This is a genomic window from Lentzea indica (genome assembly GCF_012184385.1).
Classification (GTDB): Bacteria; Actinomycetota; Actinomycetes; order Mycobacteriales; family Pseudonocardiaceae; genus Lentzea; species Lentzea indica.
In genome coordinates this window covers 1-57,671 of record NZ_VSRL01000031.1, presented here as the reverse complement: position 1 = coordinate 57,671, position 57,671 = coordinate 1, and the positions used below count along the sequence as shown (strand labels likewise).

Here is a 57,671-nt window from a genome sequence, read left to right as displayed (position 1 = left end):
TGGACCTGGGCGCTGGCGCTGACCGTCCTGCTCACGCTGACCAACCTGTACTCGGTCCGTTCCTTCGGTGAGTTCGAGTTCTGGTTCGCCGGCATCAAGGTCGCCGCGATCACGATCTTCCTCGTCGTCGGCGGGCTCGCGATCTTCGGGATGCTGCCGAACGTGGCCGCGCCCGGACTGTCCAACCTCACCGGGCACGGCGGGTTCCTGCCGAACGGCTCGGGACCGATCTTCGCCGCCATGCTCGTCGTCGTCTTCTCCTTCTTCGGCGCGGAGATCGCCACCATCGCGGCGGGAGAATCGGACAACCCCGGCCAGGCCGTCCGCACCGCCGTCCGGTCCGTGGTGTGGCGCATCCTGCTGTTCTACATCGGCTCGATCGCCGTCGTCGTCACGCTGATCCCGTGGAACGACGCGAGTGTCGCCAAGAGCCCCTACGTCGCGGTGCTGGACGCCATCGGCCTGCCCTCCGCCGCTGTGGTCATGGACGTCGTCGTGCTGACCTCCGTGCTGTCCTGTCTGAACTCCGGCCTGTTCACCGCGTCCCGGATGGTGTTCTCGCTGTCGCGGCGCGGCGAGGGACCCGCGGTGCTGGGTCGCGTCTCCCGACGCGGGGTGCCGGTCGCCGCCGTGCTGGCGTCCACCGTGGTCGGTTTCGTGACGGTCGTGCTGAACTACGTCTCGCCGGACACCGTGTTCCTCTTCCTGGTGAACTCCTCGGGCGCGGTGGCGGTCTTCGTCTGGCTGGCCATCGCGGTGTCCCAATTGCGGATGCGCCGCCGCCTGGAGCAGGAGGCACCGGGCAACCTCGCGCTGCGCATGTGGGGCTACCCGTACCTGACGTGGGCGACGATCGTCGGCATGATCGGCCTGCTGGTGGGCATGCTCTTCGACTCCAGCGCCCGGTCGCAGCTGCTGCTGAGCCTCCTCGTGGCAGCGGTGGTGATCGCGGTGAGCGCGCTGCGTAGCCGCCGCCGCGCCGCCGCGCCGCCAGCGGTGGAGGCAGTGGAGACGGTCTGAGGACGAAGCCCCGCTGACTTCCAGGCGCTTTTCTAGCGGGGCCAACGTTCGTGGCGGTCGTCGATGCGGAACTCGTGCGCGTGGCGCCACGCGCCGCCGGCGAGCACGGCGTCGTGCAGGTGGTCGTGGCTCGCATCGAGGTCGTGGTGCTCGTGCTCCACCACCTCCGGGTCGTGCCGCGGCCACAACCGCAGCGCGATGAGCGCGGCGACCACCGTGACGCCGCCGAGGACCAGGAATGCCGTGGTCATGTTCGCGGCGCTGGCCACCCACCCGGCCAGCGGGTAGCACAGCAGCCAGCAGGCGTGTGAAAGCGCGAAGTCGGCGGCGAACAACGCGGGCCGGTCGCACGACTCGGCGGATCGGCGCAGCAGCCGCGCACCCGGCGTCAGCGCCAAGGAGCATCCGGCGCCGATCATGGCCCACAGCACCAGCAGCGCGGGCCAGTGCCATCCGCCGAGCAGCGAGGCGAACGTGGCGCCGGTGAGCAGCAAACCGACCAGTGCGGCGGAGGCGCGCAGCACCAGCGCCCGGTCGGTGACGCGGTCGAGCAGCTTGGGCAGCACCAGTGCGGCCGCCAGGGAGCCGATGCCGTTGAACGCGAGTGCGACAGCGACATCGGAAGGACTGCGGCCGAGCACGTCGCGCACGTAAGCGACCGTGTTGACCAACACCATCGAACCGGCGGCCGCGGCGGCGAGGTGCACGGCCAGCAAGCCACGCAGGCGCGGCGTGGCGAGATAGATCCGGATGCCGCGAGTCGTCGCGGCGTACAGGCTTTCGTTGCGGCTGACCGGTTTCGGTCGCGGCACCACGGCGGAGACCACGAGCAGCGCGGACGCGACGAAGCCGATCGCCGTGCCGAGGAACAGGTTGTTGAAGCTCATCAGCACCAGCAACGCCGCGGCAAGCGACGGGCTCAGCAGACCCTCGAGGTCGTAGGCCATCCGCGAGAGAGTGACGGCCCGCGTGTACTCGCGTTCGTCAGGCAGTACGTCCGGAATCGTGGCCTGGAAGATCGGCGTGAACGCGGCTGAGGCCGCCTGCAGCAGGAAGATCAGGACGTAGATCTGCCACACCTGGTCCACGAACGGCAACGTGACCGCGACACCGGCGCGCACCAGGTCCAGCGTCACGAGCACCGCCCGCCGGGGCAACGCCCCGAGCACCGCCGCCGCGATCGGCGCGACGCTGACGTAGGCGATCATCTTGATCGCCAGCGCGGTTCCGAGGACCGCTCCGGCGTCCGCGCCGGCCAGGTCGTAGGCCAGCAGTCCCAGCGCGACGGTCGCCAAACCGGTGCCGGTGAGGGCCACGACGTGTGCCCCGAACAGGTGGCGATACGTGCGGTTGCGCAGAACAGCGAGCATGCGTGGCACTATATGTGCTCATGTACGCACGCGACGACGTTGCAACAACGCAGGACTGGCAACAGCTACCTACTGGCGGACACGTCGAAGCGGCTGTCGACGGGTTCCGGATGCTCGCCGACTCGACGCGTTTCCGCATGTTGTGGCTGTTGTGCGGGGCCGAGTACGACGTGACGACGCTGGCCTCGGAGGTGGGTATCGCGCGCCCTGCGGTGTCGCAACATCTCGCGAAATTGAGGCTGACCGGACTGGTGACCGTGCGCCGTGAAGGCAGGCGGATGCTCTATAGGGCGCGAGGCGGCCACGTACGGCGGCTGTTGTTCGAGGCGGTCAACGCCGCCGATCACCACATCACCGGCAAACCGGACCACGACTGAGCGGCAGGAGACGGCTGTGGATCAACGACGGCGCACAATGACCCGGATCGTGGCGGCGGTCGCCATCACTGCGATCGTGCTGACGCTGCTGTACGCGGCGGTGGCGAACTTCTGACGCGGCCAGTAAGACGCGATCAGTAACGAGTGCGGTCGGTAGCGCAGGCGACGAGCAGCATCGCGGTGGCGAAAGCGAGCAGGTGGTCACCGCTGAGCGCGCACATGCACGCCAGCGCGAACCACAGCAGCAGCTTCATGGACCAAGGTTAGGGACCATATGACCTTGATCGCAGCTGAAATTGGGGAACCCTTAACAATCACGCACTATTGCAAATAGTGGGCAGGAAAATCCTTAGGTCAAGAACGCGAGGATGCTTTCGGCAAGCCGCGCTTCGATCGCGTGCGGGTCGGCGGCGGTGGTCTGACGGAACCTCTGCGAGGCCACCAAGGAGAGCAACCACCAGGCGGCGGCTTCGGTGTCGAGGTCGGCACGGAGCTCGCCGTCTGCCCGGCCGCGGTCGAGCAGACCGGTGATCGTGGCGGCGAACCGCCGCACGGCACGGCGGGTGGCCGCCTCGATCTCCGGTTCGTCGTGGATCGTGGACGCGTCAGCGAAGATCGCTCCCACTGAGCCCGCGCTGTGCACGTGCTGCAGGTGCTCGGGATCGAGCATCAACTTGAGCAGGCCGGAGACCGGGACGTCCGCGCTCGTGACGCGGTCGACCATGCGGCAGATGTGGTCGGCGGCGCGGTCGACGACGGCGGCGAACAGGGTCGCCTTGGTGCCGAAGTTCTGGAACACCACCGGTTCACTCACGCCGATCTTGCGGGCGACGGCCGACGTCTTGCACCGCAGGTAGCCGACCTCGGCGAACAGCTCAGCGGCCGCCACGAGAATCGACTCGCGGCGCTCCTCGGCGGTCATCCGGGTCCGGCGCTCCCGTTGTTCGGTCACGGAAGCATCCTAGACACCTCTACTTAGTCGTGACTAAGCTCGCGCCATCACGACTTAGTCGTCACTAAGTTAGAGGAGCAGACGATGCACAAGGCACACGAGAGGTCGCCAGGAGGCGCTCCCGGCGCGATCCGCCACGCTCGCGCTTACGAACTGGCCTCCGCCCTGGCATTCGCCGGCAGCCGACGCCGCATCTTCGGGCGCCTCGTCGCGCTCGCCGGCGTACGCGTGGGCGACGAGGTGCTCGACGTGGGCTGCGGACCCGGCTACCTCACCTCGCTCGCCGCGCAGGCTTCGCCAGGCGGACGCGCGGTCGGCGTCGACGTGTCCGAGCAGATGGTCGAGGAAGCGCGACGCAAGCGGGCAGGCGGCAACTGCTCGTTCGTGCTCGGCAAAGCAGAGGCGCTGGACCTGCCGGACGCGTCGTTCGACGTCGTGCTGTCCAGCCTGGCGATCCATCACATCCCCGAGGAGGCCAGAGGCCAGGCGTTCGCGGAGATGTTCCGGGTCCTGCGCCATGGAGGCCGGGTGCTCATCGCCGACTTCCAGCCTCCCAAGGGACGTCTGGCCAGGCACCTGGTCGGCGCGGCGGCCGGCGAGACGATGCGCGACAACCCGGTCGAGCGGATCGCGCCCATGCTCCGTGACGCCGGATTCGATCTCGGGGCGACCACGCGGGTCAGCTGGTTCCTGCACTGCGTCCGGGCGGACAAGCCGCTGTGAAGGGACGGCTCGCCGGCAAGCTCACCGTGGTGGCCGTGCTCGCCGGACTGATCATCCACATCGGACTCGGCTATCGCCTCGGCCTCGTGATCGCCGGGATCGCCATCGCGGCGCACCTGCTCGCAGGCGTCGTGGTCCGCAGGTTGTGGCGGCGCCGCACCCCGACCTGACACCATCGACGCCGTGCTGAGCAAGCTGGGTGAGCTGGAACGTGCGGCGATGGAGGTCCTGTGGGACAGCCGCACGCCGATGCTGGTGCGCGACGTCGCGGAGTCGCTCTCCAAGCGCGACCTCGCCTACACCACCGTGATGACCGTCCTGACCCGCCTCGCGTCGAAGGGCTTCGTCCAGCGCGAGGCCGATGGCCGGGCGTGGCGGTACTCCCCCGTCGCCAGCCGTGAGGAGTACGTCGCCCAGCTCATGCTCGACGCGCTGTCGCTCACCGGCGACCGTGAGGCCGCCCTGACCCACTTCGCCCGGTCGGTGAGCAGTCCTGAGGCCGAGATGCTGTCGCAGGCGCTCGCCGACAAGCAGGACGAGACGTGAGCGCCGCACTGCACCTCGTCGTCACGCTGGCCATCTGCCCGGTGGCGGCACACCTCCTGGTCAGGGCGCGATGGGTGTGGCGCGCACCGGGCACCGGCATCGCGTTGTGGCAGATGCTGGCGGCCACGTGGGTGCTGTCGCTGGCGGGCGTGCTGATCACGCTCGGCCTCGACCCGTACGACGCACCCATCCCCGAAGCGCTGTCCGCGTGGGCGGGCGATCCACTGTCCACTGTGACCCAGGACGTGCTGGTGGCAGGCGGGCTCGCCGTCCCGGTCGCGTTCGTCGCGGTGCTCGTCACCTCGTGGTTCACGGTCGCGCGGATCAGGCGGCGCCATCGGGACGTGCTGGCGCTGGTCAGCCGCACGGACGAGGCCGCGCCGGGCGCGCTGGTGGTCGACCATCCTGTCGCGGTGGCGTACTGCCTCCCGGGCACGCCGTCGTCGGTGGTGCTGAGCACGGGAGCGTTGCGCAACCTGTCGACCGCCGAGCTACACGCGGTGCTGGCGCACGAACGGTCCCATGCCCGCGAACGGCACGACCTGGTGCTGCTGCCGTTCGTCGCGCTGCGCCGGTGCGCGCCACGCGTGGCGGACGCGGTCGCGTTGCTCGTCGAGATGCGAGCGGACGACCGCGCCTGCCGCGAACACGGCCCGGAAGCACTCGCTTCTGCGCTCCACCGGTTCACGGCCAGCCCACCCGCAGGCGCGCTGGGCATCACAGCCGCCTCGGCACGCCTGGAGCGCATCGCGAACCGGACCAGCGCCTCGGCGTTGCAGCGGTGGACGGCGCTGGTCAGTGGCCTGACACTGGTGTCGACACCGCTCAGCTTCCTGGTCTTCTGAGCTCCGCCGGAGATCTACTACAAGCCGTAGTGCTACATTCCGTAGTAGATCTCCTTCGTCCACGGAAGAGCCTCATGATCGATGTGTTGCCCACGGTGCTGACCGTGCTCGCGCTCGCCGGCGCCGCGTGGTCGCTGCTGCTGATCGCGCTCAACAAACCGTTGCTACCGCTGACGAAGCTGTCGTGGACCCTGGTGGCAGGGCTCGCGGTGCTCGAGGTGGGACTGCTCGTCCAGGCCGTCATCGGCGTCGTGGCGCTGCTCGGTGCCGATCGCGACATCGAGCGCTGGTCGTTCGTCGGCTACCTGCTCGGCCCGGTGGTGATCCTGCCGGTCGCGGTCGTGTGGTCGGCCGCCGAACGCACCCGGTGGAGCGCGGGCGTACTGGTGGTGGCCTGCCTCAGCGTCCCGGTGATGATCGTGCGCCTCGGCCAGATCTGGGCGGGCCATGCCTGAGACGCGCCAAGGTCCCGGCCGGATGCTGATCACCGTCTACGGCGTCTTCGCGATCGCCGCCACGTCGCGGTCGGCCGTGCAGATCGCCACCCGCTTCTCCGATGCGCCGGTCGCCTACGTGCTGTCGGCGTTCGCGGCCGTCGTCTACGTGCTGGCCACCGTCGCCCTCGCGCTGGGCGGCCGCACGTCACGCCGGATCGCGCTCGTCGCGTGCTCGGTCGAGCTCGCAGGCGTCGTGCTAGTGGGCCTGACGAGTCTCCTTGTGCCGCAGGCGTTTCCGGACGCGACCGTGTGGTCGTTCTTCGGCATCGGGTACGGGTTCGTGCCGCTCGTGCTGCCGGTGCTCGGCCTGTGGTGGCTGCGGAGGACCGCGTGAGCCTGCTCAGCGACTGGCTGTTCACCAGCGCGTTCGGGATCTACATGGCCGCGGCGCTGCTGGGCGCCGCGGAGTGGTCGCTGACCCGCTACTCCGGCGGCGCACCCCGTGCCGCCATCCGATGCGGCAGGATGGGCGTCGCGCTGACCGTGCTGGGCGCTGGTCTGCACCTGGGTTCCTTGGTGCTGCGAGGTGTTGCGGCGCAACGGGTTCCGTGGGGCAACCTCTACGAGTACATGTCGTCCGTCGGCCTCATCGCGGTGGCGGCGTGGCTGTACCTGGTGTGGCGGCACAACGTTCGCCGCTTGTCGGTGTTCGTGTTGCTGCCGCTGGCGTTGCTGCTGTTCATCGGCGGCAACCAGCTGTACGCCGAGGTAGCACCACTGCAACCCGCCCTGCGGTCGTACTGGATCGCCATCCACGTCGCCGCCGCGATCATGGCCAGTGGCGTGTTCCTGTTGTCCGGCATCGTGAGCGCCCTGCACCTGTGGGCCGAACACCGTCCGGTGAAACGACTTCCGCCCGCCGAGCACCTCGACCGCGTCGCCTACCGCACCGGCACGTTCGGCTTCGTGACCCTCACGTTCGCGATCATCACCGGCGCGGTGTGGGCCGAAGCCGCCTGGGGACGCTACCGGAAGGTGGGCCTGTGCTCGGCTCTTTAGGGCGGAGGTGAAGGCCCGTGCTGAGAGGGCTGTCAAGACCTGGGCGGTGTCCTAGGCCGGGCGGTTTTGCTGCTCGATGTACTGACGCAGGCCACTGAGCGGGGCGCCGCCGACGGACCCGGCGAAGTACGAACCCGACCAGAGCTTGGTGGCCCGGTAGTAGTGCCGTCGCAGGTCTGGGAATTCCTGCCGCATCCGGCGGCTGGAGACTCCCTTGAGGGAGTTGACCAGCTTCGCCAGGGCGACTTTGGGCGGAAAGTCCACGAGCAGGTGGACGTGGTTGTTCTCGCCGTTGAACTCGACCAGCTCGGTCTCGAAGTCGGCGCACACCAAACGCAGTGCCTGCCAGTGCGGATGCCTTCGAGATCAGCCATTACCCAATGGGTACGGTGGCGTTGTGCAGCTCCGTTACAACTTCCGGATGTACCCGGACGCCAGGCAGCGCGAGGCGCTGGCCCGGTCGTTCGGGTGCGCCAGGGTGGTGTTCAACGACGGACTCAGGCTGCGCCGGCAGGCACGGGAGAACGGCGAGAAGCACGTCTCGGACGGGGACCTGTCCAAGCAGGTCATCACCCTGGCCAAGGACACACCGCAACGGGCGTGGCTGGGCGAGGTGTCGTCGGTGGTGTTGCAGCAGGCCCTCGCGGACTTGAACGTGGCGTACCGCAATTTCTTCGCCTCCATCTCAGGCAAGCGCAAGGGTCGCACGGTCGCGCCGCCCCGATTCCGGTCGCGCAAGGACAATCGGCAGGCCATCCGGTTCACCAGGAACAGTCGGTTCAGGGTGCTGGACAACGGTCGGCTCCGGTTGCCGAAGATCGGGGACGTGGAGGTCCGTTGGTCTCGCAGCCTGCCGTCCGAGGCCAGCTCGGTCACGGTGATCCGGGACGCGGCCGGCCGGTACTTCGCGTCGTTCGTAGTACGGACCACGGACGAACCGTTGCCGGAGACAGACTCGGCAGTCGGCATCGACCTGGGGCTCACCCACTTCGCGTCCTCTCGGACGGTACGAAGGTGGCCGCGCCGAAGTTCCTGCGCAGGGCTGCGCGCAAGCTCAAGCGGCTGCAGCAGGATCTGTCTCGCAAGACCAAGGGATCGAACAGGCGTGAGAAAGCCGTCGTGAAGGTAGCCCGCGCCCATGCGCGGGTGGCCGACACCCGGCGGGACTGGCAGCACAAGCTGTCCACGGCGATCATCCGCGACAACCAAGCGGTGTACGTCGAGGACCTGTGCGTCGTCGGTCTCGGCCGGACCCGGCTTGCGAAGTCCGTGCACGACGCGGGCTGGGCCGGCTTCACCAGCATGCTGGAGTACAAGGCCGCCCGGCACGGACGCACCTTCGCCAGGGTGGACCGGTTCTTCCCGTCCACCCGCATGTGCTCGGACTGCGGCCGGATCAACGAGAAAATGGCCCTGGATGTCCGGTCGTGGGTGTGCCCGTGCGGCAGCACCCACGACCGGGACGTCAACGCCGCGCAGAACATCAAGGCCGCCGGGCAGGCGGACTTCAACGACCGTGGAGCGCAGGTAAGACCAGCAGTGATGCCGGCACCGCGCGACGAAGCGGTAACCCACCCGGACGCCGCGTGTTCCACGCGCAGCGTGGAGGGAATCTCCGTCCTTTAGGCCGGAGAGGATGCCAATGGGGCTGGGATCCCAAGGAGACGGTCGCGTTCGTCTCGTGGGTTTGCTATGTCGCTTACCTGCACGCCCGCTCGACCGCCGGATGGCGCGGCAAGCCCGCCGCGTGGATCAACGTCATCGGGATGATCGCCGTGCTGTTCAACCTCTTCTTCATCAACCTGGCGATCTCCGGCTTGCACTCGTACGCCGGCACTTCCTGAGTCGGGCGCCGCCGCGGATGCCTTCCGCGGCGCGCCGTCACCTGACCGCGGTCAGGACCTCCACTGCTGGTTGGACTGACCCGAGCAGGACCACAGGATCAGCTGGGTGCCGTTGGCGGTACCCCGGCCGTTGGCGTCCAGGCAGAGGTTGTTGAGCGCGTTGGTGATCGTGCCGTCGGCGTTGACGTTCCACTGCTGGTTCGAGCCGCGCTGGCAGTCCAGATCGCCACCGGGGTGCCGTTGGCAGAACCCCAGCCGGAGGCTTCCAGGCACTTGTTGCCGTAAACCACCAGTTGCCTGCTGGAGGTGTAGGTCCAGTTCTGGTTTGTTCCGCCGTGGCAGTCCCACAGCTGGACCTGCGTGCCGTTGGCGGTGGTCGCCCCCGGAACGTCCGTGCAACGGCCGGAGGGCACCCCGATGATCTGCCTGCCCGCCACGGGATCGCCGATGGTGCCCGGCACGGAGCGCAGCGCGCTGTACCAGGTCGCGGCCATCTTGTCGTAGCCGGTGGCGGTCGGGTGGACGCCGTCGATCAGGTCGGAAGTGGTGAGTGCGGAGTGCATGTCGACCAGACGCACGCGCTTGCCCGCGTTGACCTTGCTCTGCACCATTCCGGGGATCGTGGCGTTGTACGCACGCGCGGCGGACTCCCGCTCGTCGCCGCCCATCGGGATGATCGTCGCGACGAACACGTCGGCGTTGGGCGCGGTGGCGGTGATGCGATCGACCAGGGCGGACAGGCGTGCGGGCGCGTTGGCCAGGTCGAAGTTCTGGATCACGTCGTTGGTGCCGATGTGCAGCAGAACGGTACGTGGGTTGGTGTTCTGGAGCCAGGTCACGACGTTCGCGTTGATCTGGTCGATGCGCCAGCCGGGGTGACCCTCGTGGTCGTGGTCGCCCAACGACGCCGGGCCGTTGAACTCCGCACCGACGAAGTCGACGCGGTAGTTCCCGCTCCCGAACCGCTGCCACAACCCGATGCGGTAGCCGCCCGGCACCTGCGTGCCCTCGGTGATCGAGTCGCCCAAGGGCATGACCCGTGTTCCACCGTTGGACTCCGCGACCGCCGGTGCGGCGGGCAGCAGCGCGGCGGTGACCAAAGCGGCAGCGCAGGCGATGAGCCGCCGTAACCTTGCCTGCATCATGTTCTCCTTGCCCACGTAAGAACGTTGCGTTAACGCTAACACTGAATAGCGCGGCAACGCCGTGTCAAGAAGACAATCCACTTGAGACGCTCCGGGACATGACCGGCCAGTAACCTACTCGCAGGGAAAACATCTCGCGCGCACTAGTCGTCAGGGCGATGAAGTCCCTGTCCTGCAACGCAATATGTCTTGCGTCGACCTGCGGAGGCCACGGTCAAAGCCAGTCGTCAGCGCCGGTGCCGCACCCCCGGCGGCCACATTTGATACGTTTCAATCGTCTGTCTCGGTTTTAGTGGGCCTTGCCGCCGCATTTCCCTGGTGTTAACGTTCACATCCCGCAACGCGCACCCGGTGTCACGCGTCCAGCGATGCCTTCCTCCGCCACAGGCGCCGAGCGGACCTCGGGAAAGTCAAGGCGGACAACGACATGGTCAAAACGGCGACGATCAGCAGCATCACCGCGGGGCTCAACGCCGCGAACGGCGCCCGTTCGACGTACGGCAGCGACTCGGCCAGCATCAGACCCCACTCCGGTGCGGGCGGCTGGGCGCCGAGACCGAGGAATCCCAGCGAGGCCAGCCCCAGCGCGATGGCGGGCAGGCGCAGAACAGCGTTGCGGGCGACCGGCCCCGCGACGGCCGGGAGCACGTGGTGAAGCGTGATCCGCGACGGTGACGCCCCGAGTGCGCGATGCGCGGTGATGTGGGCCGAAGCACGCGTCTGTTCCACCAGTGCGGCGGCGTGCGCGGCCAGGCGGGCCACGAGACCAGGTGCGACGGCGAGCGAGGCGCGATCGTGCCGGGGCCCAGCACGGCGGCCACGAGGATGCCGGCGATCACGGGCGGCAGCCGCGTTCGTCGCCTCCGCCGTACCTCTCGCGATCCCCGGCAGGAAGCCGATGGCCATGGCGACGACGTAGGAACACACGCAGACCGCGACGGCCACGCCGATCGTGGCCGGTGCGCCGTGCGCGACCCGCGCCAGCACGTCGCGGCCGAGGCCGTCCGTGCCCAGCGGATGGGCCAGGCTCGGTGACGCGAGCCTGGCCGCGGTGTCGATCCTCAGGGGATCACGCACCAGGCCCCATCCGATCACCACCGCCATCAGCGCCGCGGTCCCCACGGGAACCGCGACGTGCCACTTGCCCGGCGTCGGCCGGGAATGGGCGGGCAACGACAACGCGGCGTCCCGCAGTGCCGGACCGAGCATGCGCAGGCGCACGACACCGACGGCCGCGCCGGCCACCAGGCCCAGCAGCACGAGTGCGAGCACGCAACCCTGCAGCATCGGCAGGTCCTGCGCCCGCGCCGCTCCCAGCGCCGACCGGCCGATGCCGGGAACCGCGAAGACGGTTTCCACCGCCACGGCTCCCCCGGTCAGGCCGACCACGATCAAGCCTGCCTGTGGCAGCAGCGGCGGCAGAGCACGCCACAGGACTCCTCGGACGAGGGTCGATCGAGTGCAGCCCCACGACCGCCACACCGCCACCCAGGGCTCGCGGAAGACCGCGGGAACGGCGTCACCGAGCAGCGTGCCCAGCACCGCGCCCGCGGGGATGCCGAGTGCGAGCGCGGGCAGCACGAGGTGGTGCGGGCCTGCCCAGCCGTACGGCGGGAACAACCCGAGCCACACCGACAGGGTCACCAGCAGCACCGCGGCGAGCAGGAACTCGGGCAGCGCGGCCAGCGCCGCACCGGTCGCACCACTCGCTCCTGCCGTGTCGCCGCGTGCACCGCGCATCAAGGCCGGCAGGCACAGCGCTGACGACACGACGAGCGCGACCACGGACGCCGCGGCCATCAGCGTCAGCGAGACCCCGAGACCGGACAGCACGGCCGGCAGCACCTCGGCGCCGTTGATCCACGATCGGCCGAGGTCACCACGCATCAGTCCGAACACCCAGCCGGCCAGCAGGTCGACGGGACCGGCGTCGAGGCCGAGCTGCCGGCGTACCGCGGCCAAGGCCTCCGGTGTCGGCTCCTGCTCGGCCGACAGCGCCCGCAGCACCGACAACGCTGGATCACGCCCTGACAACCAGGGCAGCAGCCCCACCACCGCAACGATCAGCACGAGCGCACCGAGCCGCGAGACCACGACTCCCGCGCGTCCGCGCACGTGCTCGGACATCACTTCACGTGCGTGGTCGGGGTGATCAGCGCCCGCTCGCGCGGGTCCTTCACCGAACCGGCGACCGAGGTGGCGTCACCCTGGATCACGCGCTCGTGCAGCATCGGGATGGCGGCGTCGGTGCGCAGCACGGCCGCCTCGGCCTCGAGGATCGCCGCGCGACGCTGATCGCCGGCCTCGGTGGCGTCGGCCTTCCGGACCGCCTGGTCGACGTTCTCGTCGCACAGCTGCGCGATGTTGAACGAACCGCCGCAGGTGAAGTCCGACTTCAGGTAGGCGACCGGGTCACCTGAGTCGATCACGGTCGCCCTCGACAGGATGAACATGTCGAACTTGCCCGCCAGCATGTCCTGCTCGATGTGGGCGTACTCGCGCACGACCTGGTTCACCTTGAACCCGGAGTCCTGCAGCTGCTGCTGGACGATCGCGGCGACCTCGGGCAGTTCCGCGCGGTCGGTGAAGGTCGCCAGCGTGATCGTGGCACCGTTCGCCCGGCCTGCCGCGACGCGGCCGGTGAGCTCCTTGCGGGCCTGCACAGTCCACGGCAGTGCCGGTCCGAGCAGTCCCTTGGCGACGTCGGCGCGGTTTTCGTAGACACTGCTGACGATCTGGCCGCGGTTGATCGTCTCGCGCACGGCGGCACGCAGCGCGTGATCGGCGAAAGGCCCGGACTTCGTGTTGAGGTACAACGTGTTGGTGCGCGGCATCGGCACCTCGCTGATGGTCTGCGGATCGAGCAGTGCGGCCTGCGAAACCGGGACCGCTTCGGCGATGTGCGCCTCACCGCTGCGGATCGACGCCGCACGAGCGGTGCCGTCCGGCACGAACGACGCGTCGATCCCCGCGGCCTTCGCCTTCTCACCCCAGTAACCGTCGTAGCGGTCGAGGGACGCGCTCGTGGTCCCGTTGATCCGCACCAACCGGAACGGCCCGCTGCCGGTGCCCACCGGGTTGACCTTGCCGTCCGCCGCGTACGCGCTTTCAGCCAAAATGGACAGCTGCGGTGACGACAAACGCTGCGGCAGCAACGGGTCCAGCGTTCCCGTCGTGACGATCAGCTTCTCCCCCGCCACCGACGCGGTCAGCGTGACGCCGTCGAGAATGCGCGGCTTCGGCACCGCCTTCATCGCCCTGGTGAGGGTGTTCACGGCCACCGCGGCCGTCAGGGTGCTCCCGTCGTGAAAGGTCACTCCCTTCCGGACGGTGAACTCCCAGACCGTGTCCGAGGTGCGCCGCCACTCGGTGGCCAGCCCAGGACGCGCGTCCCCGTTCTCGTCCAGCGTCACCAGCGTTTCCGCCGTCGACCAGCGGGACAGCTTGAACGCGTCATCGCTGAACGGAGTCAGGCCTGACCGCGGCGGCAGCATCATGGCCAGCTTGATCCTCCCGCCGCCGGACGTACCGGTGGTCTGCGCCCCGGAGGCGAAGCACCCGGCGAGGAGAGCCGAAACGGCGGTGAGTCCAACGGCGACCAGCGGCGCGCGGCGATGCATGGAGGATCCCTGTCGTCATGAGAACGCTAACAACCTGCGACGGTAGCTCATGACAATCATTTGCATCTAGGTGGCGAGTCGCACATCACGTGGCCGGACTTCGTTCCGATGTGGACGGTTCGGTCAGTGGAGATCCACCGGTCCGTAGAGCGCGTGCTCGGCACCGGTGACGAACGCCCAGTACCGGTCGCCATAGGACCAGTGCCACCACTCGGTGGGGTAGTTGACCAGCCCTGCTCCGCCCAGTGCGTCGGCGAGAAGTTGCCGGTTGGCGCGGGCCGCCGGGCTGACGTTCTCCGCCGCCGTGTAGCAGGCGCCTTCGCTTTCTTCGGGACTGGCGTTCACGCGAGTCCCCATGTCGAGCTCCTGCCCGTCACGGGAGACGAGAGTGAGGTCGACGGCGGCGCCTGCGCTGTGCGGAGCGATCTCCGGCGGCGACACGTACCTGCTCGCGGCCGTCCGCACCTGCTCCGCGGACCAGTCCGGATGGCCGGCCCGCAGCTCGTCGGCGTAGCGCTCGAAGTAGAAGCGTTGCAGTGAGGGCGGCCGGTAACCCTCGACGAACAGGAGGCGGATGCCTTCCGGAAGCAGCTTCTGAGCGCTCAGCAGACGGTTCAGGAGGTCTTCCCTCAGGTACGCGAACGCACCTCGGTCATCGCGCTTGCGCGCGTCGACGGCGATCGCCTGGTCTCGCCGGACGTCGCGGAGAGGTTCCCCGCTGTCGAGGACCGGAATCGCCGCGATCCTCGCGTCCGACATGAGGACGACTTCACCCACGTTCACTCACTCCCGGTAGCTCCACCTGTGTTCACGCGACCGTATACCGGGTGATCTTGGACGTGGTGCCTGGCAGTAACAGGTCATGGCGTGGATCGCGGGCCCGCCGCGGCGAAACCATGGTCGTGTCCGCGAGGGAGGGACCACCATGGATCAGCCGATGCCGCCCGAGAACCAGACCAACCAGGTCGACGATCCACAGGTCGCTGTCCTGCCAGGAGCGACCGACTGGTCCCCGAACCCACCGGCCTTCGTACCCGAGCGGGTGTTCCGGCCCCGTGACGCGGTGGCCGCCGCCATCGGCAACGCCTCCCTGCTCAGCGTTGGGTACCTGCTGCTGGGGCGGCGCCTGCTGGCCGTCCTGGCCATGCTGGGGACCGTCGTGCTGGTGACCGTCGTCGTCGCCGTGCCGTCGGTGTGGTTCGAAGTGGCCGTGCTGGCGTGGTGGGCGGCCATGATCTGGCACGGCTGGTACCTCGGCGGAGGACGGGCCGGTTCCGTGGTGCGCAAGCACCGGCGGATCGCGCTCGCCGTCACGGTTCCTGTGCTGCTGGTCTTCGGGCTGGTGCGGTTCGACGCCGCGCGACTCGAGGGACACGTCACCGAGGCCCGGCAGCAGGGTGACTGCGCGCGGGCGGAGACCGAGCTGGCGAAGGTGTGGTTCGGCCACCGCGTGGTCGACGCGCCGATGACCATGCGCACCGACCGGACCGTCGACGCGTGCCGGCGGCTCCGGGAGGCGTCGGGCAGGCTCAACGACTCGTTGGCCAAGGGCGACACGGACGCACTGGGCGCCGGCTTCCGCGGCCTCAACGCGGTGCTGGCGGAGCTGCCCGGCCACGACAAGATGGTCGACGTCGCGCTGGACCGGTTCCTCGGCGGCCTGCCCACGAAGGACAGCTGCCGCACCAGCTCACTCACCGACTGGCTGAAGAGCAGGAAACCCACCGGCAACGGGCTGGACCGGGCGGCGACCGTGGTGCCGCGCGTCGCACCTGCGGCGCTCGTCGGGTGCGCCGACGAGCGGATGGCGGCCAACCACTTCGGCCACGCCCAGCAGCGGTACCAGCAGCTGCTCGACGAGTACCCCGGCCACGAGCTGACCGGCAAGGCGCAGGAGGGTGTCACGAAGGCGAGGCTCGCGGCCGAGCTGGCGCACGTCCGCAACCTGCACGGCGGCTACTGCGGCCAACCCGCCGCCTACAGCGGTGCGCCCGAGTTCCGCAAGGGCGCCGTCAACCGGGCGGTGATCTGGGGCAACCGCGAGTACGTGGACAAGCTGCCCGGTGACTGGCTCACCCACGACGTCGGCGAGGCCGTGCTGGTGGTGTGCACGGGCCAGACCGAGTTCGGTGCCCCGACGCAGACCTGCCCGTACCGGGCCGCCAGCACCGGCCGGGTCGCCGGTGTGACCTTCCGCAAGATCGCCATCCCGGTCAAGGCGTACGAGCTGCGCACCGGGAAGGTCGTGGTGGATACCAAGGTGGAGATCGGTGGCGAGAGCTGCCCGAGCACGTTCCTCGCCTCGGCCGACGGCCCGCCGCCGGACAGGTACGTGAGCCCGTCCGACGGCGACATCCGAGCGGGCTACGCCGCGGTGATCACCCCTTGACGGGTTGGGCGTTGATCGGGGGCCCTGGAGCACCCCCTCCTGGCCGCACGCCGGAGGGGGTGCTCGTCGGGACCGGCACGGTGGCGAGCCGCCGTCGGGGACGCGAGGACGACCTCCACGACGCCACATCGTGGCGGTCCGCGTCCCACTCCCGACACCGGGCCGGATACCTGGGAGCGTTCCCAGATGAGGCCGGACTGTAACCACGGGGAAGCGACTCGGGAAGGGGTCGTCGAATCTGTGGTCGATATCAGAGCGAACCTCATGTTGCACTTCGCGTAATCGAAGCGGGCAATCGTGGCTCGCAACTTCCGATCGGCCCCACCGAAACGGCCGCTCCCGCACACGCTCGGTAGATGAATTCGCCGAGACAATAGGCCATTTCAGCGAGAGGCCGTCGAACGACATTCGACTTCTTCGTGTGACAGCCACGTAAAAATTACGCCGAACGGCCTCAAGTAACGATGATCCTGTCGCGTCGACACAGCCTCCACCTGGCTCTTCTTGACTCCGAAAACATTCCCAGGGCCATTCGGCAGAGCGAGCGGACGACGTTCAGGTCATGACAAAAGCCCGATCGTCGGCATTTCTCGAAGCATTCGGCAGGCACCCCTGTCGGGAAGGTTTCGTGACCGTTACAGTCCCGAACCTGGGAGCGCTCCCAGTCGAATCCGAACCCTGTCATCGGAGGCTCACGTGCACAGTCGCATGTCGAGAGCTGTGGCAGCCGCCCTCGTCGCGTTGCTCGCAGGGCTGACCGGCCCTCTGATGCCGCGGTCGGAGGCCGCGCCCGCGTTCAACTACGCGGAGGCGCTGCAGAAGTCGGTCTGGTTCTACGACGCCCAGCGGTCGGGGAAGCTGCCGCCGGGCAACCGCGTGAGCTGGCGCGCGGACTCGGCGCTGCGCGACGGCTCCGACGTCGGGCTCGACCTGTCCGGTGGCTTCTACGACGCCGGTGACCACGTCAAGTTCGGGCTGCCCTTCGCGTTCAGCATGTCGATGCTCGCCTGGGGCGCCGTGGAGAACCGGGACGCGTACGCGGGCTCCGGCCAGCTGCAGCACCTGATGACGAACCTGAAGTGGGGCACGGACTGGATCATCAGGGCGCACCCGTCCCCGAACGTCGTCTACGGGCAGGTCGGCGCGGGCAACCCCGACCACGCCTGGTGGGGATCGGCAGAGGTCATGCCCATGGCCCGCCCGTCGTACAAAGTGGACACTTCCTGTCCAGGATCCGACCTGGCGGGCGAGTACGCGGCGGCGATGGCGTCGGCGTCTATGGTGTTCAAGGACACCGATCCCGCCTATGCGGCCACCCTGGTCACGCACGCCAAGCAGCTCTACTCCTTCGCGGACACCTACCGCGGCAAGTACAGCTCCTGCATCACCGACGCCGCGAACTTCTACAACTCGTGGAGCGGTTACCAGGACGAGCTGGTGTGGGGTGCGATCTGGCTGCACCGCGCGACCGGTGACGCGAGCTACCTGACGAAGGCCAAGGCGGAGTACCAGAAGCTCGGCACCGAGCCGCAGAGCACCGAACGCTCCTACCGGTGGACCATCGCGTGGGACGACAAGTCCTACGGGGCCTACGTGCTGATGGCCAAGCTGACCGGTGAGCAGACCTACGTCACCGATGCCAACCGCTGGCTGGACTTCTGGACCACCGGGCACAACGGCAACCGCGTGCGCTACTCCCCCGGCGGCCAGGCCGTGCTCGACAGCTGGGGCTCACTGCGTTACGCCGCCAACACCGCGTTCGCCGCGCTGGTGTACTCGGACTGGCTGTCCACACGCGACAGCACGCGCGCCAGGACGTATCACGACTTCGGTGTGCGGCAGATCAACTACGCCCTCGGCGACAACCCGCGCAGCTCCAGCTACGTGGTCGGGTTCGGCGCCAACCCGCCGCGCAACCCGCACCACCGCACCGCGCACGGCTCGTGGGCCGACAGCATCCAGGAACCGGCCACCAGCCGGCACGTGCTCTACGGCGCGTTGGTCGGCGGACCCAGCACCAACAACGACGCCTACACCGACAGCCGGAGCGACTACGTGATGAACGAGGTCGCGCTCGACTACAACGCGGGCTTCACCGGTGCGCTCGCCCGGCTGTACAAGGAGTTCGGCGGCACCCCGCTCGCGAGCTTCCCGGTGGCGGAGACCCCGGACGGTCCCGAGCTGACCGTCCAGGCGTCGGTGAACCAGAGCGCCGCCCAGTTCACCGAGATCAAGGCGTTCGTGCTCAACAAGAGCGCCTGGCCGGCCCGAACGTTCAACGGCACGTTGCGCTACTTCTTCACGCTCGACGGCGCCACCACTCCCAGCCAGATCAGCGTTTCCACGAACTACAACCAGTGCGGCACGGCGAGCGCACCGGCGCAGTACCGCGGCTCGGTGTACTACGTGGAGATCCCGTGCTCCGGCATCGCTCCGGCCGGCCAGTCCGCCTACCGCAAGGAAGTGCAGTTCCGCATCACCAGCACCGGCACGTGGGATCCGGCCAACGACTGGTCCCACGCCGGTCTCGGCAGCGGCAACGCGGTCGCCCAGACGGACCGGATCGTGTTGCGCCAGGACGGAAAGACGCTGTGGGGCCAGGAACCCGGCGGCGGCACCGACGACAGCGAGCCGCCGACCGTCCCGAGTGGACTGGCAGCCTCGAACATCGGCAGCACCAGCGTCACGCTGAGCTGGACCGTCTCGACCGACAACGTCGGCGTCACCGCGTACGAGGTTCTCAACGGCACCACCGTCGCCGGCTCGGCGGCCACCACCAGCCTCCTGGTCACCGGTCTCGAGCCGGACACGCCGTACTCGTTCTCGGTGCGCGCCAGAGACGCGGCCGGCAACGTCTCGGCCGCCGGCACCGCGGTCAGCACGCGGACCCTGCCCGGCTCCAGGAGCACGTTCGCGGTGCAGCACAAGGGAACCGGCGCGGCCGTCTCGAACCAGATCGGCGCCACGCTCCAGATGACCAACCGCGGCACCACACCGGTCAGCCTCGCCACCACGACCACGAGGTACTGGTTCACCGGCGACGCACCGGCCGCGACCTACCAGGTGTGGTGCGACTGGGCACAGATCGGTTGCGCCAACGTCCAGGCACGTGTGGTCAAGCTCGCCGCCGCCCGTCCGGGAGCGGATGCCTACGTCGAGTTGTCCTTCGCCTCCGGCAGCCTGGCGGCGGGCGCGGGCACCGGCGAGATCCAGCTGCGGGTGGCGAAGTCCGACTGGTCCGCCTTCGACCAGGCCGACGACCACAGCTACCGGGTCAGCGCCGCGCTCACCGACTTCGACCGGGTCACCGCCTACTCCGGTGGTGTCCTCACGTGGGGTGCCGAACCCTGACAAGCCTCGGCGCGGGACGTTCTGCGCGCCCAGGCGTGCCGCGCCGAATCCAGCACCGGCCGATGGCCGGCCCCTGCCCGCGTCCCCGGCACAACGCCGTGCCGGGGACGCGCTCTCACGGACGTGACGTGATCGACACGCGGCAGGTTCGCCCACGTTCGAACTGACGGTCGCTGACTCCTACGATGAGCGGCATGACGGAGATTGACCGGCAACGACGGCCCGGCCCGCGGATCGAGGAAGTCGCCCGACTGGCCGGGGTGTCCAAGTCGACGGTCTCCAGGGTGATCAACCGCGAGCCGTACGTGAGCACGAAAGCCCGCGACGCCGTGCACGAGGCGATCACCCGGCTCAAGTACAGCCCCAACCAGGCCGCCCGTTCGCTCGCGGGCAACAAGGCGAACGCCATCGCGCTGATCATCTCCGAACAGGGCAGCAGTGTGCTCGGCGACCCGTTCTTCGCCGGGCTGCTGCGCGGGGTGCACGCCGAGCTGGCCGGGCGGCACGTCCAGCTGCTGCTCATGCTCAGCCGCCCGGAGGACCACGACGACCTACTGGCCTACCTGGCCGGTGGACACGTCGACGGCGCGCTGCTCGTGAGCATGCACGGTGACGACCCGCTGCCGCGCCGGCTGCACGAGATCGGACTGCCGGTCGTCGCCGGCGGCCGCCCTCTCGGCGCGTCCTCCGTCCCGTTCGTGGACTCGGACAACTTCACCGGTGGTCTGGAGGCGGTGCGCCACCTGGTGTCACTGGGACGCGGCAGGATCGCGACGGTGGCGGGGCCGCGCGACATGGCAGCGGGGGTGGACCGGCTCAGCGGGTGGCGGCGTGGTCTCGGCGAGGCGAGGCTGTCCGCGGACCTCGTGGCGGAAGCCGACTTCACGCCGGAGAGCGGTGCCCGCGCGATGACCGAGCTGCTCGGCCGCGCACCCGATCTCGACGCCGTCTTCGTCGCGGCCGACATCATGGCCTTGGGCGTGCTGCAGGTGCTGCACGCCAGCGGCAGGCGGATCCCGGAGGACGTGGCGGTCGTCGGGTTCGACGACTCCCTGCTGGCCTCGACCGCGACGCCGCCGCTCACCACGGTCCGGCAGGACGTCGAGCAACTGGGCCGCACGATGACCTGGCGCCTGCTGGGCGAGCTCGCAGGCGAGGACGGGCTGCCACCGTCGCTTCTGCTGCCGACGTCCTTGGTGCGCCGCGCCAGCGCCTGAGCCCGAGAGCGATGAAGGGCGTGCTCATCGAGCGGCGAGGACGCGCGCCCACGGCTCATCGATGTCGGCCAGACCCAGCACGGCGACCACGTTGTCGAGCATTCCGGCGCCGAACCAGTGCCGCACGGCATCGTCGTCGCCGAGCAGCTGCCGAACCGTCTCGACCTGCTTGGCGTAGCACCGACGCACGGCCTCTCCTACGAGCGGCTCGGTGGCGGCGCAGTTCGCATGCATGAGAAAACGCAGGACGGTCCGGTCAGCGACGAGCGCGGCGTAGGCGGCACGCGCCGCTTCCACCGCCGCCTCTGGCCTGCCTGACGCCGGCGAGTGTGCGACCAGGGTCTCGGTCATCACGACGGACACGTGGTCGACCGCTGCCGCGAACAGTGCTTGCTTGTTCGGGTACAGGCGGTAGAGATACGGCTGCGAGATGCCGACCCGGTCGGCGATCTCGTGCGTCGTCGTGCCGTAGAAACCCTTGTGCGCGAAGCAATCGATCGCGGCGGCAACGACGGCCCGACGCCGCTCGTCGCTCTTGGTGCTGCTGCCGGCGGCGGGCATGGCATCAGTTAAACACGGCTCTTCTCAGCGTCCAAAAGTGACGCTGAGATCAGCGTCGGACGGTGTGAGTGCCTCGATCGCCACGAGCGGGTTCCAGTAGTCCAGGTAGTGGGTGATCAGCGCGTCGTCGTCGGTCCGGACGACGGAGATGCACGTCTGCTCGTACGGCTTGCCGGTCGGCAGTGCGGTACCCGTCGAGCGGAACTCTGCGATCACGAGACTCGGATCGACCGTCTCGTGGAACACCAGATCCACGAACTCGACGTTGAAGGTCTGGGGAAAGCTGCTCATGTGCGCGAAGAGCGCGTCCCGCCCCGTTACCCGCCTGGGCACGCCCGCCGGCGCGAACGGGAACTCGAGCACCCCGTCCGGGGCGAACAGCTTCACCCATTCGTCGGTGCGTCCCGCGGCGGTGAGCCGAAGGTGCTCGGACACGGCGTGCTGGGCAGCAGCGCGGCGGTGGGCGTCGACCTGCTCGACTGTCATGTTCAACCCCTATGTTAGTGATAGACCGATAACCTACCACGACAGACCTCACGGACGCCCGACCAGCATGCGGACCAGTGCACTCTGGGCCGGACCGACGCATCGCAGCACCTCGTTGCACACCGAAGAGCGCGTCGAGTGTTAACCGGCACGTCACAGTTCCGGGAACGCTCCCAGGTTTCCCAACTGTGACCTGTGCCAAAACGGCGAGGTCACCACGTTCTCGACACCTCAAACCGCCTGATGCCGACCTGAGTGTGTCTTGACACACTCTCGACACCAAGGCGACACTCCTCGGCATCTGGGAGCGCTCCCAGAATCCGCCCGCCGAGACCAGAGGAGTTCTCCCGTGCGACACCGTTGGGTCAGCGTGCTGATCTGTGCCGCCGTGTCCGCCGCCGCCACCACCGCATGCGGCTCGGGCGGGGCCAGTCAGTCATCGGACGGCAAGACCGAACTGACGATCGCGACGTTCAACGAGTTCGGCTACGAAGAGCTGTTCAAGGAGTACGAAGCCGCGCATCCGGACGTCAAGATCACACAACGCAAGACCGGCCAGGGCCAGCCTCACCACCAGAACCTGTTCACCAAGCTCGGCGCGGGCTCCGGCCTCGCGGACATCGAGGGCGTCGAAGAGGGCTACCTGAGCCAGGTGATGTCGAAGGCCGGGCAGTTCAACGATCTCAACGAGATCGGCCCGAAGCTCGAGGCCGGGCGCTGGCTGCAGTGGAAGACCGACGCCATCACCACCAAGGACGGCAAGCTCATCGGCTACGGCACGGACATCGGTCCGCTCGCCATGTGCTACCGCAAGGACCTGTTCGCGCAGGCCGGTCTGCCGTCGGACCCGGAGGGCGTCAAGGCGCTGTTCGCCACGTGGGACAGCTACTTCGCCGCGGGTGACCAGTTCATCGCCAAGGTCCCCGGCGTCGCCTGGTTCGACAGCGCCGCACAGGTGTTCAACGCCATGCACAACCAGCACGAGACCGGCTACTACGACAAGTCCGACAAGCTGGTCGTGGACACCAACCCCGACATCAAGGCGGACTGGACCGCGGTGACCACCGCCGTCGGCAAGGGACAGTCGGCGAGGCTCGCGGCGTTCAGCAACGAGTGGAACACCGGGTTCAAGCTCGGCAAGTTCGCCACCAAGACCTGCCCGTCGTGGATGCTCGGCGTGGTCGAGTCCCAGGCCGGTCCTGAGAACAAGGGCAAGTGGGCCGTCACCGACGCGTTCCCCAACGGCGGTGGCAACTGGGGTGGCTCGTACCTGAGCGTGCCGAAGCAGAGCAAGAACGCCAAGAAGGCCGCCGAGCTCGCTGCCTGGCTGACCGCGCCGGAGCAGCAGATCAAGGCGTTCAAGGCCAAGGGCACCTTCCCCAGCCAGGTCAAGGCGCTCGACGCGCCGGAGCTGCTGGAGCAGACCAACGCCTACTTCGGTGACGTCAAGGCCGGTGCGCTGTTCGCCACCCAGGCCAAGAAGGTCAAGGCCGCGCAGTACAAGGGTCCTGCGGACGGCCAGATCCAGGAGACCGTGTTCAGCCCGGCGCTGCAGTCGGTCGAGCAGGGTAAGAACGCCGAGGAGGCGTGGAAGACCGCCGTAGAGGGCGCGCAGAAGGCGGCCAAGTGACCGCCGTTCTCTCCAAGGTCGACCGCGGGCGAGCGGAGGAGGCTCGCCCGCGGCCGCCGCGGCGGCACCGAATGTCCCGATTGGACGCCAAGGTCTCGCCGTACCTGTTCGTCGCGCCGTTCTTCGTCCTGTTCGGCGCGATCGGGCTGTTCCCGTTGCTGTACACGGCCTACGTCTCGCTGTTCGACTGGGAGGTGGGCGCCGACGACCCGACGTTCATCGGCCTGGAGAACTACCGGACGCTGTTCGACGACGGGCAGTTCTGGAACGCGCTGTTCAACACGTTCAGCATCTTCGTGCTCTCCAGCGCCCCGCAGATTGTCATCGCCGTGGCGATCGCGGCACTGCTCAACGAGAACCTGCGGGCTCGCACCGGCTGGCGGATGGGCGTGCTGCTGCCCTACGTCGCCAGCCTCGTGGCGTTGACGATCATCTTCGGCAACCTGTTCGGCCCGCAGTACGGACTGGTGAACGACGTCCTCACGGCGGTGGGCATCGGTCCGATCGACTGGCAGGCCGACACGTTCGGCAGCCACGTCGCCATCGCCTCCATGGTCAACTGGCGATGGACCGGGTACAACGCCTTGATCGTGCTCGCCGCCATGCAGGCGATCCCCCGTGAGGTGCACGAGGCTGCACTCGTCGACGGCGCGAGTCCGCTGCGCCGGTTCTTCAGCATCACGCTGCCGATGCTGAAGCCGACGCTGATCTTCGTCATCGTCACCTCGACCATCGGCGGCCTGCAGATCTTCACCGAGCCGAAGCTGTTCGAGCCGTCGGGCGGCAGCGGCGGCGGCACGGAGCACCAGTACCAGACCGTCGTGCTTTACCTGTACCAGTCGGCGTTCCAGGGTCTCGATCTCGGCTACGCCTCCGCGATCGCGTGGGTGCTGTTCCTGATCGTGATCGCCGTCGCCGGAATCAACTTCCTCGTCACCAGGAGGGCGGTGCGATGACCAACCGCAGACCTTCGTTCCTGGTGTACGGGCTGCTCGGCGCGTTCGTGCTCGGCTCTGCGTTCCCGTTCTACTGGTCGTACCTGGTCGCGAGCCGCGACAACTCGGTGCTGACCGGTGACTTCACGCTGATCCCCGGCGGGAACTTCTTCGCCAACGCCAGCCGGGTGTTCGACACCATCCCGTTCTGGAAGGCGCTGGGCAACAGCTTCATCGTGTCCGGGACGGTGACCCTGTCGGTGGTGCTGCTGTCGACGCTGGCCGGGTTCGCCTTCGCCAAGCTGCGGTTCCGCGGCCGGGGTGTGCTGTTCCTGTTCGTGGTGGCGACGCTCGCGGTACCGACCCAGCTCGGGATCATCCCGCTGTACATGGCGATGGCCGAGTTCGGCTGGGCCGGTGAGCTCGAGGCCGTGATCGTGCCGAACCTCGTCACCGCGTTCGGCGTGTTCTGGATGCGGCAGTACCTGCTCGACGCCATCCCCGACGAGCTCGTCGAGGCGGCGCGGATGGACGGCTGCAGCCTGTGGCGGACGTTCTGGCACGTCGCGCTGCCGGCCGCACGGCCTGCCGCCGCGATGCTGGGCGTGTTCACGTTCATGCAGTCCTGGAACGACTTCCTGTGGCCGTTGGTCGTGCTCAACGCCGACAACCCGACCCTCCAGGTCGCACTGGAGAAGCTGCAGAGCGGTTACTACGTCGACTACTCGCTCGTACTCGCCGGGACGACTCTCGCGACCGTTCCGGTTCTCATCGTGTTCCTCGTGCTCGGGCGGCAGATCGTCGCCGGTGTGATGCAGGGCGCCGTCAAGGGGTGAAAATGGAGAACATTGTTTTCCCGCAGGGTTTTCTGTGGGGAGCCGCGACCGCGGCGTTCCAGGTGGAGGGTGCGACCGGTGAGGACGGTCGCACCGACTCCATCTGGGACGCCTTCTGCCGGGTGCCCGGCAAGGTCGTGGGCGGCGACACCGGCGAACCCGGGGCCGACCACTACCGGCGGTTCGAGCAGGACGTGGCGATGATGGCCGAGCTCGGGCTCAAGGCCTACCGGTTCTCGATCGCCTGGCCGCGGGTGCGGCCGGACGGCGGCAAGGTGAACCAGGCGGGCCTCGACTTCTACCGGCGGCTCGTGGACACGTTGCTGTCGCACGACATCGTGCCGTGGCCGACGCTCTACCACTGGGACCTGCCGCAGAAGCTCGAGGAGACCGGCGGTTGGGCCTCGCGCGACACGGCGTTCCGGTTCGCCGACTACGCGGCGGCCACCGTCGAGGCGCTCGGTGACCGCGTCACCACGTGGACAACGTTGAACGAACCGTGGTGCTCGGCGTTCCTGGGCTACGCGTCCGGTGTTCACGCGCCGGGCCGCACGGAGCCCGACGCCGCCGTCGCCGCGGTGCACCACCTGTTGCTCGCGCACGGGCTCGCGGCCGACACCATCCGCGCCGCTGAGCCGGAGGCGAAGGTGGGCATCACGCTCAACATGTACCCGATCATCCCGGTCGACCCGGCGAGTCCTGCGGACCTCGACGTCGCGCGCCGGCTCGACGGGCTGCAGCAGCGGATCTTCCTCGACCCGTTGCTGCGCGGTGAGTACCCCGCGGACATCGTGGCGGACCTCGAACCGTTCGGGTTCAGCGAGCACGTGTACGACGGCGACCTCGGCGTGATCTCGGCGCCGATGGACATGCTCGGCGTGAACTACTACACCGAGCACTACGTCAGCTCCTCGCCCAACGGCAGCGAGCCAGGTCCGTCTCCGTGGGTCGGCGTGCAGCACGCGTCGTTCCCCCGCCGCGACGCTCCGCGGACCGACATGGACTGGGAGGTCCACCCGGACGGGCTCACCGCCGTGTTGCTGCGGCTGCACCACGACTACCCGCGGCTTCCGCTCTACATCACCGAGAACGGCGCCGCGTTCCGCGACGACTTCTCGGGCAACGGTGCGATCGACGACGTCGACCGGACCGGATACATCGCCTCCCACCTGCGCGCCGCACACACGGCGATCACCGCGGGAGTCGATCTGCGCGGCTACTTCTGCTGGTCGCTGCTGGACAACTTCGAGTGGGCAGAGGGGTACGCGAAGCGGTTCGGCATCGTCCACGTCGACTACGCCACCCAGACCCGCACGCCGAAGATGAGTGCGAGGTGGTTCGCCCGAGTGGCCCGCGACAACGCGTTGGTCGCGGTCTCGTGACGGAAGGCAGGAGTCGGCGCCCCGGCCCGCGCATCGAGGAGGTGGCGCGCGTGGCCGGGGTGTCGAAGTCCACCGTCTCAAGGGTGATCAACGGCGAGAAGTACGTGAGCGAACGCTCCCGCCAGTCGGTGCACCGCGCGATCGCGTTGCTCGGGTACAGCCCGAACCACGCGGCGAGGACGCTGGCGGGCAGCAGGGCTGACGCGATCGCGCTCGTGGTCTCCGAGCAGGGCAGCCGGGTTCTCGCCGACCCGTTCTTCGCCGGGGTGCTGCGCGGCGTCCACGCCGAGCTGGCCGGGCGGCATGTCCAGCTCCTGCTGATGATGAACCAGCCGTCGGACGGTGAGGACCTGGTCGCGTACCTCACCGGCGGCCACGTCGACGGCGCGCTCGTGGTGAGCCTGCACGGCGAGGACCCGTTGCCGAGGACGTTGCACGAGACGGGCCTGCCGATCGTGGTGGGCGGCCGTCCGCTCGCGGGCGGCGCCGTCCCCTTCGTCGACTCCGACAACTTCACCGGTGCGCTGGAGGCGGTGCGCCACCTCGTCTCACTCGGCCGCAAGAAGATCGCCACGATCGCAGGCCCGCGCGACATGGCGGTCGGCATGGACAGGCTGAGCGGGTGGCGGTGCGGGCTCGCGGAACACGGCATGGCCGTGGAACTCGTGGTGCACAGCGACTTCACGCCCGAGAGCGGCGCGCTCGCGATGGAGGAGCTGCTGCGCAGGGCGCCCGACCTCGACGCTGTCTTCGTGGCGGCGGACATCATGGCTCTGGGCGCGCTGCGGGTGCTCCAGGTGCGCGGCTACCGGATCCCCGCCGACGTGGCGGTGATCGGCTTCGACGACTCCGTGCTGGCGTCGACCGCGGTACCGCCGCTCACCACCGTGCGCCAGGACGTCGAGCAGTTCGGCCGCACCTTGACGTGGCGTCTGCTCGCCGAGCTGGCGGGCGAAGAGAAACTGCCGATGTCCGTTCTGCTGCCCACCTCCCTGGTGCGCAGGGCGAGCGCCTGATTCCCCGAAGAGATCGAATGTGCGCCGAGTCGAATCGACGCAGATGCATTCGACCCGAAGGTAGTTGTTCTCTGGCATGAACCACAGCCATGAGCAGGCCGTACTACCGAAATGGAGATGGGAAACGGGGGTTTCGGATGCAGGCGGGCAGATTTCTCGACAATTCGCCGGACGACGCTTCGGCTCAGCCGGAAACGGCGGTTCTCCGGGTGCTGTGGATGACCGCGCAAGGGATGGTGTGGCCGTGGCTGTTGCAAAGCCTGTGCCGCCAGGACGCGATCGAGCACGCGGTGGAGACGCACCTGATCTGGGAGCCCGTTGGCGATCACCTCGGCTACCACATCACGGACGCGGGCAGGCGGCGGATCGTGGACTGGTACCGGGAGAACCGGCCCAGCCCCGGCGCGACCGACGGCGACCACTGGCGTGCTGTCACGTTGCGCTGACTACTGGCGGGTCGTGAACACGCGCACGTCCCGTTCCCCCAGCTGGACGGGACCGCCGGCCGGGACGGTGCCGCCGTCCAGCAGATCGGTGAGCTCGACCGGAGCCGCGACCTCGGTGCGGTCTCCACTCCAGTTGTGCACCACGTGGACGCGTTGCCCGTCCGGCGAGGTACCCGTCGTCACGGTGACCGCGGCGGGAAGATCGAGCCATCCGGCCTGAGGCACCGGCGCCAGCCACGTGGCGAGCGCGGCCGCGAGGTCACGGCCGGGAACGGTGCCGACGCACGTGACGCGGCCATCGCCGTGGCGCCGGGTGGTGACCGCGGCCCAGCGGCCGAAGTGGTGGTGGTCGTACTCGACGAGCACGTCCGCGTCGACCACCGTGAGTCCCTCCACCCACCGAGTGGCGAGAGCGTCCGCGGGCAGGTCGACGGGAGATCCCTCCGTGGCGCGCACCCGCAGGTCGCGGGAGAGGTTGCTGAACTCGTCGTAGTAGACGCCCGCCGCCTCGACGAGTCGTCCAGGAGCAGGCTCGTGACGTGCCCTGCCCTCGTGGTCGGCGTAGGCGGTCCGGGGTCCGATGACCAGGTGACCGCCCGCGTGCGCATAGGCGGCGAGCCAGTCGACGGTCGCGTCGTCGGCGAGGTAGAGCGCGGGCACGACCAGCACGGGGTGTCGTCGCGCGGCCTCGTCCGGCGGCACCGGCTGCTTCTCCCCGCTGGGGTCGTGCAGCTGACGGGCGTGGATCATGCGCACCTGGAGCCCCGCCTCGAAGGCACCGCGGTAGAACGCGTCGAAGATCCGCTGGTAGGCGGCACCGTCCGACCCACCGTCCGGAGTGGACAGTGGAGGGTACTTCTGCATGTACCACTTGCTCGGGGCCGAGTAGACGATCGCGATGTCGGCGTCCGGCTCGATCCCCGCGACCGTCGCGCCCGCGGTGGCGAACTCCGTGCCCAGCCGCGCCAGCTCGGCGTACACGCGGCCGGGCCTGCCGCTGTGCGGGAGCACCCCGCCCCAGTAGGTCTCCGCGCCGAAGTGCAGCGTGTGCCAGTGCCAGTACTCGATCATCCTGGCACCACGCGCGACGAAGGCCCACGCGGCCTGGCGCCACTGACCGTCGTACGCAGGACGGTTGTCCGACGTCCCACCGATGTTCCCGGCGTTGGTCTCGGTGACCAGGAACGGTTCCTGACGGGAGGAGAAGATCCAGTCCGCGCCGCGGTAGAACGCCCACACCCCGCGGGTCTTCCAGCCCTGCTCGTCGTCGTCGGGGTCCGGCAGGGTGAGCGCGTCCTGCATGTCGTAGTACGGGTTCCCGGCGGTGACGTCCACGTGGTCGGTCAGCTCGTCGTCGTCGAGCGCGACGTGCGAGTAGTGCAGGCAGGTGGTCACGAACTGGTCCGGTCGCGCGTACTCGCGGACGATGTCCGCCTGCCACGCGACGAACTCGGTGGTCTGCCGTGCCTGGAACGCCCGCCAGGCGATGTCGTACTGCGGCTGGGCGTTGCCCTCCGGCGTCCACAGGTCGGCCCACGTGGACAGCCGGTGGGACCAGTACACCAGGCCCCACGCGCGGTTGAGGTTCTCGACGTCGCCGTAGGTGGTGCGCAGGTGGTCGACGAAGCGCTGGAAGACGCCGTGGTTGTGCAGCAGATGCACGCCCGGTTCGTTGTCCACCTGGAATCCGATGACCGAGGGGTGGCCGGCGTACCGGCCGACGATCTTGCGCGTGATCCGTTCGGCGTGGAAGCGGAAGGCGGGATGGGTGAAGTCGACCTCCTGCCTGGCGCCCCAGCCGACGCGCCTGCAGTCGGCCCGCTCGCCCGCGATCTCCGGGTACTGCCGGGCCAGCCACGGCGGCACCGCGTACGTCGGTGTGCCGAGGACGACCGAGATCCCGCGTTCGTGAGCGCCGTCGAGCACCGGCTGGAGCCAGTCGAGGTCGAACCGCCCGTTCTCCGGCTCCCACGTCGACCACACCGACTCGCCGACCCGGATGACGGTGAAACCGGCCTCCGCCATGAGGTCCAGGTCGGTCTTGAGCCGGTCGTACGGCTGGTACTCGTGGTAGTAGGCAGCGCCGAACAACACCCGCGCGGGCAGGACCGCCATCGGGAGACCTCCGTGGGGTTCGCGATCACCGCTGCGGCGACACTGCCGGCGGAGCCGAGTTGACCTTCGGATGCTAACCGAGATCATCGGACCTTTGCCATGTGCCGCAACGGAATCGCGTAATCCTGCGGAGTCGGCTGGGCCCTTCGGGTCACGTTCGAGTCGAATCGACTGTCGAATGTGGACCGGCGTCAGGCCGACGCGGCCTCGGCCCGCGCGCCCGCGAGCACCCCGGCGAAGCGGGCGAGGCGGCGGCCCTGGAAGCGCGCACACTCGAGCACCGTCTCGTCGGGCATGGTCGACGGGAAGCCCGCGGGCCAGGACGTGCCGTAGGGGTTACCGCCCGCCGCGTACACGATGTCGTCGGTGTAGCCGAGCGGGACGATCACGCAGCCCCAGTGGTAGAAGACGTTGTTCAGGGACAGGATCGTGGCTTCCTGGCCGCCGTGCTGTTCCGCGGACGAGACGAACGTGGTGACCGGCTTGTCGGCGAGCTTCCCCGCGTGCCAGAGGCTGCTCGCGGTGTCGATGAACTGCTTGAGCTGTGCCGCGGGAGCGCCGTAACGGGTGGGCGTGCCGAACGCGTAGCCGTCGGCCCACTCCAGGTCGTCCAGGGTGGCGACGGGAACGGAGTCGGTCTCCTGCTTGTGCCGCGCCCAGTCCTCGTTGGACGCGATCGCCTCCTCAGGGGCGAGCTCTGCGACGCGGCGCAGCCGGACCTCGGCGCCGGCCTCCTCCGCTCCCGCCTGGACGGCTTCTGCGAGGCGGTGCACGGAGCCGGTCGCGCTGTAGTACGTGACGAGTACGCGGGCAGGCATTGATGTTCCTTCCATTGGTGTCCCTGTTGGTGTCACAGGACAATCGTGATCGTTTTGAGCTCGGTGTTCGCCTCGAGCCCCGCCAGGCCGAGCTCACGGCCGTGGCCGCTGAGCTTCCACCCGCCCCACGGCAGCCGGGCGTCGAGCGGCGACCAGCCGTTGACCGCGACGGCACCGGCGTCGACCCGCCGGGCCAGGGTGTGCGCCCTGGTGAGGTCCGTGGTCCACAGCGTCGCGGCGAGCGCGTAGCTGCTGTCGTTGGCGATGGCGATCGCTTGGTCGTCGTCGTCGAACGGGATGATCGTGCCGACGGGACCGAAGATCTCCTCGCGGGCGATGGTCATCGTGTTCGACGCGTCGGCGAACAGCGTGGGCTCGACGAAGTAGCCGGCCCGATCCGGCCGGCCGCCTCCGGTGACGAGCCGGGCGCCTTCGTCGCGGCCGCGACCGATGTAGTGCGAGACGCGGTCGCGCTGTTTGGCGTTGATCAGCGCGCCCATGGTGGTGCCCTCGTCGAACGGATCACCGAGCACCACCTTCGCCGCGCGGGCGGCGAGCCGGTCGACGAACTCGCCGTAGATCTCGCGGGCGACCAGGATCCGGCTGCCCGCCGCGCAGACCTCGCCCTGGTTGGCGAAGACACCGGCGGCGACGCCCTCCGTCGCGGCGTTCAGGTCGGCGTCGGCGAACACGATCTGCGGGCTCTTGCCGCCCAGTTCGAGCGTCGTCGGGGCGGAAACCCCTGGCGGCGGCGGTCGCGACGATGTGACCGGTCTCCGGACTGCCGGTGAACGAGATCTTGTCGACGCCGGGGTGGGAGATGAGGAGGTTCCCCGTCGTGACGCCACGGCCGGGCAGGACGTTGAGGACGCCGGAGGGAAAACCGGCCTGCTCGGCCAGTTCCGCGAGCATCAGGGACGTCAGCGGCGCGTCCTCCGGCGGCTTCAGCACGACCGCGCACCCGGCAGCCAGCGCCGGCGCGATCTTCCACGCGCCGATCATCGTGGGCGAGTTCCACGGCGTGATCGCGGCGACGACGCCGATCGGCTGCCGGACGGTGTAGCTGAGCGTGGACCGCCCCATGTACCCGGACGTGGGAATCGTCTGGCCCGTCAGCTTGTCGGCCCAGCCCGCGTAGTGCCGGAACGTGGCCACCGCCTGCGGGAGGTCGATCACCCGCGGCTCGAACCCCGGCTTGCCGATGTCGAGCGACTCGACGTTCGCGAAGTCCTCCGCGCGGTCTTCCAGCAGCTGCGCGAAGGTGTGCAGCAGCTGCCCGCGCGTGGCGCCGTCCATCCGCCCCCACTCACCGCCGAGAGCGTCGTGACCGGATTCGACGGCACGGTCCACCAACGTCCCGTCCGCCTCCACCACCGTGGTGAGGATCCCCTCGGTGACCGGGTCGATGACGTCGAACGGCTGAGATGAGGAACGAGGCTGCCATTGCCCCGCCACGAACGGCATGGCCGGGACTTTTCGCGCGAGCTCCTCGGCAACTGATCGCTGTGACATGTCCGATTACCGTCCCTAGTGGTCGATAGTCGTACACTAAGCGAGAGATCGGCGACCGGTCAATCACCGGCGGGGCCGGCTCGCTGTGCTAAACACATGCCAACTGACCGACCGGCCAAGAAGGACTGCGCGCGATGAGTTCGACAGGCGGGGAGATCTCCCAGACGCTCGATCGCGGGCTCAAAGTGCTGTCACTGCTGGCCGAGCACAGCGACGGACTGACGGCGGGCGAACTGGCCGAACAACTCGCCACCGCCCGTGCCGTGGTGTACCGGCTGTTGCGCACGCTTGAAGCGCACCGCCTCGTCGGCCGCATCGGAACCCGGTACGTGCTGGGCATCGGCGTCTCCGAACTGGCGAGCCGGCTGCGGCCCAGGCTGCAGGCGGTGGTCCTGCCGATCCTGCGCAAGCTCAGCGCCCAGACGAACAGCACGTCCCTGCTGAGCGTCGCCGACGGCGACGAGGCGCTGATCCTGCTCACCGAGGAACCCCCGCAGAGCAACTTCCACCTGGCGTTGCGCCAGGGCGCCCGGCACTCGCTCAGTCTCGGCGCGGACGGCGTGGCGATTCTCGCCGGACGTCCCGCCTCGGATGACGACACTGACGACGTCCAGCGCGCTCGGATCAACGGCTACGCCCTGACCGTGGGCGTTCTGCAGCCAGGTGCGCTCGGAGTCGCGGCGCCGATCCGCATCTCCGACTGGGCGAGCGCCAGCATCGGGGTCGTCCAGCTCGGCATCGAGGTCTCCGACCCCGGAGTGCCCGATCTGGTCATGTCCGCGGCCGGCGAGGCCGCACGACGCCTGTCCGGCGACTACAGCGCGGAACCCACCGCGTAGCCCCACTTCTGCGTCCACACCCGACTTGTCCAGACAGGTCGGGTGACTTCGGCGTGCCCGAGAACTGACCCATCGCACCGAAAACTGCGGGCTTCCCCGCAGTCGGGACACCGTCTACCCTGGGCGATAAGCGAACATGTTGTGCGATTATCGTACTCACCTGGAGACAGCCGTGGCTGAAGACGTCATCACCGGCGCCGAGTCGCTCGTGCTCGCCGCAGTGCGGTCGGGTGTGCGTGTGTGCTTCGCCAATCCGGGTACGACCGAGATGCCGCTGGTCGCCGCACTGGACCGGGTGCGGGGCGTACGAGCCGTGCTCGGGCTCCACGAAAACGTGTGCACCGGTGCCGCTGACGGCTACGCGCGCATCGCGGAGCGCGCTGCGATGACGTTGCTGCACCTGGGACCCGGGCTGGCCAACGGCTTGGCGAACCTGCACAACGCGCGGCGGGCGAACACCCCGCTGGTCAACGTCGTCGGCGATCACGCCAGCTGGCACCTGCCCTACGACGCCCCGCTGACCTCGGACATCGCCGCGCTCGCGGCAACGGTGGGCACCGTGCACCACGTCAGCGACCGTGCGGGCCTCTCGGACGCGACCAGCGGCGCGGTCCGTGAGGCCCATCGCAGACGGGGCGTCTCGACCCTGATCGTGCCCGCCGACCACCAACAGGCCCACGCGGCGCGGACCCTCACCAGCCCGGGGTTGCCGACCCGCCGTCCAGCCGTCGACAGCGACCAGATCAAGGACGTCGCGGCACGACTCCGCGCCGCCAGGCGATCCGTGCTTCTGCTGGGCGGCAACGCCTTGACCCGCAGCGGTCAGCGGGCCGCCGGGATGATCGCCGCGGACACCGGCTCCACCCTGTACTGCGAGACGTTTCCCGCCCGCGTCGAGCGCGGCGGTGGCCTGCCCGCCATCGACCGGCTGCCCTACTTCCCCGAGACGGCGGCGGCGTGCTGCGGGAGGCCGACGTGGTGGTCGTCGCGGGCGCGGAGGACCCGGTCGCGTACTTCGGCTACGAAGGCGTCCCGAGCGTGCTCACCGAACCGGGCACGCTGGTCCGCCTGGCAGGCCCGATCGAGGACGCCGAGGAAGCCCTGCTCGAGCTGGCCGACCTGATCGGCGCCGTCACCCCCGCCGCCCCCACCGCACCGGGCGCGGCACCACCCGACGACAGCGAAACGCTGACCGGCCGCGTCGTCGGCCGCGTGGTCTCGGCCTGCCTGCCGGACGACGCCATCGTGTCCATCGAGGGCGGCACGAGCGGCTACCCGTTCTACACCGAGTCCGGGTCCGCCGTACCGCACACGGTGATGACCAACACCGGCGGCGCCATCGGGCAAGGGTTGCCGTGCGCGCTCGGCGCAGCCATCGCCGCTCCACACCGGCCGGTCATCGCGTTGCAGTCCGACGGCAGCGGCCTCTACACCGCGCAGGCGTTGTGGTCGATGAGCCGCGAACGGACGAACGTGATCGTCCTCATCGCCGCCAACCACACCTACAACGTGTTGCGCACCGAGCTCGGCCGGCACGGCAACGCCGAGTTCGGCTCACAGGCGGAAGCACTGACCAGCCTGGCCGACCCCCGCGTGGACTGGGTGGCGCTGGCGGCCGGGTTCGGCGTGCCCGCCGTCCGTGCCGTCACCGTCGCGGACCTGCGCAAGGCACTGACCGACGCCGTCGCCTCCGACGGCCCCCACCTCATCGAGATGGCGCTATGACCACTTCGGACACAACTTTCCTGCCCGCGCCAACGCCTTTCGGCGTCGCCTCGTTCCTGGCCCGCGAGCACGGCCTGTACATCGGTGGCCGCTGGCGGCCCAGCGAGTCGGGTCAGACGCTCGAGTCCACCAACCCCGCCACCGGCCGCCCACTGTCCACACTGGCCAGTGGCACGCCCGCCGACGTCGACGCGGCCGTGACCGCGGCCCGTGCGGCGCTCGCCGATCCCGCGTGGCGCGACATCACCCCGTTGCAGCGCGGAGAACTGCTGCACCGGCTCGCGGAGCTCGTCGAGGCCAACGCCGAGGACCTCGCGTTCATCGAGTCGCTGGACAACGGCAAGCCGGTCGCGGTCGCCCGTGCCGTGGACGTCGGCACCACCGCGAAGCTGTTCCGCTACTTCGCGGGCTGGCCGAGCAAGTTCGAGGGCGCGACCATTCCGCTGTCGCCGCGCAACGGGCTGCGGATCCTGAACTACACGGTGCACGAGCCGATCGGCGTGGTGGGCGCGATCGTGCCGTGGAACTTCCCGATGTCGATGGCGGCGTGGAAACTGGCGCCAGCACTGGCGATGGGCAACGCGGTCGTGCTCAAGCCGGCCGAAGAGACTTCGCTGTCCACGCTGCGGCTCGCCGAACTGGTCGAGCAGGCCGGTTTCCCTCCGGGCGTGGTCAACGTCGTCACCGGTGCCGGCAGCGTCGTCGGCGCGGCGATCGCCGCCCATCCCGGTGTCGACAAGGTCGCCTTCACCGGCTCGACCGAGACCGGGCGCGCGGTCACCAGGGCCGCACTGGGCAACATGAAGAAGGTCTCGCTGGAACTGGGTGGCAAGTCGCCGCACATCGTGTTCCCCGACGCCGATCCGGTCGCGGTCGCCGCCGCGGCCTCGGACGGCATCTTCTTCAACCAGGGACAGACGTGTACGGCTGGATCCCGGCTGTACGTGCACTCCGACATCTACGACGACGTGATGTCGGCGCTCGTGGACCACGCGCGCCGCATCGTCGTCGGGCCGGGCCAGGATCCGGCCACTCAGATGGGGCCGCTGGTGTCGGCCAGGCAGCTCGCCACCGTGCGGTCCTATGTGGAGTCCGGCCTGGATCAGGGTGCCTTCCTCGCCACAGGAGGGTCACGGCCCGGCGGGCTCGGCGAGGAGAACGCGAACGGCTACTTCCTCGAACCGACCGTGCTCGCGGAGACGACCCACGCCATGAGAGTGGTGCAGGAAGAGATCTTCGGGCCGGTGCTCGTCGCGATGCGGTGGACCGAGATCGACGACCTGGTCGACAAGGCCAACGACTCCCCCTACGGGCTGGCCGCGGGTCTGTGGACGAACAACCTCACCCAGGCCCATCGCGTTGCCGCCGCGATCAAGGCGGGCACGGTCTGGATCAACTGCTTCAACATGACCGATCCCGCGTCGCCGTTCGGCGGCTACAAGCAGTCGGGCTGGGGCCGCGAGATGGGCCGCGGCGTGCTGGAGCAGTACACCGAGACCAAGAGCGTGTGGGTGAACCTGACGTGACAGAACAAGATCTCACCGGCCAGGTCGCGATCGTGACCGGTGGCGGGCTGGGCATCGGCAAGGCCGTCACGCGCGCCCTCGTGCGCCGAGGTGCGGCGGTCGTCATCGCGGCGCGGCGGATGCCCGTGCTGGAACTGGCGGCGAAGGAGATCACCGACGAGCTCGGCGGGCGGGTCGTGCCCGTCGCCGCCGACACCACCGACATGGACTCCGTGCTGGCGCTTGCCGAAGCGGCCGGCGAGGTCGGCCAGGTGGCGATCCTCGTCAACGGCGCCGCAGCCCCGGCGGGACTCGTGCGCAACGACATCGCGAGTGCCGACCCGGACGCGCTGCTCGCCGACCTGAACACCAAGGTGGTCGGGTACTTCCGCTGCGTCAAGGCGGTCGCGCCGATCATGCGGGCACACCGCTACGGCCGCGTCGTGAACATCGGCGGCCTGACCGGCCGGTCCAGCCACGCGTTGTCCGGCATGCGCAACCTCGCGATCGTGCACATGACCAAGGCGTTGTCCGACCAGCTCGGCCCGGACGGCATCACGATCAACACCCTGCACCCCGGTGTCGTGGAGACCGAGCACATCCACGAGCTGTACGCCAAGAACGCCGCCGCCGAAGGCATCACGCCCGAGCAGGTCGAGCAGAACTTCGTCAACCGCACGCCGATTCGCCGGGTGCTCACCGCCGACGAGGTCGCCGACGCCGTCTGCTTCCTCGCGGCTCCGGGCTCCGGCGGCATCACCGGCGAGTCGATCGGCATCGACGGCGGACTGACCCGCGGCATCTTCCTCTGAGACATCCTCTCTGGCAACCAAGGAGAACTCCCGATGCAAGGAACCATTCTGGTCGGCACGGCGGGACAGGGAGTGTTGCGCAGCAACGACAACGGCGCGACGTGGCACCGCATCCCGCTCGACCAGGACCTCGAGTTCGACTCCGTGGTGCGCGCGCTGGCGGTGCACCCCACCCGGCCCGAGGTGATCTTCGCGGGCGCCGACGCGGGGCTGGGCCGCAGTGACGACGGCGGCACCCGCTGGTCACGCGTGAACTCGCCGTTCGACGACCAGCAGGTCTGGTCGATCGCGATCGACCCCCACGACCCCGACAGCATCCTCGTCGGCACCGGCGCACCGTCCCGCGCGGCCATGTACCGCACCACCGACGGCGGCGTCACCTGGGACCGGCTCTCCCCCGAACTGCCGGAACGCTGTGCCGGGGTGAGCAAGCCCCGCATCCTCACCGTCGCCTACGACCACGTGGACGGCAAGTCCGCCTGGTTCGGCGTCGAGGAGGGCGGCCTGTGGCTCACCCGCGACCGCGGCGACACCTGGGACCGCGTCGACGGCCCTGACGGCGTCACTCCCTCGGACATCCACTGCGTGCTGGTGCTCGACGGACCGCCCAAGACCATCGTCTGCCTGGTGGTCAACGCGATCTTCGTCAGCCAGGACGACGGGGCGACGTGGACCCGCACCGGAACGAAGTCGACCTGGGGCATCTACTACACCCGGCTCGTCGCCCGCATCCCCGACTCCAACTCCGTGCTGCTCGGCATCGGTGACGGCACACCGGGCACGCAGACCAGGATCTTCCGCTCCGACGACCTCGCGCGGACCTGGACCGAGTCCACTGTGGACGTCCCGCCCAACTCGACCGTCTGGGCGTTCGGCACCCACTCCAGCGACGCGGACCTCGTGTTCGCCGGCACCAAGTACGGCCATCTGTTCCGTTCCACCGACGGTGGCCGCAGCTTCACCAAGGAGTGGCGGGAGTTCCCCGAGATCACCGACGTGGCGTGGACGCCGGCCGTGGCCGCCGCCCCACCCGCCGCGCAGCACTGACCAGAACAGGAGCACCACCATGACATCCAGGGTCACCCCCGTGATCGTCCGCACCCACGTGTCGCTGTTCGTGCGCGACCCCGAAGCGTCCGCGCAGTGGTTCGCGGACGTGCTCGACATGAAGATCACCGCTCGCGGCGCCGCGTGGGTGTTCCTCTCGTTCGGCCGCAAGCATCACGACATCGCGCTGATCCGCGCGGAGGAGGGTGCGCAGCAGGGCGGGCTCGGCCTGCAGCACTACGGCCTGGAGGTCGAGGGCGATCTCGACGACCTGCGGCGGCTCTACGGCATGTTGCTGTCCAAGGGCGTCAAGGTCGTCAAGACGACCGACCACAAGGTGGGTTTCGGGCTCTACTTCGAGGACCCGGACGGCAACCGGTTCGAGTTCTTCGTCGAGACCATCACCGACGACGAAGAAGGACAGCGCGTCCTGGGCGAGCACAACGCGCCCAGCGAGCCCGTGGTGCTCGACCCGCTCTACACGTGACCTCCGAGGAGCCGAAACCCATGCCAGAAGCGAACTTCGGGCCGTACCACGTCCGCAAGTGGTTCACCCACGTCGAGGACGTGCTGGCCAACGAGACCGGGCAGCACTCCGACGGGCCTGCGGTGCGCCGCATCGTCATCGCGGCCGCGGTCCACAACCCGTACGCGGGCAGGTTCAGCGAGGACCTGAGCGACATCGTGGCCAAGTCCGACGAACTGGGCCACGAGTTCGGCCGCCGGGCGGTCGCGGCGGCAGGCGGAGTGCCGATCTCCAGCTACGGCAAGGCCTGTGTCGTCGGCGTCAGCGGCGAGTACGAGCACGGCAACGCGTTCCTCACGCAGCTGTTCGCCGATCCGGTGCGCGACGCCGTCGGCGGTGGTAAGTCGTGGGTGCCGTCCAGCGGCAAGGTCGCCGCTGCTGGTACGACCATCGACATTCCTCTGGCGCACAAGGACGCGCTGTACGTCCGGTCGCACTACGACACGATCTCGGCCGGCTTCGGTGATGCGCCTCGGCCGGACGAGGTCGTCATCGCGTTCGCCTTCGCCTCCCGGGGCAGGCTGCACGCCCGTCTCGGTGGCCTGACCGCGGACGAGGTGCAAGGCGTGGACGGGCTGCGATGACGCCGTCGAGCCACCTGGTACCCATCAACGGCCTGGTCCACCACTATCTGGCGTGGGGTGACGAGAACGCGTCCGCCGTCCTTCTCATGCACGGACTGCGCAGCTACGCCCAGACGTGGGAGCCGGTCGCGCAAGCGTTGTCCCGCACGCACCGCGTCATCGCCCTTGATTTCCGGGGCCGCGGCGGCAGCGCGTGGGACCCGGAACGCGACTACTTCGCCGACGCGTACGTCAGCGACGTCGAGGGCCTGGTCGCGCACCTCGGGCTCACTTCGTTCAGCATCGTCGGCCACTCCATGGGCGGCACCGTCGGCTATGCCTATGCCGCACGACATTCCGATCAGGTCGAGGCGCTGGTCGTCGAGGACATCGGGCCGGGCTCGTCCACCGGAACCGCGGGCGCCGACCGGATCCTGCGGGAACTGGCGGCCACCCCGGACCGCTTCTCCTCGCTCGACGCGGTGCGCGCCTACTGGCGCCAGATCCGTCCGGACATCACCGAGGACGCGCTCGCCTCCCGCATCGCGCACACCGTGCGTCCGGACGCCGACGGCGGGTGGAAGTGGAAGTCCGACATGGCGGGGATCGCCGAGGCACGGCGCAGCGCCGATCCCGGCGGGGCTGTCGACCTGTGGGCCTGCATCGACGCGTTGCGCTGCCCGACCCTCATCCTGCGGGGCGCCCGCTCGGACTTCCTCCCAGTGGACACGTGCATGCGCATGGCGAAAGTCCAGCCGCTGCTGCGGTGGGCCGAGATCGATGACGCGGGCCACTACGCACACGACGACAACCCCGCGGAGTTCATCGAGCACGTCGCCGACTTCCTCACCGGAATCACGCGGTGAGCGGCACCCCACCGGCCTGGGTGCCGGTCGCGATCGTCGGCGCCGGCCCGATCGGCGTCACCGCGGCCAACCTGCTCGGCGTCTACGGCGTCACGACCCTGGTCATCGACAGGGAAACCGAGGTCATCGACTATCCGCGGGCGGCGGGCGTCGACGACGAAAGCCTGCGCACCTTCCAGACCGCCGAACTCGTGGACGAGATCCTTCGAGGCACCATCCAGAACGTGCCGCTGAAGCTCTTCGACGGCGGCGGACGCTGCCTCGCCGACATCCGCCCCACGGCACAGGACTACGGCTGGTACAAGCGCAACATCTTCATGCAGCCGCGCGCCGAGGCCGTCCTGCGCCGTGGCCTCGCCCGCTTTCCGCACGTGCAGGTGATGCTCGGCACCGAGCTGCGCGAACTGCGTCAGGACGCGGACGGCGTCACCCTCCGCCTGGTGACCGCGACCGGCGAGCAGCACGAGGTGCGGGCCGGCCACGTGATCGCGGCGGACGGTGGCCGCAGCCCGATCCGGACCCAGCTCGGCATCGCGCTGGAAGGCAGGACACATCCCCGCAAGTGGGTCGTCATCGACTGCGCCCACGATCCCCTCGACGCGCCGTACACCGCGCTGCACTGCGATCCACGTCGCCCGTACGTGTGCGCGCATCTGCCCGACGACCACCGCCGCTGGGAGTTCATGCTCTTTCCCGGCGAGGACGCGGACGAGATGCTCACTCCGGAACGGGTCAACGACCTGCTGCGCCACCACGTGCCCGATCCCGGTGTCGTCGAGGTGATCCGGGCGCGGGTGTACACGCATCACTCCCGCATCGCCGCACGCTTCGTCGAAGGCCGCGTGGCACTGGCCGGCGACGCCGCGCACCTGATGCCGCCGTGGGCGGGGCAAGGCATGAACACCGGCATCCGTGACGTCACGAACCTGTGCTGGAAGCTCGCCGCCATCGTCCAGGACGGCGCCGACGGATCGTTGCTGGAGACCTACGACCGCGAACGCCGCCCCCACGCCCAAGCCATGATCGATCTGTCCACGACGCTCGGCCGGGTCATCAGTCCCACGCGGAGATCCGTGGCACGAGCGCGTGACTGGTTCATCCGGGGCGCGTCCGCGGCTCCGCCGATCAAGAGGTGGACGCTGGAGATGCGGTTCAAGCCGGTGCCGCACTACCAGGACGGCTTCGTCACCAGGGAAAGGCCAGGCACCCGCCGCCCCGCCGTCGGCCGCATGATGGCCCAGCCCGTGGTGGAGACCGCCGACGGCACCTGCCGGCGGCTCGACGACGTCCTCGGTCCGTGGTTCGCCGTGATCGGGTTCGAATGCGACCCGCTGGCCGCGCTCGACGCCGCGGAACTGGCCGTGGTGGCACGGTTCCGGCCGCGCGTCGTCAAGGTCGTGGAGTCGCGGGCAGGCCGGCGTCACCACGACAAGCCCTGTGCCGACAGCGGAACCGTCGTCGTCGAGGACGTCCACAACGAACTGCGCGCCTGGTTCCAGGCCCGCAGCGGCAACGTCGTGCTGGTCCGGCCGGATCGCTACGTGGCGGCCATGACGAGTGCGGAGGAGCTCGGTGACGCGCTGGCCCTGCTCGCGGGCCGGTTCACCGGAAGCAGGGTGCCGTGATCGTCGAAGAGCGCAACTACGTTCTGGTGCCAGGCGGCACGCCGCAGTACCTCGACCAGTGGCACCGCACCGGCAGGGAGCCGCAGATCCGTCATCTCGGTGAGCCGCTGGGCGTGTACACGGTCGAGATCGGTGAGCTGAACACCCTCGTCTACCACTGGCAGTACGCCGACTTCGCAGACAGGGCGAGCCGGCGTGCACGGCTGGCGAAGGACCCGGACTTCGCCGTGTTCCGCACCAAGGTGCGGAGCTTTCTGGTCAGCCAGGCCAGCCGCATTCTCCTGCCCGCCGCACGCACAGGAAGTCCCACGCCACCATGAGCGAAACGCCCGCGCAACGCTATCTCGACGACATGGTCGCCCGTCGCGGTTATGTGCTCGACTACCACAAAGTCATGGCCGCCAACGACCTGCCGGTGTTGCAGGCGGCCGACGCTCTCGTCGGTGCGGCGTACCTGGCCCAGCGCTCGCTCGGCCGCGACGTCAAAGAGCTTCTCTTCATCCTCAGTCTCACCGTGCTGCGCGCGGACAAGGCGCACATCAAGAGCCACATCCGCGTCGCACTCGACATCGGTGTGACACCACAGGAAATCCTCGAAGCCATCGAGATCGCGCTGCCGGAAGCAGGCGTGGTCGCCTTCCAGCACGGGTTCGACGCCTGGCGCGAGGTGGTCGACGCTCCGCGGCTCGAACCGTCGCAGTCCGGTGGCTGAGGCCGTTTCCGTTCTGTGACAGCGAGATCAACTCTGTCCTATGTGGATGTTCAGCATTGCCCGACGCCGCGCGAAGTGTTGACATCGCGCAGACCGGCCGTCAGGATCTGTTCATTAAACGTACGCCATGTTCGGATATCGTACAGCCGGAACTTCATCCGGCGCCCTCTCACACCCAACGGGAGCCGAGATGAGCGATAATCCCAGTGCTTCGTTAGGACGCGCCAAGGTCACCATGTCCGGCGTTCTCGCCCAGTCCGTCGGGTTCATGGGCCCGGTGTTCTCGGTCGCCACGCTGCTGCCACTGGTCGTCGGCCTGTCTGCCACCGGTCGTGGCGCCGGCATCGCCACCCCCGTCGCGATCGTCATCGCCGGCATCGGGATCTTCGGCGCCGGCTGGGTGATCGCCCAGTACGCCAAGCGAATCCACCTGTGCGGCTCGCTGTACGAGTACATCTGCGACGCTTTCGGCCCGCGCGCCGGCATCGTGGCCGGATGGCTGTACTACGGCGCGATGGCCGTACTGGCCGCGGCGACGTTCCTGGTTCTCGGCGGGCAGACCGAGGAGTTCCTGCGCGGCGCGTTCGGCGTGAACATCGCCTGGTGGGTGCTCGCGCTGGGCTTTCTCGTGCTCGTCATGGCCGCCGTCGTCGTCGGGGTCCAGGTGTCGGTGAAGGCGCAGCTGGCCCTCGTGCTGGTCTCCGCGGCGGTCGTGGCGATCTTCGCGGTGTACGTCATCGCGAAGGGAGGGCAGGGCGGCACCAGCCTGTCGGCGGCACCGTTCAACCCGTTCGCGATCGACGGGCTCAGCCTGCTCTACGGCGTGCTCTACAGCTTCAACATGTACATCGGTTTCGAGTCCGCCGCGAACCTCGCGGAGGAGACCGACGACCCGAAGCGCCACGTACCCCGTGCCGTGCTGTGGTCTCTCACGATCGTCGGCGTCTACTTCATCCTCACCTCCTACTCCCAGGCCGTCGGTTTCGGCCTGAACGCGGAGGCGTGGAAGACCAGCCTGTTCCCGTTGCAGGCACTCGCCTCCGGCCCCGAGTTCGGCTCGGCGTGGTTCGGCCACCTCGTGTTCGTGATCATCATTCTCGACGTCGCCGCGGTGGCCATCGGCGTCTGCGTCGCCGCGACCAGAGGGCTGCTCTCCATGGCCAGGGCGGGACGCCTGCCCGTCGCACTCGCGGCGACGCACCCCCGCTTCCGCACACCGGTCGTCGCGGCGGCACTGCTCGCGGCAGTGTCCGTGGCCGCGATCGCGCTGGTGGCCCTGACCGACGGCGTGTTCTCCCGCGAGACCGCCCAGCCCGGCGTGCTGCAACCGCAGTGGGCTCCGATGTTCGGGTGGATGGCCGGGTTCGCCGGTGCCGGCCTGGCCCTGATGTACCTCACCATGTGCGTCGCGGGTGCCCGCGGCTTGTGGCACGACGTGAACCGCACCAAGCTCGTCGTGGCCGCCACCGCCGGTGTGCTGGTCGCCGGGGGCGCCGTCTTCGGTGTCGTCTACAAGGCCGCGAGCCCGCTGGACACCGTGCCGTGGGCGCTCGGCGCCTGGATCGCCGCCGGGGTGATCTGGGCGCTGGTCGTGACATCACGCCGCCCGGCGCCCGTGACCGAGGACGAACCGCACCCCGTCTGACCGCCACTTCCCACACCCGAGGACGTCAGTGAGCCCACAACTCAGGCACCCGTACGACCCGCTCACCCCTGACGAGATCACCGCCGCGGTGGCCGCCGTGCGCACGCATCGCAGCGAACTGACCGACGCACGATTTCCCGTAGTGCGAACGGATCTGCCCGCGAAGCAGGTCGTGCGGGACTGGACACCGGGCGCGCCGGTCGCGCGAGCGGCGTTCCTCGTCGTCTACGACCGCGCGGACGCCGCCACCTACGAGGCCGTGGTCGACCTGGCCACGGGTGAGATCACCCGCTGGCAGCACATCGCCGGCGTGCAGCCGGGCATCATGATCGAGGAGATCATGGAGCTCGAGGACATCGTCAGGAAGGACCCTGCTGCCGTCGCGGCACTCGCCCGGCACGGCGTGCACGACCTGGACCTGCTGCAGATCGACCCGTGGTCCACCGGCACGCTGCCGGTGGACGGGGTGTCCCCGCTGCGGCGGATCATGCGGGCCAGCGCCTACGTTCGCGAGTTCCCCGAGGACAACGGTTACGCGCGACCGGTGGGCAACCTGGTGTTCATCATCGACTGCAACGAGAAGTCGGTCGCCGCGATCCAGGAGGGCGCGCCGATCCCCCTGCCGCCCGAGAGCGGCAACTACGACGTCGGCAGCGTCCGCCCGTTGCGCACCGGCCTGCGCCCGTTGGAGATCACCCAGCCGGAAGGACCGTCGTTCACCGTCAGCGGCAACGTGATCGAGTGGCAGCGCTGGCGCCTGCACGTGCACGTCGACGCCGTCGAAGGGCTCGTGGTCAGCGACGTGTCCTATCTGGACGGTGAGCGGCGCCGTTCGGTCCTGCACCGCGCCGCGATCAGCGAGATGGTCGTTCCCTACGGCGACACCAGCGACGACTTCTACTTCCGCAACGTCTTCGACGCGGGCGAGTACAACCTCGGCAAGACCGTCGGCTCGCTCGCGCTCGGCTGCGACTGCCTCGGGGAGATCCGCTACCTCGACGCCGTGCTCTCCGACGAGTCCGGCACACCGCAGACGATCACCAACGCGATCTGCATGCACGAGGAGGACTACGGAATCCTCTGGAAGCACTGGAACTTCCGGTATGCCTCCTCCCCGGAGGTCCGCCGGTCCCGTCGCTTCGTCGTCTCCGCCATCCACACCATCGGCAACTACGAGTACGGCTTCTTCTGGTACTTCTACCTCGACGGCACCATCCAGTTCGAGAGCAAGCTGACCGGCATCGTCCAGACGCGTGCCGTCGCGCCCGGCACGACACCCGAGTTCGGCACGCTCGTCGCGCCCCAGCTCGACGCGCCGAACCACCAGCACATGTTCAACATGCGTCTGGACCTGGAGATCGACGGACCTGCCAACACCGTGCTCGAGGTCGACGCCGTGGGCCTGCCCATGGGTCCGGGCAACGAACACGGCAACGCCATCGTGGCCCGCAAGACCGAGATCACCAACGAACGGGACGCCCGCCGCGCGTGCGACCCGTTGGCCGCCAGGACGTGGAAGGTGGTCAACCCCAACGTGGTCAACCGCTTCGGCGCCCCCGTCGGCTACAAGCTCGTGCCGTTCGTCGGCCCGACCCTGCTCGCCGCGCCGGAGAGCGATCTCGCGAAACGAGCCGAGTTCGCGCGCCACCACCTCTGGGTCACCCGGTACGACCCGAAGGAGCTGCACGCGGCGGGCGACTACCCGAACCAGCACCCCGGCGACGGCATCGGCGAGTGGGTGCGCCAGGAACGCGACCTCGTCAACACCGACGTCGTTCTCTGGCACACCTTCGGCACCTCGCACCTGCCACGGCCGGAAGACTGGCCGATCATGCCGTGCGAGTACGTCGGGTTCTCGCTCAAACCTGCCGGGTTCTTCGACCGGAACCCGTCGCTGGACGTGCCGCCACCCGGTCACGGCACCGCGTCGCACTGCCATCCCGGCGACACGTGACGGGTCACGACTCACGAGCTTGAGAAGATCGAGACCCAGCACGACCACGCGGCGATTGCGCATCACGGGAGCGTGCTGGGACTTGACCTTCAGCTGGAAGTCACATGTCAACCGGGCAGATCAATGATCTTCCTGACGATGAACGAGCCCTCCGCGTCCACCTCGATCACCGGCAGCCGGCGACCGGTGGAGTTGCCCGTCGTGGCGTTGATCCCGAACGTGCCTCCTGCGCCGTTCACCGCGTTCTTCTTGCGGTCCAGCCGCGACAGTGCGGCCCGGACGTCCTTGCGTGTCACCGTGGCGCCGGCACCGAGCCCGCTGGCCGCCTGGCTGATCGACTCCGTGGTGGCGAGCATCGCGTCGTGCATCATGATGCCCCAGCCGTCGTCCAGGTCCTCCCGGCGGAACCCGAGCCGGTCGAACTCCTTGCCGATGGCCACGAATCCCAGGTCTTCGCGCATCGCGTCCGGATCGAAGTGCGGGGTGTAGACGATCGCGAGCTTCGCGTCGTCCTCCTTGGGTCGCAGGTCGTTGCGGGACCGCAACATCGAGGCGTCGGAGCCGGTCACCAGGGTGATCTGCCGGTCCAGCGCGCAGCCTCGGTCACGCAGGTTGCGGATCAGGTCGTCGAGCAGGACCGCGCGGCCGGCATAGAGGATCGTGGTGGGTGCGCCGTCGGCGCACAGGTCCTTGGTGATCTCGTTGAACTGGGTGTCCAGTGCCGCCTCGGTGTCGAACGGGCTCTGCACCGTGATCTGCGGACCGCGCCGGTCGGTGGCCGCTTGCTTGAACTCCCGGTACAGCGTCGAGGTGTAGAGGTCCTGGTCGTTCGTGTCGTACACCAGCATCGCCGTGCCGACGCCGGATCCGGTGAGGAACGCCGACAGCACTTCGATCTGGTCGGCGCTCGTCGTGTTCACACGGGTGAAACCCTTGATGTAACCAGATTTTCCGTCCTGCTCGTCGACGTTGATGTCGGTGGCGGTCACGACCGAGGCCACCATGGGGATGTCGGCCGCGGCGAGAGCCTTCGCCGCTTCCTGGGTCGGCATCGTGCTGAGCCCGATGCCGACCACCCCCACGAGGTCGTTCACCGTGCTGGTGAGCTGGTCGACGACCTCCCGCCATCCCTGCTGCGTGCTGCCGGGGTTCGCCAGGACCAGCCGCACCTTGGGCAGCCTTCCCGGCCGGTTCGCGGCGAGCTGCGCGACGTGCGCACCCTCCAGCTGCGCACGCACCCGTTCCCAGGTCACGCTGCCCGCGTCCTGTGGCAACGGCGTCATCGGGGTCATCATCGCGACCGTGACGTGCGGCTCAGCCTTGATCTTGTCGTTCTCGGCGTAGATCTTGCGCTGCGCGTCGCCGAGCCGGTCGTCGAAGACGTACGAGCTGTGCGCGATGCCGACGCATTCCCCGTCGCGCTTGTACACCTCGTCGCCGCACTTCCACAGCTGCGGTACGACGACGAACCCGGCGACCGCCAGTACCGCGGCCGCGGCCACCACCGCGACGACCTTGGCTTGCCCACGCCTGCGCCGTTCCATTGTGGACACCGGGGGCATCATCGAAGGACGAGGTGCGGCGCGGCCAGACGAAGTGCGGCCTGCCGAGGTGCGGGCCGCGGTCTCCGGCATATCGTCGACGGTCTCCGCCCGCTGGTCCAGCGCGTCGGCCTCGTGCCGCAGGTCGTTGCGAGCTGCCCCAGGGTCCTGCGCGAGCATGCGCAGGTCGAACGCGGCACTGCGGTACAGATCCTTGCGCCTGGTCGTGGTCAGCGGATCCCGTGCGATCCACAACGCCGCGACGATCCTGGCGAGCGTCCGGCTCCGGCTGTCCGAGGGCTGCCACCCGGCGGCGGCGGCGAGCACGCGGTCCGGTTCGGCGTCGTCGTGGTCGAGCCTCAGGTCGTTGGGCGCCTCGGTGATGGAGTGCAACGACTCCAGCCAGGTCTTCGCATCGGACAGCCCGTGCTCGAGCCGAGCCACCACCGCCTGGACATCCCGCGCGGCGAGCGCGTGATACTGCCGGTCCGTCCCCTTGTTCCGCAACCAGCTGTGCACCGCGAGCCAGCGTTCGCGCTCCTCGGCCAGCTCGGCGAGCATCAGGTGACGGAACGCGGGCAGCATGACCTTCTTGCCTGCCTCCACGACCTGGAGCTCCGCCGGCACCAGCGCCGCGTTGTCGGCGGGCGAGACGATCAACCCGCTGTCCCGCAACAGCTCGGCCTGGTCGATGTCACGGGCCGCCGCGCATGCCCGCAAGCGCGTCAGCAACTCCTCGCCGGGCTTGTCGCCGAGGAACTTGCGGCGCAGCCGTTGCCGGACGGTGATCTGCTCGTCCTTGTCCACCGAGCCGGGGAACTCGTCGGACAACAGTTCCCGCAGCGAACCCGGCCTGCTGACCCGGTCGCTGAGCGCCTTGACGAGCACGGCCGTCGCCGCGGGGTGGCCGAGCGTCATCCGGTAGATCCAGGACGCGAACGTGCGCCGCTCGTCCATCCACTGCGGCGCGACGTCGTCCAGCATCCCTGCGACCTCGTCGAGGGTCAGGTCCCGCAGCCGCACCGGGTACGAGTCGGAGCGGTACTCGCCCTGCCGCTCCTCCAGGTAGCTCGCGTAGCTCGCCTCCTCGGCGAACGGAATGCGTTCTTTCGGATCCAGGTGCCGGGGCAGAGCGCCACCGCTGGTCGCGATCACGGTCAGCGGATCCGGCTCGGCCTTGCGCCGGACGTCGGTGAGCGCCCGGTAGAGGATCCGGCCCTGATCCGCGTCGATGTTGTCCAGCAGCAGCACGCAGTTCAGCGACCACCTCCGCTTGCGGCCACCGGAGCCGAACGCCGCGCGCAGGTCGGCGAGGAACGCGCCCCACAGCACCTCGGTCGCGGCCTGGCGCTGTTCCTCCCTCGCGTCGTTCCTGGTGAGCTGGTTGATCCTGACCAGCTCGTCGTACGCGACGGTCTTGTCCGAGCCGTAGTGGGCGAGTCCGGTGCCCAGCACGAACTGCCGGCTCCACCCGTTCGCCTTGAGCCCGGCCAGCACCAGCTCCGGCGCGTACCGCGCGGCCGGGCCGATCACCGGCACGAACTGGGCGGCCTGCTCGGCCATCACGCCGATGATCTCGCGCAGCTTGTCGACGTTGTGCGTCTCCTCCAGCGCTCTTTCCAGCTGCTCGTGCTTCTTGCCACGGGTCAGACCGGTGAAGTCCTGGGCGATCGCGACCTGAGCGGTCACGAACCGCGGGAACGGAACCGTCCCGTATCCCGCGGCCGTGCGGTTGAGCTCGAAGGTGAGGCTCGCGAGCACCTCCCACGCGGCGTTGGCCTTCAACGTCGCGCAGTCGATGCCGGCGTGCGGAACGTTGCCGGTCAGCCGCGACTCGACCTCGTCGAGCAGCGCGGTCTTGCCAGAGCCCTTGGGGCCGGTGAACACCAGCACCGGTGTACGCCGGGTGGTCGGCACACCGTGGTGCTCCGGCCTCTCCATGAACTCCCGCACCAAGGTGAGCAGGCTTCCCTGTTGCATCGGCGGCCCCCCTGCACGATACGAACGCGTGGTCACATGATCGCTCTCGTGGCGGGGAGTTGTCACTGCCCCAAACGATGACGAACACCTGTCATTGCTTTCGGCCTGCCCGGTGGGCCCCGCTCTCCGCCGGCGCGATGAAGCGCTAGTGGTGTTTCAGATATGAGGGCTCGACCGCCGTCACCAACCTGCGCCAGCCGGTGGGCGTTGCCGGATACTTTTTTCGATCCGGGGCCACCAGCCATGCGTTGGCATCCTGGTCGACGATGAGGAAAATCGGCACACGGGTCGCGTCCTGGTGGCCGAGGCACCACATCTTTCCGATGGTGTACCGGCGGGTCACCATACGCGGGTGCAATGAATCGAGATCCTCTTCCTCGGATTCGGCGGTCTCCCACAGCGGTTTGATTCCCGTACCGGCGAAGTGCACCCGTTCCGGCTCCTTTGACGGCAGTTCGACGAAGAAGTAGGAGCGGCCGGTCAGTCGCCTCAGCGACTGCCGTCGACGTTCCTTTCGGATCGGCTTGCACAGTTGCAGCAATGCGTCACCGACAATTGCGCGACTTCGTTCCATGTCCGCAACGTTGGTCATGACCGTCACCGTAGCGAGCACCGGTGGTGAGCAGGCGCCAACGGGCAATTCATGGCCGGAACCTGCCGCGAGCAGACAACGGACAACTGAAGTGAGGCCCGAAAACCCGGTGAAGGCTCCCTTCAGGGGGAACACCGGGCTCAGCTCACCGCCGACTGCTGCGGAACCGTGGCGGGGTCGGCAGGCTTCTCGCGGGTGACGTACTGAGGCACCGGCGCACCGTCGTCGCCGGTGTCGCGCACCAGCCCGTAGCGGATCCCGCCCTTCCCGCCGGTGACGCCGGCCGGTGGCGCGGTGATGTCGGCGGTCACCTCGTCCCACGTCTTCGGCGTGGCGGTGATGTTGTAGTCCGCGCCGCGCTCGTTGTTGTAGAGCGCGACTTCGCCGTCGAGGTAGAAGAACTCGTTCTGCCACATCTGCTGCGCCCCGGCCGGCAGGTGGACGTACCCGGCCGCCGGACCGCTCGGGCCCGGCACCGGCTCACCCATCGGGGAGTACCCCGCTGGCTTGCCGGGCGACTGGTCGTCCATGCGCTTCGTCCCGCCGGACGCGACGTGGAACAGCTTGCCCCGCAAGCCGGTCCAGGTCGGCATGACCATCCCACCTGGACGGTTGAACCACGCGATCTCGTACCGCACCATGAAGTAGCCGCGTCCGCGCAGCACGACGTGCTCACCTCGGCGCATCATCACGTACCGTCCGCCGATCCAGCCCCTCTGCGGGTCGGCGTACTGCCCGCCGGCCGCCGTGATCTCACCGGCCGGCCGCACCGGCAGTTTCTTCGGCGGGGTCAGCTTGTCTGGTGCGGAGTCCACGGTGTCGACCACGCTGCCGTACCGGGGTCCAGCGGGCGCGGCCGGTGTCGTCTTGGGCGTGGTTGTTGCTGTTGTTGTTGCGGTGTCAGTGGATGACGGCGCCACCGTCGTCGTTGTGGTCGAGGTCGTCGTTGTGGGCGTGATCTCACCGGTTTGCGCTGCCGGTTGGGGCGAGGCGTCCGGGGTCGAGGTGTACACGACGGTGCCCGCCGTGACGGCGACGACCGTCGCGACGGCCGCGGCGACCGGTTTCGAGAACAGGCCCTTCCACCACCGCACTGCGCCGGAGCCACCGGAGCCACCGAGCACCTGCGGCAGCAACGCGACCGGCACCGGCACCAGCGCCAGCCCGGCGAGCAGCCGTTCCGCGGGCACCTGCTCCTGCCACACGACCTCACAGCGCCCGCAGACCCTGGTGTGCTGGGCGATCCGCTTGCGCCAGAGCGCGGTCGGCACGCCGTCCCAGTTGCGCACGACGACAACCAGTTCGGGACAACGCGGTTCCATCCGCAGCACCCGCACGACGGCCCGTCCCGCGGCGAGCGTCGCCTTGGACCGCTGAACGCGCACGGCGGCGTGCTGGGTCGTGATGCCCATGGCCGCCGCGAGCTCGGCCCTGCTCAGTTCACCGGAAGCCTCCAGCCACCACAGGGACAGCAGCTCGCGGTCGTCGCTGTCGACCCAGCGCGTCGCTTCGGCGACCTCGCGCCGCTGTCCCGAGAGCTCCAGCCGCAACAAGGTCAGGTCGACGAAGTCGGCACCGGGATCCGCGACCTCCGCGAGCTCACGGTCGTCGGCTCGCGCGACCAGGCGTCCGCGATCACGCACCTGCCGCATCGTGATCGCCACGAGCCACGAGCGGAAGCTGCCGGGATCACGCAGCGCACCGAGCCCGTGCACGACCCGCAGCATCGTCTCCTGCACGACGTCGTCGATGTCGCTGTGCCCGGCCAGCGCTCGTCCCACGATGTTGTAGACGAGCGGCAGATAGCCCGCCACCAGCTCGTCCAACGCGCGCTGGTCGCCTGCCTGTGCCGCGACCACCGTCGCAGTCCCCGGTTGTGCGTTCACCGCTGTTCACTCCTCGCCCGTCATCCTGCCTGCACACAGGAGACGGACCAGAGGCGCCCCGATAACAGAAATCGTGGCCGGAGGTTCAGCCGACCACGTGCACGGGGCGTGGCGCCGCGCCAAGCGCCGCGTCGAGGGCGGCCGGCGGCTCCGTCGGGTAGACCGCGGCGCAGTGGGTGTGGGGCGCTGGTGTGACGACGTCGATCAGGTACTTGTCGATGTGGCCCTGCGCGCAGGTGCTGCGGAAGTACTGGCCGTGACCGATGCCGTCGTAGCTCAGCAGCACGGAGTTCCTGATCTGCCTGGCCACCGCGAAGTTCCACGCCTCCGGCGTCGCGACATCGGCGGCGGACTTCACGATCAGGATCGTGGGTGTGTTCCTGATCGACAGCCGGTGCTGCGGATTGTTCACCCTGGCCGGCCAGCCCAGGCAGGACGTGACGTCGCTCCAGAACGGGCTGAGCTTCGTGTGCGGGGCGACCGCGGCGGCCTGGTCGCGGTACGCCCGCAGGTCGCGATACCCGTCGACCCGCCATTTCCAGTCCTGGCACCAGATCGCCTGGTAGGAGTTGCCCATCAGCTCGTCCTCGCCGGCAGTCGTGGTCGCCAGGGGCGCCGGTGCGCCTCCCGCGAGCGAGCGCAGCCGGGTCGCGATGCGGTACCAGCTCGACGACGGCGAGTACATCGCCCCGAACAGCTCACCGCGCAGCCTCTCCGCGGACACCGGTCGCCCGCTGTCCGGATCGATCAGCGTGCCCGCCTCCGCTTTCGCGTGCAGACCGTCCCAGAGGGCGCGCACGTCCTGTCCGTGCAGCGGGCAGTTCGCTGTGCGGGCGCACCAGTCCGCGAAGGCGTTGAACGAGCCCTCCAGGTCCTCGGTGGCCGTCGCGATGTACCGGCCGGGCGAGGTGAGGCTGTGGTCCATGTTGGAGTCGATCGTCATGGCCCGCAGGCGGGCCGGGAACAGCTCGGCGTACTGCTGCCCCACCTGCGAGCCGTAGGAGGCACCGTAGAAGCTGATCTTCTTCTCACCGAGCGCGGCGCGGATGGCGTCCAGATCGCGCACCGCGCTCTTGGTGTCCACGTGGTCGAACACCGGGCCGGTGTGCTTGCGGCAGTCGGCGCCGAGCTTGGCGTTGTACGCCAGCAGGTCCTGGTACTCCTGCTCGCTGGACGGGTAGTTCGCCGGCCACTGGCCGAGCAGCTCGGCGCTGCACTTGACCTCGTTGCTGCGACCGACGCCGCGCTGGTCCCAGGTGACGATGTCGAACCGCTTGCGCAGTTCACCCGAGTTGATCCGGTTCTGGCCCAGGACGTACGCGTCGATCCCGGACCCTCCCGGACCGCCAGGGGCGACGAACAGCATGCCGATCCGGCGTTCCGGCTCTGCGGCCTTCAACCGGCCGATGACCACGCCGAGCTTCTCGCCCTTCGGCTTGTTCCAGTCGACTGGCACCTGCACGGTGGCGCACTCACCCGGCTGCCCCTCCTCGCACGGGCTCCAGGAGAGGGCAGGGGCGTGGGGCTGGCCCGCCGCCGCGCCGGTGCCGGTGAGCGTCGAAAACACGACTGCCGAGACCAGCGTCGAAACCAAGAAACGCCTGAACACACGTCCTCCGTCAGATGATCGGCTGCTGCGTGGGCCCACGGATGCGGCGAAACCAAAGGCCCGAAAGCCGTTCGGCACCAACAAACTACCGCCGGACGAGGCCACTCAAGTACCCGATTTCGAAGAACACCCGATCTCCGCCCCGGCCGAAGACTCCGAACGCCGTCTTGACCGCCGCCGGCCGAACCAGGACTCTGGGAGCGCTCCCAGAAACGTCGACGAGGACGTGATGCGCATGGCAAGCCGCCGGCTCCTCCTGGTGTCCGCGCTCGTCGCGGCCTGTCTGCCCGCGGTGGCGACCACCGCGGCCGGCGCACCGGACGCCACCGTCGTGGTGAACGCGAAAGCGGGGCTGACCACCGTGCCGGACACCGCGCTCGGCGTGAACCACGCGATCTGGGACAGCCAGCTCGGCACGGACGAGGTGGCCGACCTGCTCGGCGACGCGGGCGTGCGGATGATGCGTTACCCCGGCGGGTCGTACGGCGACATCTACCACTGGAAGGACCACACGGCCCCCGGCGGTTACGTGGCACCGAACACGGACTTCGACACCTTCATGGGCGGCGTGCGCCGCGCACAGGCGCAGCCGATCATCATCGCGAACTACGGCACCGGCACGCCGCAGGAGGCCGCTGACTGGGTGCGTTACGCCAACCTCACCAAGGGGTACGGCGTGAAGTACTGGGAGATCGGCAACGAGCTTTACGGCAACGGTCACTACGGCAGCAAGTGGGAAGCGGACGACCACCCCGACAAGAGTCCCGCCGGATATGCCAGGGAAACCGTGGCCTACGCCAAGGCGATGAAGGCGGTCGACCCCACCATCAAGATCGGCGCCGTGCTCACCACGCCCGCGAACTGGCCGGACGCGATCGTCGCTGCCGGTGACGCCGCGAGCTGGAACCAGACGGTGCTGTCGATCGCGGGCCCGCACGTGGACTTCGTCATCGTGCACTGGTATCCCAGCGGGTCGACGACGGCCGACACGTTGGCGAGCGCGGACCAGGTCTCCGACATGACGTACCTGCTGCGCCAGCAGATCACCCGGTACGCCGGCCAGGACGCGGACCGCATCGGGATCGCCATGACCGAGCTGAACACCACGTACGGCCGCAACACCCAGCCCGGCGCGCTGTTCGCGGCAGAGGCCTACACCTCGTTGCTGGAGAACGGCGTGTTCACCGTCGACTGGTGGAACACCCACAACGGCCCCGGCAAAGCGTCCACTGTGGCCGGTCAGCCGGACTACGACGACTTCGGCCTGCTCTCCAGCGGCACGTGCCTGTCGGACGGCGTCTGCGAGCCGCCGTTGAACACGCCGTTCGCGCCGTACCACGCGCTGAAGATGCTGAACCTCTTCACCCGTCCCGGCGATCAGCTCATCCGCGCCGGCTCCGGCGATCCGTCGATCCGGGCACACGCGGCGCGGCGACCGAACGGTGACCTCGCCGTGTTGCTGCTCAACACCGACCCGGACAACTCACGCACGGTCGCCATCGACTACGCCGGTTACGCACCTTCCTCTGGTGCGCCGACCGTGCACACGTTCGCCAACGGCGCGACCGGCATCTCGACCTCGACGGACGGCAGCGCGACCAGCCGGACGCTGCCGCCGTTCTCGCTCACGACGCTCGTCCTGCGTCCGTCCGATCCGGCACAGCTTCCTGCCGCGCCAGGCCAGCCGGCCGCTGGTGCGGTCACCGATCGCACGGCGACGATCACCTGGCCGTCCGTGCCCGGTGTCGTGAAGTACGAGGTCCATCGTCAGCTCGGCACGACCAGCGAGCAGTGGGGCGAGACGTCCGGCACCTCGTTCACCGTCGGAAACCTGAACCCCGGCAACAGATACACCGTCAACGTGCTGGCGAGGGACGCCGCGGGCGCCGTTTCGTGGGCGTCTCCACCGCTCACCCTCACCACCGTCAGTCCAGCCCAGAGCACCTGCACGGTTCGCCTGACCAACGTGAACGACTGGAGCAGCGGGTTCGTCGGCGCCGTGGACATCACCAACACCGGCACTCAGACTCTCGCCGACTGGACGCTGACGTTCAGCTGGCCCACCGGCCGGCAGCAGGTGGCGTCGGGCTGGAACGCGACGTGGATCCAGACCGGCAGCACGGTCACCGTCACCGGTTCCAGCCGCATCGACCCGAACGCCACGGTCGGTGCCGGGTTCGTCGGCAACTACACAGGGCCCAACATTCCGCCGACGGCCTTCACGCTCAACGGAACGCTCTGCCACACGGGGTGACATGTCGGGCATCGAGAGTGTGAGAGCCTTCTCACTGGAATCGGCTTTGTCCGGCACAACAACGGAATGACCGATCGCCTGTTGTACGTGCGCGCACGCGACGGGATTCGAACGCACATCCTGCACGTCGTCACGGTGGAAAGCTGGCCGACGCGCAATCAGCGGACCCTGCGGGACTACCTGCGGAGCCATCCGGCTGAGGCCGCTCGATCAGCTCAGCCTCCACAGTGGATGGGCTTGCCTTACGCGTCAGTAGTTGACACGATCACGGCCGCCGCGATCGGCTTTCCTTTCTCCCAAAGGGGTTCACGTTGTCCAGACGATGGTCCGTGGCCGCAGCGGTCGCTTTGCTGGTGGCCGTCGCGGGTGTGACGGGCGCCGTCGCGCTGAGCAACCGGACGAGCATCGCGGGTGAAGCCGTCCCCGCGGCCGGAGCTACTCCGTCCTCTGGCGCCGTTGCCGAGCCCACCTCGGTCCCGGACACGACCACCACCACTTCCGCTCCACCCTCGACGTCTTCGTCCGCTCCACCGGCTCCCGCGCCGGTCGCGGCCGGCACGCCGCTGGCAGGACGGATCAAGCCGGGCGAGCCCCACACCGGTGTCGCGACGTTCTACGACTCCAACGGCGGCGGCGCGTGCTCCTACGACCCCGGCCCTGATCCGTTGACCGCCGCGATGAACTGGGCGGACTACGAGGACTCCAAGGCGTGCGGCGCCTACGTGCTGGTGCGGACGGCGAACGGCAAGAGCCTGACGGTGCGGATCACCAACCTCTGCCCCGCGCCGTGCCGGGTCGGGCAGCTGGACCTGAGCGCGGAGGCGTTCGCGCAGCTGGCGCCACCCGTCCAAGGCGAGATCCCGATCACGTGGACGCTGGTGAGCCCGGCGCTGCAGAAGAACATCTCCGTTCGCTACAAGACCGGGTCGAGCCAGTACTGGTGCGGGATCCAGGTCATCGACCACCGCAATCCGGTGGCACGGCTGGAGGTTCAGGCCGGTGGGCAGTGGCGGGAGCTCAAGCGCACCGACTACAACTACTTCCTCTCCGAGAACGGTGCCGGGTGCGGAGGGGCCATCGCGATCACCGACATCCACGGGCAGCGCCTGGTCGTGAACGCCTTGCCGGTCAAGGCCGATGTCGTCCAGGGCACGAGCGTGCAGTTCGCGGCGCACTGAACCGCACGCCCGTGCGCCAGATCAGACGGTGGCGGTGGCGCGGGCGGCCAGACCCTCGATGACCACGGTCAGCTTCTCGGTGACCTCGGGGTCGTCGACCGGGTGGAGGTCGGCGAAGCGGGTGACCGAGCCGGGGATCGACAGCGTCAGGTCCTCGACGACCGCGGCACCGGCGATGCC

Annotated in this window: 49 protein-coding genes and 6 pseudogenes (1 of these 55 running past the window's edge); 37 read left to right on the top strand and 18 right to left on the bottom strand. The window is 68.9% G+C overall.

Annotated features, from left to right (window positions below; genetic code table 11):
- A protein-coding gene (locus FXN61_RS11680; protein WP_167973105.1) for an amino acid permease crosses the window boundary here: on the top strand, positions 1–1,020 show its 3' portion. The gene continues 363 nt to the left of window position 1, outside the view; the window shows 1,020 of its 1,383 coding nt (coding positions 364–1,383); its start codon lies off the left edge, out of view; it ends in the stop codon at positions 1,018–1,020.
- Positions 1,021–1,052: 32 nt separating this feature from the next.
- Here the strand turns inward: FXN61_RS11680 and FXN61_RS11675 are convergent, their stop codons facing one another.
- A complete protein-coding gene (locus tag FXN61_RS11675; RefSeq protein ID WP_167973103.1) occupies positions 1,053–2,390 on the bottom strand; it encodes an MFS transporter in 1,338 nt (445 codons plus the stop codon).
- 20 nt (positions 2,391–2,410) lie between these two features.
- On the opposite strand from FXN61_RS11675, the gene FXN61_RS11670 reads away from it, so the two are divergent.
- Positions 2,411–2,767 carry an ArsR/SmtB family transcription factor gene (locus FXN61_RS11670; RefSeq protein WP_167973101.1) on the top strand — a complete coding sequence of 119 codons (357 nt, stop codon included), beginning with the start codon at positions 2,411–2,413 and terminating at the stop codon, positions 2,765–2,767.
- 349 nt (positions 2,768–3,116) lie between these two features.
- Here FXN61_RS11670 and FXN61_RS11665 read toward each other — a convergent pair whose 3' ends face one another.
- Positions 3,117–3,719 (bottom strand): TetR/AcrR family transcriptional regulator, encoded by a 603-nt coding sequence (locus FXN61_RS11665; protein WP_312877669.1) that lies wholly within the window; start codon positions 3,717–3,719, stop codon positions 3,117–3,119.
- Positions 3,720–3,803: 84 nt separating this feature from the next.
- Between FXN61_RS11665 and FXN61_RS11660 the strand changes: the two genes are divergently transcribed.
- From FXN61_RS11660 to ccsA (FXN61_RS11630), 7 genes are all read left to right on the top strand, one after another.
- A complete protein-coding gene (locus FXN61_RS11660) occupies positions 3,804–4,442 on the top strand; it encodes a class I SAM-dependent methyltransferase (RefSeq protein WP_167973099.1) in 639 nt (212 codons plus the stop codon).
- Entirely contained in the window at positions 4,439–4,612 is a 174-nt protein-coding gene (locus FXN61_RS11655) for a hypothetical protein (RefSeq protein ID WP_167973097.1), read from the top strand. The genes FXN61_RS11660 and FXN61_RS11655 overlap by 4 nt, the downstream gene beginning before the upstream one ends.
- A 49-nt stretch (positions 4,613–4,661) precedes the next feature.
- The gene (locus FXN61_RS11650) at positions 4,662–4,988 is read left to right on the top strand and encodes a BlaI/MecI/CopY family transcriptional regulator (RefSeq protein WP_223165403.1); all 327 of its coding nucleotides are present in this window, start codon (positions 4,662–4,664) and stop codon (positions 4,986–4,988) included.
- Complete coding sequence (locus tag FXN61_RS11645; protein ID WP_167973095.1) at positions 4,985–5,833, top strand: M56 family metallopeptidase; 849 nt, start codon at positions 4,985–4,987, stop codon at positions 5,831–5,833. The genes FXN61_RS11650 and FXN61_RS11645 overlap by 4 nt, the downstream gene beginning before the upstream one ends.
- 74 nt (positions 5,834–5,907) lie before the next feature.
- Positions 5,908–6,288 carry a hypothetical protein gene (locus FXN61_RS11640; protein ID WP_167973093.1) on the top strand — a complete coding sequence of 127 codons (381 nt, stop codon included), beginning with the start codon at positions 5,908–5,910 and terminating at the stop codon, positions 6,286–6,288.
- A 22-nt stretch (positions 6,289–6,310) separates the two neighbouring features.
- A complete protein-coding gene (locus tag FXN61_RS11635; RefSeq protein WP_312877668.1) occupies positions 6,311–6,664 on the top strand; it encodes a hypothetical protein in 354 nt (117 codons plus the stop codon).
- Complete coding sequence (gene ccsA, locus FXN61_RS11630) at positions 6,661–7,329, top strand: cytochrome c biogenesis protein CcsA (protein ID WP_312877667.1); 669 nt, start codon at positions 6,661–6,663, stop codon at positions 7,327–7,329. Before FXN61_RS11635 ends, ccsA (FXN61_RS11630) begins: the two co-directional genes overlap by 4 nt.
- Before the next feature lie 51 nt (positions 7,330–7,380).
- Here the strand turns inward: ccsA (FXN61_RS11630) and tnpA are convergent.
- A pseudogene (gene tnpA, locus FXN61_RS11625) lies at positions 7,381–7,674 on the bottom strand (IS200/IS605 family transposase); the annotation flags it as partial.
- 76 nt (positions 7,675–7,750) lie between these two features.
- Here tnpA and FXN61_RS56255 point away from each other — a divergent pair.
- Together FXN61_RS56255 and ccsA (FXN61_RS50100) are read left to right on the top strand one after the other, a co-directional pair.
- Positions 7,751–8,955: pseudogene (locus tag FXN61_RS56255) on the top strand (RNA-guided endonuclease InsQ/TnpB family protein).
- Positions 8,956–8,972: 17 nt separating this feature from the next.
- Positions 8,973–9,173, top strand: a pseudogene (gene ccsA, locus FXN61_RS50100) (cytochrome c biogenesis protein CcsA); the annotation flags it as partial.
- A 51-nt stretch (positions 9,174–9,224) separates the two neighbouring features.
- On the opposite strand, the gene FXN61_RS56250 reads toward ccsA (FXN61_RS50100), so the two are convergent.
- The 5 genes and pseudogenes from FXN61_RS56250 to FXN61_RS11595 all read right to left on the bottom strand — a co-directional run bounded on the left by FXN61_RS56250 (position 9,225) and on the right by FXN61_RS11595 (position 14,715).
- Positions 9,225–9,446, bottom strand: coding sequence for a ricin-type beta-trefoil lectin domain protein (locus tag FXN61_RS56250; RefSeq protein WP_376770629.1), 222 nt, complete (start codon positions 9,444–9,446; stop codon positions 9,225–9,227).
- Positions 9,447–9,451: 5 nt separating this feature from the next.
- Positions 9,452–10,207, bottom strand: a pseudogene (locus FXN61_RS11610) (GDSL-type esterase/lipase family protein); the annotation flags it as partial.
- A 465-nt stretch (positions 10,208–10,672) separates the two neighbouring features.
- On the bottom strand, positions 10,673–12,445 hold the full coding sequence (locus tag FXN61_RS11605; protein ID WP_246291304.1) for an ABC transporter permease subunit: 1,773 nt from the start codon (positions 12,443–12,445) through the stop codon (positions 10,673–10,675).
- Positions 12,445–13,938, bottom strand: coding sequence for an ABC transporter substrate-binding protein (locus FXN61_RS11600; protein WP_167973087.1), 1,494 nt, complete (start codon positions 13,936–13,938; stop codon positions 12,445–12,447). Before FXN61_RS11600 ends, FXN61_RS11605 begins: the two co-directional genes overlap by 1 nt.
- Before the next feature lie 123 nt (positions 13,939–14,061).
- A complete protein-coding gene (locus tag FXN61_RS11595; RefSeq protein WP_167973085.1) occupies positions 14,062–14,715 on the bottom strand; it encodes a M15 family metallopeptidase in 654 nt (217 codons plus the stop codon).
- Between the two features lie 148 nt (positions 14,716–14,863).
- Between FXN61_RS11595 and FXN61_RS11590 the strand changes: the two genes are divergently transcribed.
- The 3 genes from FXN61_RS11590 to FXN61_RS11580 all read left to right on the top strand — a co-directional run bounded on the left by FXN61_RS11590 (position 14,864) and on the right by FXN61_RS11580 (position 20,895).
- Entirely contained in the window at positions 14,864–16,327 is a 1,464-nt protein-coding gene (locus tag FXN61_RS11590) for a hypothetical protein (RefSeq protein WP_167973082.1), read from the top strand.
- A gap of 720 nt (positions 16,328–17,047) precedes the next feature.
- Positions 17,048–19,678 carry a glycoside hydrolase family 9 protein gene (locus FXN61_RS11585; RefSeq protein WP_312877665.1) on the top strand — a complete coding sequence of 877 codons (2,631 nt, stop codon included), beginning with the start codon at positions 17,048–17,050 and terminating at the stop codon, positions 19,676–19,678.
- A 194-nt stretch (positions 19,679–19,872) separates the two neighbouring features.
- The gene (locus FXN61_RS11580) at positions 19,873–20,895 is read left to right on the top strand and encodes a LacI family DNA-binding transcriptional regulator (protein WP_376770627.1); all 1,023 of its coding nucleotides are present in this window, start codon (positions 19,873–19,875) and stop codon (positions 20,893–20,895) included.
- Between the two features lie 24 nt (positions 20,896–20,919).
- Here the strand turns inward: FXN61_RS11580 and FXN61_RS11575 are convergent, their stop codons facing one another.
- The gene (locus tag FXN61_RS11575; protein WP_167973076.1) at positions 20,920–21,456 is read right to left on the bottom strand and encodes a TetR/AcrR family transcriptional regulator; all 537 of its coding nucleotides are present in this window, start codon (positions 21,454–21,456) and stop codon (positions 20,920–20,922) included.
- A gap of 24 nt (positions 21,457–21,480) precedes the next feature.
- Entirely contained in the window at positions 21,481–21,942 is a 462-nt protein-coding gene (locus FXN61_RS11570) for a nuclear transport factor 2 family protein (RefSeq protein WP_167973074.1), read from the bottom strand.
- 349 nt (positions 21,943–22,291) lie between these two features.
- Between FXN61_RS11570 and FXN61_RS11565 the strand changes: the two genes are divergently transcribed.
- The 6 genes from FXN61_RS11565 to FXN61_RS11540 all read left to right on the top strand — a co-directional run bounded on the left by FXN61_RS11565 (position 22,292) and on the right by FXN61_RS11540 (position 28,187).
- Complete coding sequence (locus FXN61_RS11565) at positions 22,292–23,572, top strand: ABC transporter substrate-binding protein (RefSeq protein ID WP_167973072.1); 1,281 nt, start codon at positions 22,292–22,294, stop codon at positions 23,570–23,572.
- Positions 23,569–24,528, top strand: coding sequence for a carbohydrate ABC transporter permease (locus FXN61_RS11560; protein ID WP_312877664.1), 960 nt, complete (start codon positions 23,569–23,571; stop codon positions 24,526–24,528). The genes FXN61_RS11565 and FXN61_RS11560 overlap by 4 nt, the downstream gene beginning before the upstream one ends.
- Positions 24,525–25,343, top strand: coding sequence for a carbohydrate ABC transporter permease (locus FXN61_RS11555; RefSeq protein WP_167973070.1), 819 nt, complete (start codon positions 24,525–24,527; stop codon positions 25,341–25,343). Before FXN61_RS11560 ends, FXN61_RS11555 begins: the two co-directional genes overlap by 4 nt.
- Positions 25,344–25,345: 2 nt before the next feature.
- Positions 25,346–26,725, top strand: a complete 1,380-nt coding sequence (locus tag FXN61_RS11550; RefSeq protein WP_167973068.1) for a GH1 family beta-glucosidase — start codon at positions 25,346–25,348, stop codon at positions 26,723–26,725.
- A complete protein-coding gene (locus FXN61_RS11545) occupies positions 26,722–27,741 on the top strand; it encodes a LacI family DNA-binding transcriptional regulator (RefSeq protein ID WP_167973066.1) in 1,020 nt (339 codons plus the stop codon). Before FXN61_RS11550 ends, FXN61_RS11545 begins: the two co-directional genes overlap by 4 nt.
- Before the next feature lie 218 nt (positions 27,742–27,959).
- Positions 27,960–28,187, top strand: a complete 228-nt coding sequence (locus tag FXN61_RS11540; RefSeq protein ID WP_167973064.1) for a hypothetical protein — start codon at positions 27,960–27,962, stop codon at positions 28,185–28,187.
- Here FXN61_RS11540 and FXN61_RS11535 read toward each other — a convergent pair whose 3' ends face one another.
- From FXN61_RS11535 to FXN61_RS54220, 4 genes and pseudogenes are all read right to left on the bottom strand, one after another.
- Positions 28,188–30,302 (bottom strand): beta-galactosidase, encoded by a 2,115-nt coding sequence (locus FXN61_RS11535; RefSeq protein WP_167973062.1) that lies wholly within the window; start codon positions 30,300–30,302, stop codon positions 28,188–28,190.
- 191 nt (positions 30,303–30,493) lie between these two features.
- Positions 30,494–31,120: an NAD(P)H:quinone oxidoreductase gene (wrbA, locus tag FXN61_RS11530; protein ID WP_167973060.1), complete on the bottom strand. Its 627-nt coding sequence runs from the start codon at positions 31,118–31,120 to the stop codon at positions 30,494–30,496.
- 32 nt (positions 31,121–31,152) lie between these two features.
- The gene (locus tag FXN61_RS54225; RefSeq protein WP_312877663.1) at positions 31,153–31,812 is read right to left on the bottom strand and encodes an aldehyde dehydrogenase family protein; all 660 of its coding nucleotides are present in this window, start codon (positions 31,810–31,812) and stop codon (positions 31,153–31,155) included.
- Between the two features lie 103 nt (positions 31,813–31,915).
- Positions 31,916–32,584, bottom strand: a pseudogene (locus FXN61_RS54220) (aldehyde dehydrogenase family protein); the annotation flags it as partial.
- A 182-nt stretch (positions 32,585–32,766) separates the two neighbouring features.
- On the opposite strand from FXN61_RS54220, the gene FXN61_RS11520 reads away from it, so the two are divergent.
- The 14 genes from FXN61_RS11520 to FXN61_RS11460 all read left to right on the top strand — a co-directional run bounded on the left by FXN61_RS11520 (position 32,767) and on the right by FXN61_RS11460 (position 46,451).
- Entirely contained in the window at positions 32,767–33,471 is a 705-nt protein-coding gene (locus FXN61_RS11520) for an IclR family transcriptional regulator (RefSeq protein ID WP_167973058.1), read from the top strand.
- Positions 33,472–33,643: 172 nt separating this feature from the next.
- Positions 33,644–34,594, top strand: coding sequence for a thiamine pyrophosphate-binding protein (locus FXN61_RS51910; RefSeq protein ID WP_312877662.1), 951 nt, complete (start codon positions 33,644–33,646; stop codon positions 34,592–34,594).
- Positions 34,510–35,196: a thiamine pyrophosphate-dependent enzyme gene (locus tag FXN61_RS55240; RefSeq protein ID WP_312877661.1), complete on the top strand. Its 687-nt coding sequence runs from the start codon at positions 34,510–34,512 to the stop codon at positions 35,194–35,196. Before FXN61_RS51910 ends, FXN61_RS55240 begins: the two co-directional genes overlap by 85 nt.
- Entirely contained in the window at positions 35,193–36,722 is a 1,530-nt protein-coding gene (locus tag FXN61_RS11510) for an aldehyde dehydrogenase family protein (RefSeq protein WP_167973056.1), read from the top strand. Before FXN61_RS55240 ends, FXN61_RS11510 begins: the two co-directional genes overlap by 4 nt.
- Complete coding sequence (locus tag FXN61_RS11505) at positions 36,719–37,513, top strand: SDR family NAD(P)-dependent oxidoreductase (protein ID WP_167973053.1); 795 nt, start codon at positions 36,719–36,721, stop codon at positions 37,511–37,513. Before FXN61_RS11510 ends, FXN61_RS11505 begins: the two co-directional genes overlap by 4 nt.
- 33 nt (positions 37,514–37,546) lie before the next feature.
- Positions 37,547–38,560 (top strand): WD40/YVTN/BNR-like repeat-containing protein, encoded by a 1,014-nt coding sequence (locus tag FXN61_RS11500; protein WP_167973051.1) that lies wholly within the window; start codon positions 37,547–37,549, stop codon positions 38,558–38,560.
- A 19-nt stretch (positions 38,561–38,579) separates the two neighbouring features.
- Positions 38,580–39,047 (top strand): VOC family protein, encoded by a 468-nt coding sequence (locus FXN61_RS11495; protein ID WP_167973050.1) that lies wholly within the window; start codon positions 38,580–38,582, stop codon positions 39,045–39,047.
- Positions 39,048–39,067: 20 nt separating this feature from the next.
- Complete coding sequence (locus FXN61_RS11490) at positions 39,068–39,670, top strand: amino acid synthesis family protein (RefSeq protein WP_167973048.1); 603 nt, start codon at positions 39,068–39,070, stop codon at positions 39,668–39,670.
- On the top strand, positions 39,667–40,515 hold the full coding sequence (locus tag FXN61_RS11485; protein ID WP_167973046.1) for an alpha/beta fold hydrolase: 849 nt from the start codon (positions 39,667–39,669) through the stop codon (positions 40,513–40,515). The genes FXN61_RS11490 and FXN61_RS11485 overlap by 4 nt, the downstream gene beginning before the upstream one ends.
- Complete coding sequence (locus tag FXN61_RS11480; RefSeq protein WP_312877660.1) at positions 40,512–42,140, top strand: bifunctional 3-(3-hydroxy-phenyl)propionate/3-hydroxycinnamic acid hydroxylase; 1,629 nt, start codon at positions 40,512–40,514, stop codon at positions 42,138–42,140. Before FXN61_RS11485 ends, FXN61_RS11480 begins: the two co-directional genes overlap by 4 nt.
- Positions 42,137–42,460, top strand: a complete 324-nt coding sequence (locus FXN61_RS11475) for an NIPSNAP family protein (RefSeq protein WP_167973044.1) — start codon at positions 42,137–42,139, stop codon at positions 42,458–42,460. Before FXN61_RS11480 ends, FXN61_RS11475 begins: the two co-directional genes overlap by 4 nt.
- Positions 42,457–42,852, top strand: coding sequence for a carboxymuconolactone decarboxylase family protein (locus tag FXN61_RS11470; RefSeq protein ID WP_167973041.1), 396 nt, complete (start codon positions 42,457–42,459; stop codon positions 42,850–42,852). The genes FXN61_RS11475 and FXN61_RS11470 overlap by 4 nt, the downstream gene beginning before the upstream one ends.
- A 190-nt stretch (positions 42,853–43,042) precedes the next feature.
- Complete coding sequence (locus FXN61_RS11465; protein WP_167973039.1) at positions 43,043–44,497, top strand: APC family permease; 1,455 nt, start codon at positions 43,043–43,045, stop codon at positions 44,495–44,497.
- 28 nt (positions 44,498–44,525) lie between these two features.
- Entirely contained in the window at positions 44,526–46,451 is a 1,926-nt protein-coding gene (locus FXN61_RS11460; RefSeq protein WP_167973037.1) for a primary-amine oxidase, read from the top strand.
- Positions 46,452–46,558: 107 nt separating this feature from the next.
- Here FXN61_RS11460 and FXN61_RS11455 read toward each other — a convergent pair whose 3' ends face one another.
- From FXN61_RS11455 to FXN61_RS11440, 4 genes are all read right to left on the bottom strand, one after another.
- Positions 46,559–49,972, bottom strand: a complete 3,414-nt coding sequence (locus FXN61_RS11455; RefSeq protein ID WP_167973035.1) for a hypothetical protein — start codon at positions 49,970–49,972, stop codon at positions 46,559–46,561.
- 145 nt (positions 49,973–50,117) lie between these two features.
- Positions 50,118–50,699, bottom strand: coding sequence for a hypothetical protein (locus FXN61_RS11450; protein WP_167973033.1), 582 nt, complete (start codon positions 50,697–50,699; stop codon positions 50,118–50,120).
- Between the two features lie 5 nt (positions 50,700–50,704).
- A complete protein-coding gene (locus FXN61_RS11445) occupies positions 50,705–52,450 on the bottom strand; it encodes an RNA polymerase sigma factor (RefSeq protein ID WP_167973031.1) in 1,746 nt (581 codons plus the stop codon).
- A gap of 85 nt (positions 52,451–52,535) precedes the next feature.
- Positions 52,536–54,017, bottom strand: a complete 1,482-nt coding sequence (locus FXN61_RS11440; protein WP_167973029.1) for an alpha/beta hydrolase — start codon at positions 54,015–54,017, stop codon at positions 52,536–52,538.
- A gap of 277 nt (positions 54,018–54,294) precedes the next feature.
- Here FXN61_RS11440 and FXN61_RS11435 point away from each other — a divergent pair, with 277 nt between their 5' ends.
- From FXN61_RS11435 to FXN61_RS11425, 3 genes and pseudogenes are all read left to right on the top strand, one after another.
- Positions 54,295–56,313, top strand: a complete 2,019-nt coding sequence (locus FXN61_RS11435; RefSeq protein ID WP_246291301.1) for a cellulose binding domain-containing protein — start codon at positions 54,295–54,297, stop codon at positions 56,311–56,313.
- Positions 56,314–56,346: 33 nt separating this feature from the next.
- A pseudogene (locus FXN61_RS56245) lies at positions 56,347–56,685 on the top strand (GrpB family protein); the annotation flags it as partial.
- Positions 56,643–57,491 (top strand): expansin EXLX1 family cellulose-binding protein, encoded by an 849-nt coding sequence (locus tag FXN61_RS11425; RefSeq protein WP_312877659.1) that lies wholly within the window; start codon positions 56,643–56,645, stop codon positions 57,489–57,491. The pseudogene FXN61_RS56245 and the gene FXN61_RS11425, both read left to right, overlap by 43 nt.
- Positions 57,492–57,671: the final 180 nt, after the last annotated feature.

Bases quoted from the DNA above. Each gene is read 5' to 3' on its own strand.
- FXN61_RS11675 (WP_167973103.1), bottom strand. From the start codon at position 2,390: ATGCTCGCTGTTCTGCGCAACCGCACGTATCGCCACCTGTTCGGGGCA.
- FXN61_RS11670 (WP_167973101.1), top strand. From the start codon at position 2,411: ATGTACGCACGCGACGACGTTGCAACAACGCAGGACTGGCAACAGCTA.
- FXN61_RS11660 (WP_167973099.1), top strand. From the start codon at position 3,804: ATGCACAAGGCACACGAGAGGTCGCCAGGAGGCGCTCCCGGCGCGATC.
- FXN61_RS11650 (WP_223165403.1), top strand. From the start codon at position 4,662: ATGGAGGTCCTGTGGGACAGCCGCACGCCGATGCTGGTGCGCGACGTC.
- FXN61_RS11640 (WP_167973093.1), top strand. From the start codon at position 5,908: ATGATCGATGTGTTGCCCACGGTGCTGACCGTGCTCGCGCTCGCCGGC.
- FXN61_RS11635 (WP_312877668.1), top strand. From the start codon at position 6,311: ATGCTGATCACCGTCTACGGCGTCTTCGCGATCGCCGCCACGTCGCGG.
- FXN61_RS11605 (WP_246291304.1), bottom strand. From the start codon at position 12,445: ATGTCCGAGCACGTGCGCGGACGCGCGGGAGTCGTGGTCTCGCGGCTC.
- FXN61_RS11600 (WP_167973087.1), bottom strand. From the start codon at position 13,938: ATGCATCGCCGCGCGCCGCTGGTCGCCGTTGGACTCACCGCCGTTTCG.
- FXN61_RS11590 (WP_167973082.1), top strand. From the start codon at position 14,864: ATGGATCAGCCGATGCCGCCCGAGAACCAGACCAACCAGGTCGACGAT.
- FXN61_RS11580 (WP_376770627.1), top strand. From the start codon at position 19,873: ATGACGGAGATTGACCGGCAACGACGGCCCGGCCCGCGGATCGAGGAA.
- FXN61_RS11575 (WP_167973076.1), bottom strand. From the start codon at position 21,456: ATGCCCGCCGCCGGCAGCAGCACCAAGAGCGACGAGCGGCGTCGGGCC.
- FXN61_RS11570 (WP_167973074.1), bottom strand. From the start codon at position 21,942: ATGACAGTCGAGCAGGTCGACGCCCACCGCCGCGCTGCTGCCCAGCAC.
- FXN61_RS11555 (WP_167973070.1), top strand. From the start codon at position 24,525: ATGACCAACCGCAGACCTTCGTTCCTGGTGTACGGGCTGCTCGGCGCG.
- FXN61_RS11550 (WP_167973068.1), top strand. From the start codon at position 25,346: ATGGAGAACATTGTTTTCCCGCAGGGTTTTCTGTGGGGAGCCGCGACC.
- FXN61_RS11540 (WP_167973064.1), top strand. From the start codon at position 27,960: ATGACCGCGCAAGGGATGGTGTGGCCGTGGCTGTTGCAAAGCCTGTGC.
- FXN61_RS11535 (WP_167973062.1), bottom strand. From the start codon at position 30,302: ATGGCGGTCCTGCCCGCGCGGGTGTTGTTCGGCGCTGCCTACTACCAC.
- wrbA (WP_167973060.1), bottom strand. From the start codon at position 31,120: ATGCCTGCCCGCGTACTCGTCACGTACTACAGCGCGACCGGCTCCGTG.
- FXN61_RS11520 (WP_167973058.1), top strand. From the start codon at position 32,767: ATGAGTTCGACAGGCGGGGAGATCTCCCAGACGCTCGATCGCGGGCTC.
- FXN61_RS11510 (WP_167973056.1), top strand. From the start codon at position 35,193: ATGACCACTTCGGACACAACTTTCCTGCCCGCGCCAACGCCTTTCGGC.
- FXN61_RS11500 (WP_167973051.1), top strand. From the start codon at position 37,547: ATGCAAGGAACCATTCTGGTCGGCACGGCGGGACAGGGAGTGTTGCGC.
- FXN61_RS11495 (WP_167973050.1), top strand. From the start codon at position 38,580: ATGACATCCAGGGTCACCCCCGTGATCGTCCGCACCCACGTGTCGCTG.
- FXN61_RS11490 (WP_167973048.1), top strand. From the start codon at position 39,068: ATGCCAGAAGCGAACTTCGGGCCGTACCACGTCCGCAAGTGGTTCACC.
- FXN61_RS11485 (WP_167973046.1), top strand. From the start codon at position 39,667: ATGACGCCGTCGAGCCACCTGGTACCCATCAACGGCCTGGTCCACCAC.
- FXN61_RS11470 (WP_167973041.1), top strand. From the start codon at position 42,457: ATGAGCGAAACGCCCGCGCAACGCTATCTCGACGACATGGTCGCCCGT.
- FXN61_RS11465 (WP_167973039.1), top strand. From the start codon at position 43,043: ATGAGCGATAATCCCAGTGCTTCGTTAGGACGCGCCAAGGTCACCATG.
- FXN61_RS11455 (WP_167973035.1), bottom strand. From the start codon at position 49,972: ATGCAACAGGGAAGCCTGCTCACCTTGGTGCGGGAGTTCATGGAGAGG.
- FXN61_RS11435 (WP_246291301.1), top strand. From the start codon at position 54,295: ATGGCAAGCCGCCGGCTCCTCCTGGTGTCCGCGCTCGTCGCGGCCTGT.